A 56,441-nucleotide genomic window follows, 5' to 3' on the forward strand; every position below is an offset into this window, starting at 1 on the left:
GCGAGCTCGCAGAGGAGACCGGCATCACCGACATCGACCTCGGGCCCGTGCTCTGGACGCGGTACTGCTCGTTCCCCTTCGACGGGCGCCGCTGGGACCAGGACGAGTGGTACTACCTCGCCCGCACCCGGAGGGCCGAGGCCGCGCCCCGGCCGCAGGCCCTCACCGAGCTGGAGAACCGCAGCCTCGCGGGCCTCAGATGGTGGACCTCCGCCGAACTGTCGGCGGCCCGTGAGACGGTGTACCCGACCAGACTCGCCGAGCTGCTGCGCACGCTGCTCGACGAGGGACCTCCGCGTGCACCGGTGGTTCTCGCCCCGGAAATCGTTTAGGGGCGCGTCCGCCTGGCGCACAATAGGGGGACGCACGGCTGAAGGGGAACATGCCATGAGCGCCGAGGACCTCGAGAAGTACGAGACCGAGATGGAGCTGAAGCTCTACCGGGAGTACCGCGATGTCGTCGGGCTGTTCAAATACGTGATCGAGACCGAGCGGCGCTTCTACCTCACCAACGACTACGAGATGCAGGTGCACTCGGTCCAGGGCGAGGTCTTCTTCGAGGTCAGCATGGCCGATGCCTGGGTCTGGGACATGTACAGACCGGCCAGGTTCGTCAAGCAGGTCCGTGTTCTCACCTTCAAGGACGTCAACATCGAGGAGCTCAACAAGAGCGACCTCGAACTCCCCGGCAGCTGACCCGGCCCTGCCGAGCTCACCCGTACGAGTGAGCAGGTTCTCCACAGGTCCTCGGTCGTCCACAGCGCCGCTCGCGATCCCACCACCTCCGTCACAGTCGGTGACGGAGGTGGTACCGCATGAACAGGACCCAAGCGCTCGGACGGTACGGAGAAGAGCTGGCGACCCGCCTGCTCACCGCGACCGGCATGCGCATCCTCGCCCGCAACTGGCGCTGCGGCCGGACCGGCGAGATCGACATCGTCGCCCGCCACGGCGACACCCTCGTCATCTGCGAGGTCAAGACCCGGCGTGACGGTGCGTACGAGCACCCGATGGCCGCCGTCACACCCCGCAAGGCGGACCGGCTCCGACGGCTCGCCGCCTGCTGGCTCGACCGCAGCGGCATCCCGGCCCCCTCCGGCGGGGTCCGCATCGACCTCGTCGGGATCGTCCTGCCCCGCCGCGGCGCCCCGCTCCTCACCCACGCCCAGGGGGTGGCCTGAGATGGGATTCGCCCGCACCTGCTCCGTCGCCCTCGTCGGTGTCGAAGGCGTCGTCGTCGAGGTCCAGGCCGACCTCGAACCCGGCGTCGCCGCCTTCGCCCTGGTGGGACTCCCCGACAAGAGCCTCACCGAGAGCCGTGACCGGGTCCGTGCGGCCGTCGTCAACTCCGGCGCCGAATGGCCCCAGAAGAAACTCACCGTCGGACTCAGCCCCGCGTCCGTGCCGAAGGGCGGATCGGGCTTCGACCTCGCCGTGGCGGCGGCCGTCCTGGGCGCCGCCGAGCGCATCGACCCGCGGGCCATCGCCGACCTCGTCCTCATCGGCGAACTCGGCCTCGACGGACGGGTCCGGCCCGTCCGCGGCATCCTCCCCGCCGTCCTCGCCGCCGCCGACGCCGGGTACCACCAGGTCGTCGTCCCCGAACAGACCGCCGGCGAGGCCTCCCTCGTCCCAGGGGTGTCCGTCCTGGGCGTCCGCAGCCTCCGCCAGCTCATCGCCGTCCTCACCGACGAACCCGTCCCCGAGGAGGAGCCCACCGAGGCCGGCCGGCCCGACGCCATGCTCGCCGGACTCCTCGTCCCCGGCGCCGGCCTCGGCACCGGACTCGCCGCCGACCCCACCGACCCCTCCGAAGGCCCCGACCTCGCCGACGTCGCCGGCCAGCACCGGGCCCGCCGCGCCCTCGAAGTGGCGGCCGCGGGCAGTCATCACCTCCTGCTGTCCGGACCGCCCGGCGCGGGGAAGACCATGCTGGCCGAGCGCCTCCCCGGCATCCTTCCGCCCCTCACCCGGCAGGAATCGCTCGAAGTCACCGCTGTCCACTCCGTCGCCGGCATCCTCCCGCCCGGCGAACCCCTCGTCCGGCGCGCCCCCTACTGCGCGCCCCACCACTCCGCCACCATGCAGTCCCTCGTCGGCGGCGGAAACGGACTCCCCAGGCCCGGCGCCGTCTCGCTCGCCCACCGGGGCATCCTCTTCCTGGACGAAGCCCCGGAGTTCTCGGGGAAGGCGCTCGACGCGCTCCGCCAACCCCTCGAATCCGGGCACGTCGTCATCGCCCGCGCCGCCGGAGTCGTCCGGCTCCCCGCCCGCTTCCTCCTCGCCCTCGCCGCCAACCCCTGCCCCTGCGGACGCCATACGCTGCACGGCGCCGGCTGCGAATGCCCCGCCGCGCTCGTCCGCCGCTACCAGGCACGTCTCTCCGGACCCCTCCTCGACCGCGTCGACCTCCGCGTCGAGGTCGAACCGGTGACCCGCTCCGACCTCCTCGGGCAGGGCGGTCGCGGCGAGACCACCGAGGCCGTCGCCGAACGCGTCCGCGAAGCCCGCGACCGCGCCGCCGCCCGCCTCGCCGACACCCCCTGGAACGTCAACAGCGAGATCCCCGGGCACGAGCTCCGCACCCGCTACCTCGCCGCCCCCGGAGCCCTCGCCACCGCCGAACGCGACATCGAACGCGGACTCCTCACCGCCCGCGGCCTCGACCGGGTCCTCCGCGTCGCCTGGACCGTCGCCGACCTCGCCGGACACGACCGCCCCGACAGCGAGGACATCGCCCTCGCCCTCGAACTGCGCACCGGCATCGCCCGCGGCGTGCCCGTCGGAGCGGGGGACCGGCCATGACCACCCCAGGCCCCGGCCCCGGACCTGACCCGGGCCACCGCGGTTTCGACACCGGCCACCCCGGCACCGGCCCCGCCCCCGGCCGCCTCGGCTTCGACACCGGCCTTGAGCCCGGCCTCCGCCAGGACTCCAGGCCCGGACCCGGCCCCGACAGCGACTCCCGCCCCGGCGTCTCCGGTGCGGACTCCGGGGACGAGCGGCTGGCGCGGGCCGCGCTCAGCCGCGCCGTCGAACCCGGCGACGAGCACGCCGGCCGCTGGCTCCGCCGCTACGGAGCCGTCGGGTTCCTCGACCGGCTCCTCGACACCGCGCCCGCCCGCCGCGCTCCCCGGGGCGAGGGCGACGGCGACCCCTTCCCCGGCACCGGGCCGAAGCGTGTCGCCTCCTGGAGACTCCGCGCCGCCGCCGCCGCCGACCCCGGCCGCGACCTCGCCACCATCCGCGACCTCGGCGGACGCTTCCTCGTCCCCGGCGACACCGAATGGCCCCGGCAGCTCGACGACCTCGCGGACGCCCGCCCCCTCGGCCTCTGGGTCCGGGGCCCTGCCGACCTGCGCGCCTGGGCCCTCCGCTCGGTCGCTCTCGTCGGCGCCCGCGCCTGCACGCCGTACGGCGCCCACACCGCCGCCGACCTCGCCACCGGCCTCGCCCGCCAGGGCTGGGTCGTCGTCTCCGGAGCCGCCTACGGCATCGACGGGGCCGCCCACCGCGGCGCCCTCGCCGCGGGCGGGGCCACCGTCGCCGTCCTCGCCTGCGGCGTCGACACCCCCTACCCCCGCGGCCACGCCCAGCTCATCGATCGCATCACCGAACAAGGGCTCGTCGTAGGTGAGTTGCCACCCCAGAGCCATCCGACCCCGAGCCGCTTCATCCTCCGCAACCGGGTCATCGCCGCTCTCACCCGGGGCACCGTCGTCATCGAGGCCCAGCACCGCAGCGGTTCACTCGTCACCGCACGCGCCGCCGCCCGCCTCGGCCGCCACACCATGGGCGTTCCCGGCCCCGTGACCAGCGCACTCTCCGCCGGCGTCCATGAACTCCTGCGCGGCGACGCCGTCCTCGTCACCGACGCCGACGAGATCGTCGAACTCGTCGGCGAGATGGGCCAGCTCGCCCCGGCGCGCCGAGGACCCGTCCTCCCGCGCGACCTCCTCGCCCCGGCCGCGGCGCACATCCTCGAAGCGGTCCCGGCCCGCGGACCCACCCCCACCACCGTCATCGCCCGTCGCGCCGGAACCACCCCCGACGACACCCTCGCCAAGCTGTACGAACTCCATTCCCTGGGCTTCGTCGAACGGCACGGAGAGGGCTGGCAGTTGACGAACACGACGACTCCCGCCCCGAACGTGCGGCGAGGCGGTACTTGACCTGGAGCATTCGGGTGAAAGGGTGAAGGTGATGAACAATCGAGTTCTCTCGGTCGCACCCGAGGGGCCGACACGCGCCACGGCCCGGGTTCGAAGATGTGGCCGACGGCGTCCACCCGGAGCGGCGCGATCCGCCGATGTTCGCGCACCGCGACCGCGCACTCACGCTACGCTCACCAGAATTCCGTCCAGGACACCCGCACCGACACACCCGACAGCAGAACGGCTCAAGGCAACGCATGCCCCAGCACACCTCCGGGTCTGACCGCGCTGCGGTGCCCCCAGCAGCCCGGGGCACCGTGCGACCACCCGCACCGACCTCCCTCGACGAACTGTGGCGGTCGTACAAGGACACGGGAGACGAGCGGCTGCGGGAACAGCTGATCCTGCACTACTCGCCCCTCGTCAAATACGTCGCGGGACGTGTCAGCGTCGGGCTGCCGTCCAACGTCGAACAGGCCGACTTCGTCTCCTCCGGCGTCTTCGGCCTCATCGACGCCATCGAGAAGTTCGACGTCGAGCGCGCGATCAAGTTCGAGACGTACGCCATCACCCGCATCCGCGGCGCCATGATCGACGAACTCCGCGCCCTCGACTGGATCCCGCGCTCCGTCCGCCAGAAGGCCCGCAACGTCGAGCGCGCGTACGCCACCCTCGAAGCCCAGCTCAGGCGCACCCCCTCCGAGACCGAGGTCGCCGCGGAGATGGACGTCACGCTGGAGGAACTGCACGCGGTTTTCAGCCAGTTGTCCCTGGCGAACGTGGTCGCCCTCGAAGAGCTGCTGCACGTCGGCGGCGAGGGCGGCGACCGGCTCTCCCTGATGGACACGCTCGAGGACACCGCCGCCGACAACCCCGTCGAGGTCGCCGAGGACCGTGAGCTGCGCCGGCTGCTCGCCCGCGCCATCAACACGCTCCCCGAGCGGGAGAAGACCGTCGTCACGCTCTACTACTACGAGGGCCTCACCCTCGCCGAGATCGGCCACGTCCTCGGCGTCACCGAGAGCCGCGTCAGCCAGATCCACACCAAGTCCGTCCTCCAGCTCCGGGCCAAGCTGGCCGACGTCGGACGCTGACCCGGCGCGAGCCGGTCGTACAGTGGAGCCGTGCCCAGGATTCGAGCGGCCTCGGTGGCCGAGCACCGGACGATGCAGCGCGGCGCCCTGCTGGACGCCGCGCGTGCCCTGCTGTCCGAGGGCGGTACGGAGGCGTTGACCTTCCCCGCACTCGCCGAGCGCACGGGCCTGGCCCGTTCCTCGGTGTACGAGTACTTCCGATCGCGCGCGGCGGTCGTCGAAGAGCTGTGCGCCGTCGACTTCCCCGTGTGGGCGGCCGAGGTCGAGGTCGCCATGGACGGCGCGGACACCCCGCAGGGCAAGGTCGAGGCCTACGTCCGCAAGCAGCTGGAGCTCGTCGGCGACCGCCGGCACCGCGCGGTCGTCGCCATCTCGGCGAGCGAGCTCGACGACGGCGCCCGCGAGAAGATCCGCGCGGCCCACGGCGGACTCGTCGCCATGATCGTCGAGGCGCTCGCGGCCCTGGGGCAGTCCCAGCCCCGCCTGGGCGCCATGCTCCTCCAGGGCGTCGTCGACGCGGCGGTCCGCCGCATCGAGCTCGGCGCGGCGGAGAACCCCGAGGAGATCGCCGACGCGGCGGTCACGATGGCCCTCCACGGAGTCAACGGCACCGGGTCCTGACCCCGGGCCCGACCCCGGGCCCGACCGTCCGCGGTCGCTCCCGCCGCCCGGTCACCCCCCGACCGGCAGCAGGCGGGACGGGGTGCGCGGGGTCAGCAGCAGCGGGTTCAGGTACCGGTCGCCTCTGAGCAGGCCCCAGTGCAGACAGGCCTCCGGGCAGTGCGTGCCGGGGGCGACCCGGGCGACCGGAGTGCCCGCCGCGACCCGCGTGCCGGTCCTCACCAGCGGAGTCACCGGGCTGAAGGTGGTCCGCAGCGGGGGAGTGCCCGAGTGCGGCAGGGTCAGGGTCAGGACCCCGCGCCCGCCGACCGGGCCCGCGAAGGTGACCGTGCCCGCGACCGGGGCCACCACCGCGGTGCCCGGCGGGGCGGCCAGGTCGACGCCGCGATGGCCGGCCGCGTACGGCCCCGGCGGCGGCTGCCAGCCGCGGAGGACCTCCGGGATCGGCGGCCCCACCGGCCACAGGAGGCCGAGAGTCAGGATCAGTGTCATGAGGTGCATGGGAGAACGCTCCCCCGCACGTCGGGCGCGCAGGGGTGGCGGACGGTTTCTGTGGACGACCAGCCGGTTGTGGACAGCGCCGTCACCCGCTGCTCCCGGGGTCCCGTACACTTCCTATGGCGACCCGGGTCACCGGGTCGACTTCGCACGCCCCGCCACTACCGTCACCGGCCGTGGCAGCGCCTTTCGGTCCCTTGCGGGCATGGCGCGTCGGGGCGTCAGGAACATAACCGAGAAACCCAAGGAGATACGGCCATGGCCGTCGTCACGATGCGGGAGCTGCTGGAGAGCGGCGTCCACTTCGGTCACCAGACCCGTCGCTGGAACCCGAAGATGAAGCGCTTCATCTTCACCGAGCGCAACGGCATCTACATCATCGACCTGCTCCAGTCGCTGTCGTACATCGACCGCGCCTACGAGTTCGTCAAGGAGACCGTCGCGCACGGCGGCTCCATCATGTTCGTCGGTACGAAGAAGCAGGCCCAGGAGGCCATCGCCGAGCAGGCGACGCGTGTCGGCATGCCGTACGTCAACCAGCGTTGGCTCGGTGGCATGCTCACCAACTTCTCCACCGTCTACAAGCGTCTGCAGCGCCTCAAGGAGCTCGAGCAGATCGACTTCGAGGATGTGGCCGCGTCCGGCCTCACCAAGAAGGAGCTCCTGGTCCTCTCCCGCGAGAAGGCCAAGCTGGAGAAGACCCTCGGCGGTATCCGCGAGATGTCCAAGGTGCCCAGCGCCGTCTGGATCGTCGACACCAAGAAGGAGCACATCGCCGTCGGTGAGGCGCGCAAGCTCCACATCCCGGTCGTCGCGATCCTCGACACCAACTGCGACCCCGACGAGGTCGACTACAAGATCCCGGGCAACGACGACGCGATCCGCTCCGTCACCCTGCTCACCCGCGTGATCGCCGACGCCGTCGCCGAGGGCCTCATCGCCCGCTCCGGCGCCGCGACCGGCGACTCGAAGCCGGGCGAGAAGGCCGCCGGCGAGCCCCTCGCCGAGTGGGAGCGCGACCTGCTCGAGGGCGAGAAGAAGGCCGACGACGCGGCCCCCGAGGCTGCCGAGGTCCAGGCCTCCGCCGAGACCGAGAAGGTCGCCGACGCCGAGGCCGCCGACGCCCCGGCCGAGGCCGCCGCCGAGGCTCCGGCCGCGGACGCCGAGCAGGCCTGACCTTCAGGACCTTCGGGTGGACGGCGGGGGCCCACGAAGCCCCCGCCGTTCACCCGTGGACCCGCCCGATCTTTCAGACTTCGAGAGAGAAACAGACTCATGGCGAACTACACCGCCGCTGACGTCAAGAAGCTCCGCGAGCTCACCGGCGCCGGCATGATGGACTGCAAGAAGGCCCTCGACGAGGCCGACGGCAACGTCGACAAGGCCGTCGAGGCCCTGCGCATCAAGGGCCAGAAGGGCGTCGCCAAGCGCGAGGGCCGCTCCGCCGAGAACGGCGCCGTGGTCTCCCTCATCGCCGACGACAACACCTCCGGCGTCCTCGTCGAGCTGAAGTGCGAGACGGACTTCGTCGCCAAGGGTGACAAGTTCCAGGCCGTCGCCAACCAGCTGGCCGCGCACGTCGCCGCGACCGCCCCGGCCGACATCGAGGCGCTGCTCGCCTCCGAGATCGAGGCCGGCAAGACCGTGCAGGCGTTCGTCGACGAGGCCAACGCCAACCTCGGCGAGAAGATCGTCCTGGACCGCTTCGCGCAGTACGCCGACGGCTTCGTCTTCGCGTACATGCACCGCACGATGCCGGACCTCCCGCCGCAGATCGGTGTCCTCGTCGAGTTCGACAAGGCCGACGCCGCCGTCGCCAAGGGTGTCGCCCAGCACATCGCCGCCTTCGCGCCGAAGTACCTCACCCGTGAGGACGTCCCGGCCGAGGTCGTCGAGACCGAGCGTCGCGTCGCCGAGGAGACCACCCGCGCCGAGGGCAAGCCCGAGGCCGCGCTCCCCAAGATCGTCGAGGGTCGCGTGAACGGCTTCTTCAAGGACGCGACGCTGCTCGGTCAGCCGTACGCCCTTGACAACAAGAAGTCCGTCCAGCAGATCCTGGACGAGGCCGGTGTCACCCTGAAGCGCTTCACCCGCATCAAGGTCGGCATCTGAGTCCGTACGCGAACGCGACGGACACCGGACCCCGGTAGGGTCTGAGGCAGTCGTCCGCGCACGCGCAGGACGACCGCAGATCTGACGAGGAGGCCATTGCCGTACGGGAAACCGCGAGGACCCAAGGCAATGGCCTCCTTCGTATGTGCACGAGGAGATCTCCATGAACCAGGGCGCCGTACAGGGCGACGACAACAACGGCAAGAAGGCCGGCCGCTACATGCTGAAGCTGTCCGGAGAAGCCTTCTCCGGCGGTACCGGCCTGGGCGTCGACCCCGACGTCGTGCACGCCATCGCGCGTGAGATCGCGGCCGTCGTTCGCGACGGCGCGGAGATCGCGATCGTGATCGGCGGAGGCAACTTCTTCCGCGGCGCCGAGCTCCAGCAGCGCGGCATGGACCGGGCCCGATCCGACTACATGGGCATGCTCGGCACCGTGATGAACTGCCTCGCCCTCCAGGACTTCCTGGAGAAGGAGGGCATCGACTCCCGCGTCCAGACCGCCATCACCATGGGCCAGGTCGCCGAGCCGTACATCCCGCTGCGCGCCGTGCGCCACCTGGAGAAGGGCCGTGTGGTCATCTTCGGTGCGGGCATGGGCATGCCGTACTTCTCCACGGACACCACCGCCGCCCAGCGCGCCCTGGAGATCGACGCCGAGGCGCTCCTCATGGGCAAGAACGGCGTGGACGGCGTGTACGACTCCGACCCGAAGGCGAACCCCGACGCGGTCAAGTTCGACGCACTGGAGTACGGCGAGGTGATCTCCCGCGACCTCAAGGTCGCCGACGCCACCGCCATCACCCTGTGCCGGGACAACAACCTCCCGATCCTCGTCTTCGAACTGCTCACCGAGGGCAATATCGCTCGCGCGGTGAAGGGTGAGAAGATCGGCACGCTCGTGAGCGACCAGGGCACCCGGGCCTGACCCGAACCGGGGAACCGCCCCGCAAGGGGATGGACAGAGCCCTGCCGGTCGTACACCGTGCAGGACACAACGCGACGACACGCAGGAGCATGTGGTGATCGAAGAGACCCTCCTCGAGGCCGAGGAGAAGATGGAGAAGGCCGTCGTGGTCGCCAAGGAGGACTTCGCCGCGATCCGCACCGGCCGTGCGCACCCGGCGATGTTCAACAAGATCGTGGCGGACTACTACGGTGCCATCACCCCCATCAACCAGCTGGCGTCCTTCTCCGTCCCGGAGCCGCGGATGGCCGTGGTGACCCCGTTCGACAAGAGCGCGCTGCGCAACATCGAGCAGGCGATCCGGGACTCGGACCTCGGCGTCAACCCGAGCAACGACGGCAACATCATCCGGGTGGTGTTCCCCGAGCTGACGGAGGAGCGCCGCCGGGAGTACATCAAGGTCGCCAAGGGCAAGGCCGAGGACTCGAAGATCTCGATCCGCTCGGTCCGCCGCAAGGCCAAGGAGACCATCGACAAGCTCGTCAAGGACGGCGAGGTCGGCGAGGACGAGGGCCGCCGCGCCGAGAAGGAGCTCGACGACACCACCGCGAAGTACGTCTCGCAGGTGGACGAGCTGCTCAAGCACAAGGAAGCCGAGCTGCTCGAGGTCTGATGAACGACTCTTCCTGGGGGGCCCCGGCCGGTTCCGGCCGTGGGGGACCCGACCAGGGGCCCGTCCCGGCGGGTCCCGCATACGATCGGCAGCAGGCGGCGCAGACTCGGCCCATGCCCATCGTGCCCGACGTTCCCGGCGGCGGATTCCAGGACGATCACGGTCGGGGGGCCGCTCACCAGAGCGGTCCCCTGTTCCGCGACGAGACGCCGCACGAGCACCCGCAGGAGCCCATGCCCAGCCCCACCCCGCCTCCGCCGCCCGCGCCACGGCAGAAGAAGAGCGCGGGGCGCAATCTGGGCGCGGCCATAGGGGTCGGGGTCGGCCTCGGGGCCGTCATCATCGCCTCGCTGTACGTCTGGGCTCCGGCGTTCATCGGGGTGATAGCGGTCGCCGTGGTGGTCGGGCTCTGGGAGCTGACCTCCCGTCTCCAGGAGCGCAAGGGCATCAAGGCTCCGCTGGTGCCGCTCGCGGTCGGCGGTGCGGCGATGGTCGTCGCCGGCTACGTACGGGGGCCCGAGGGCGCCTGGGTGGCGATGGCGCTCACGGCGCTCGCGGTACTCGTCTGGCGGATGACGGAGCCTCCCGAGGGCTATCTGAAGGACGTCACGGCGGGTGTGTTCGCGGCGTTCTACGTGCCGTTCCTCGCGACGTTCGTGGCGCTGATGCTCACCGCCGACGACGGCCCGGAGCGGGTGCTGACGTTCCTGGTGCTGACCGTGGTCAGCGACACGGGCGCGTACGCGATCGGCTGGCGCTTCGGCAAGCACAAGCTGGCGCCGAGGATCAGTCCCGGAAAGACCCGCGAGGGCCTGCTCGGGGCGGTGGCCTTCGCGATGGCGGCGGGCGCGCTGTGCATGCAGTTCATGATCGACGACGGCGTCTGGTGGCAGGGTCTGCTGCTGGGTCTCGCGGTGGCGGCGAGCGCGACGCTCGGCGACCTCGGCGAGTCGATGATCAAGCGGGACCTGGGCATCAAGGACATGGGCACCCTGCTTCCCGGACACGGCGGGATCATGGACCGGCTGGACTCGCTGCTGCCGACGGCTCCGGTCGTGTGGCTGCTGTTCGTGATCTTCGTCGGTTCGACCTGATCCGTACGCGTGTGCCGCAAGGGCCCGTCACCCTCCTGGGTGGCGGGCCCTCGTGCGTGGGGGCGCGTAGGACCGCAGGTGTGGACGCCGTCGCCGAGCCGAAACCATCCCGCACGGTGACAATACGGTCATGGCATCCACGGCAGGCGCCGGCGGCGCACCCGCGGGGACGCGGCTCGTCCTGCTGACGCTCGCGGCGGGCCAGTTCCTGATGGCCCTCGACAGCTCCGTCATGAACGTGGCGATCGCGACCGTCGCCGACGACGTGGGCACGACCGTGACCGGCATCCAGGGCGCCATCACCGCGTACACGCTGATCATGGCGATGTTCATGATCCCCGGAGGCAAGGTCGGGGTGCTGATCGGACGCCGGCGCGCGTTCATGATCGGCTGCGTGATCTACGGCTGCGGATCGCTGACCACGGCGCTCGCGCCGAACCTGCCCGTGCTGCTGTTCGGCTGGTCGTTCCTCGAAGGCATCGGGGCGGCGCTCATCCTGCCGTCGATCGTGGCGCTCGTGGCCGGCAACTTCCCCACCGAGGGCCGGGCGGCGGCGTACGGCATCGTGGCGGCCGCGGGTGCCGTGGCCATCGGGCTCGGACCGCTCATCGGCGGCATCGCCACGACCTACTTCTCCTGGCGCTGGGTCTTCGCCGGCGAGGTCCTGGTCGTGCTCGTCATCCTGGTGTTCGCCCGCCGCATCGCCGACGCCGGCGAGGAGGCGCACCCGCGCATCGACCTCGTCGGCGCCGCCCTGTCCGCCGCCGGGCTCGGGATCTTCGTCTACGGCGTCCTGCGCTCGGACGAATGGGGCTGGGTCCAGCCCAAGGCCGACGCGCCCGCGTGGCTCGGGGTGTCGCTGACCGTGTGGCTGATGCTGGCGGGTCTGCTCCTGGTGTACGTGTTCCTCCGCTGGGAGGCCCGGCTCGTGGAGCGGGGCCGGGAGCCGCTCGTCGACCCCGCCATGCTGCGGAACAAGCAGCTCACCGGCGGTCTGACGATGTTCTTCTTCCAGTACCTCGTACAGATGGGCGTCTTCTTCGTCGTCCCGCTCTACCTGTCCGTGGCGCTCGGTCTGTCCGCGCTGCAGACGGGCGCCCGGATCCTGCCGCTCTCGCTGACACTGCTCGCCGCCGCGGTCCTCATCCCGCGCCTCCTCCCCGACGTCTCGCCGCGCCGGGTGGTACGGATCGGGGTGGTGGCGCTGCTCGCCGGCGCGGTCGCGCTGATGGCCGCACTGGACGCGGAGGCGGGGGCCGAGATCGTCACCGTCCCGCTGCTGCTGATCGGGTTCGGGATGGGGGCCCTGGCCTCGCAGCTCGGATCGGTCACGGTCTCCGCGGTCCCCGACCGGCAGAGCGCGGAGGTCGGAGGCATCCAGAACGCCGTCACCAACCTCGGCTCCTCGATGGGCACGGCGCTCGCGGGCTCCCTGATGATCGCCGCGCTCACCACGTCGTTCCTGGGCGCGGTGGAGCGGAACCCGGCCGTCCCGGCCGAGGTGAAGAGCCAGGCCGTCGTCGAGCTGCAGAGCGGCGTCCCGTTCCTCTCGGACGCCCAGCTGACGGCCGCCCTCGACGAGGCGGGCACCAGTGAGCAGGTGTCCCAGGCCGCCCTGGAGGCCAACGAGACCGCCCGCCTGGACGGCCTGAAGGCAGCCCTCGCGATCCTGGCCGGCGCGTCCGTCGTGGCCCTCTTCTTCACCCACCGCATCCCCCGCACCCAGCCCCGCTCACCCACCCCCTGAGGCGGCGAACCGGGCCACGGGCGCGCGTCTGCGACACTGGTACCACCATGCCCAAGCCCGGAGAACTCACTTTCGTCGCCCCCCGCGGAGCCAAGAAGCCGCCGCGGCACCTGGCCGACCTCACGCCCGCCGAGCGGAAGGAGGCCGTCGCCGCGATCGGCGAGAAGCCGTTCCGCGCCAAGCAGCTGTCCACCCACTATTTCGCGCGGTACGCGCACGATCCCGCCGAGTGGACGGACATCCCGGCCGCCTCGCGGGAGAAGCTGGCCGGGGAGCTGCTGCCCGATCTGATGTCCGTGGTGCGGCACATCTCGTGCGACGACGACACCACCCGTAAGACCCTGTGGCGGCTGCACGACGGCACGCTCGTCGAGTCGGTGCTCATGCGCTACCCGGACCGGGTGACCATGTGCATCTCCTCGCAGGCCGGCTGCGGGATGAACTGCCCGTTCTGCGCGACGGGGCAGGCCGGGCTCGACCGGAACCTGTCGACCGCCGAGATCGTGCACCAGATCGTGGACGGGATGCGGTCGCTGCGCGACGGGGAGGTGCCCGGGGGGCCGGCGCGGCTCTCCAACATCGTGTTCATGGGCATGGGCGAGCCGCTCGCCAACTACAAGCGGGTCGTCGGTGCCGTCCGGCGCCTCACCGACCCCGAGCCGGACGGCCTCGGGCTCTCGCAGCGCGGGATCACCGTCTCCACCGTCGGGCTCGTGCCCGCGATGCTGCGGTTCGCCGACGAGGGCTTCAAGTGCCGGCTCGCGGTCTCGCTGCACGCCCCGGACGACGAGCTGCGGGACACCCTGGTGCCGGTCAACACGCGCTGGAAGGTGCGTGAGGTCCTGGACGCCGCCTGGGAGTACGCGGAGAAGTCCGGCCGCCGGATCTCCATCGAGTACGCGCTCATCCGGGACATCAACGACCAGGCCTGGCGTGGTGACCTGCTGGGCCGGCTGCTCAAGGGGCGTCGGGTGCACGTCAACCTGATCCCGCTGAACCCGACGCCGGGTTCGAAGTGGACGGCGTCGCGTCCGGAGGACGAGAAGGCCTTCGTCGAGGCGATCGCCCGCCACGGCGTGCCGGTGACCGTCCGGGACACCCGGGGCCAGGAGATCGACGGTGCCTGTGGACAGCTGGCGGCCGCCGAGCGCTGACCTTGTACTCTGAGGTCGAACACATCTCCATATTCCGACAGGGGAGCGCCACAGCGCTGAGAGTGCGGTCACCGTAGGACCGCAGACCCTCTGAACCTTGCCCAGGTCATTCTGGGTAGGAAGTTCGGTCGTTAACTCAAGCTGTTGCGCCCTGCCCGCGTCCGGTCCGCCGGTCGTGGGCAGGGCCGCGTCTCTTCCTGGTCACACCCAGGAGGAATCTCAGTGAGCACCAATCCGGTGAGCATCAAGAAGGCCGCCGCCGCCGCGCTCGTCGCGGCGCTGGGCGTCACCACCCTCGCCGCCTGCGGCACGGAGGACGTCCGCGAGGCCGCGGGCAAGTCCGGCGCGCCCGCGCCGAAGACCGTGACCCTCGTGAGCCACGACTCGTTCAACGCCTCCAAGGAGGTGCTGGCCGAGTTCACCCGGCAGACCGGCTTCACCGTCAAGGTGTTGAAGAGCGGCGACGCGGGCGAGGCCGTCAACAAGGAGATCCTGACCAAGGGCTCCCCGCAGGGCGACGTCTTCTTCGGCGTCGACAACACCCTGCTGTCCCGCGCCCTCGACAACGGCATCTTCGTGCCGTACGCGGCGAAGGGCCTCGACCGCGTCCCGGCCGCGTACCAGCTCGACAAGGAGCAGCGGGTCACGCCGATCGACTCCGGTGACATCTGCGTCAACTACGACAAGAAGTACTTCGCCGACAAGAAGCTGGCGCCGCCGGTGACCTTCGACGACCTGGCGAAGCCGGCGTACCGGAACCTGCTCGTCGTCGAGAACCCCGAGCGGTCCTCCCCGGGCCTGGGCTTCCTCCTCGGTACGGCCGCGAAGTACGGCGACGACGGCTGGCAGGACTACTGGAAGAAGCTCAAGGCCAACGGCGTGAAGACCGTCGACAGCTGGGAGCTCGCCTACAACCAGGAGTTCTCCGGCTCGGCCGGCGGCAAGCAGGCCAAGGGCGACCGTCCGCTCGTCGTGTCGTACGCCTCCAGCCCGCCGGTCGAGGTGCTCTACGGCGAGCCGCAGCCGAAGACGGCCCCCACCGGGGTCTCCACCGGGACCTGCTTCCGGCAGACCGAGTTCGCGGGCCTGCTGAACGGCGCGAAGAACCCCGAGGGCGGCAAGGCGCTGATCGACTTCCTGATCTCGAAGAAGTTCCAGGAGGACATGCCGCTCCAGATGTTCGTCAACCCGGTGGCCAAGGACGCGGCCCTGCCCGAGCTGTTCACGAAGCACGGCGTGGTGGTCGACAAGCCGGAGACCATGGCGCCCGAGAAGATCGCCGAGAAGCGTGACCCGTGGATCCAGCAGTGGTCGTCGCTCGTTCTGAAGTAGTCCCCGACCGCCGGGGAAGCGCGGCGCGGCTCGGCCTGATGGCCGTGCCCGTCGCCTTCTTCGCGCTCTTCTTCGCCTGGCCCGTCGTCTCGATCGTCGAGCGCGGGCTCCGGGTCGACGGGGCGTGGCAGTTCGGGCGGTTCGGCGAGACGCTGAGCCGGCCGGAGATCCTCGACGTCCTGTGGTTCACGCTCTGGCAGGCGCTCGCCTCCACCGGTCTCACCCTGCTGATCGCGCTGCCCGGCGCGTACGTGTTCGCGCGGTTCGAGTTCCGCGGGAAGGTGCTGCTGCGCGCGGTCGTCACCGTGCCGTTCGTGATGCCGACCGTCATGGTCGGTACGGCCTTCCTGGCGCTCGTCGGGCGCGGCGGTCTCCTGGACGAGCTGTGGGGCGTACGGCTCGACACCACGTTCTGGGCGATCCTGATCGCCCATGTGTTCTTCAACTACGCCGTGGTCGTCCGGACCGTCGGCGGCCTGTGGGCGCAGCTGGACCCGCGGCAGGAGGAGGCCGCCCGGGTCCTCGGCGCGTCCCGCTGGCGGGCGTGGCGGACGGTGACCCTGCCGGCGCTCGCCCCCTCGGTCGCCGCGGCGGCGCTGATGGTCTTCCTGTTCACGGCGAGCTCCTTCGCCGTCGTCCAGATCCTCGGCGGATCCACGTACTCCACCCTGGAGACGGAGATCTACCGGCAGACGGTCGTCCGCTTCGACCTGACGACGGCGGCCGTCCTCACCCTGGTGCAGTTCGTCGCCGTGGGCGTCGTCCTCGCCGTGCACGCCCGGACGGTCCGCCGCCGGGAGACCGCGCTGCGGATGGTGGCGCCCGAGGAGACGGCCCGCCGGCCCCGGGGCCTCGGCCAGTGGGCGCTGTTCGGGGCCGTCCTGCTCTCCGTCGTCCTGCTGATCGTGCTGCCGCTCGGTGTGCTCGTCGAGCGGTCCTTCGCCACCTCCCACGGCTACGGGTTCGACTACTACCGGGCGCTGCAGACCCCCGACCCCTCCGGCACCTTCCTCGTGCCGCTGCTCGACACGATCGGGAACTCGCTGCGGTACGCGGTCGTCGCCACCCTGATCGCCCTCGTCATCGGCGGGCTCGCCGCGGCGGCGCTGACCAGGCGCGCCGGTCGGCTCGTCCGGGGCTTCGACGCGCTGCTCATGCTGCCGCTCGGGGTGTCGGCGGTGACCGTCGGCTTCGGCTTCCTCATCACGCTCGACGAGCCGCCGTTCGACCTGCGGGCCAGCTGGATCCTGGTGCCGCTGGCGCAGGCGCTGGTCGGTGTGCCCTTCGTCGTACGGATGATGCTGCCGGTCCTCCGGGCGGTGGACGAGCGGCTGCGGGAGGCGGCGGCGGTGCTCGGCGCCTCGCCGTGGCGGGCCTGGCGGGAGGTGGACCTGCCGCTGGTGCGGCGGGCGCTGCTGATCGCCGCCGGGTTCGCGTTCGCCGTCTCGCTGGGCGAGTTCGGCGCGACGGTCTTCATCGCCCGGCCCGACAGCCCGACCCTCCCGGTGGCGGTGGCCCGGCTCCTCGGCCGGCCCGGCGAACTCAACTACGGCCAGGCGATGGCCCTCTCGACGATCCTCATGGTGGTGTGCGCGGTGTCCCTGCTGCTCCTCGAACGGCTCCGGACCGAACGCACCTCGGGGGAGTTCTGATGCTGGTACTCGACGGGGCGACCGTGCGGTTCGGGGAGCGGGCCGCGCTCGACGCCGTGGACCTGGAGGTCGCCGACCACGAGATCGTGTCCGTGCTCGGGCCGAGCGGCAGCGGCAAGTCCACGCTGCTGCGGGCCGTGGCCGGGCTGCAGGCCCTCGACGGCGGGCGGGTGCTGCTCGGCGGCGCCGACCAGCGCGGGGTGCCGGTGCACCGGCGGGGCGTCGGGCTGATGTTCCAGGACCACCAGCTGTTCCCGCAGCGGGACGTCGGCGGCAACGTCGCCTTCGGGCTGCGGATGCGGGGTGCGGGGAAGGCCGAGCAGGCCGAGCGGGTGGCGGAGCTGCTCGACCTCGTCGGCCTGCCGGGCGCCGGGCGACGGTCCGTCGCCGCGCTCTCCGGCGGTGAGCAGCAGCGGGTGGCGCTGGCCCGCGCGCTGGCGCCGCGGCCCCGGCTGCTGATGCTCGACGAGCCGCTCGGCCAGCTCGACCGGGGGCTGCGGGAGCGGCTCGTCGTGGAGCTGCGGCAGCTCTTCGGGCGGCTCGGTACGACGGTGCTCGCGGTGACGCACGACCAGGGCGAGGCGTTCGCGCTGGCCGACCGGGTGGTGGTCATGCGGGACGGGCGCATCGCCCAGTCGGGTGCACCCGTCGAGGTGTGGTCGCGGCCGGCCTCGGAGTTCGTGGCCCGCTTCCTGGGGTTCGACAACGTGGTGGCGGCGCGGGTGACCGGGCCGGTCGCGGAGACCCCCTGGGGGAAGGTCCCGGTGCCGGACGGTTCGCCGCAGGGCGAGCGGCGGCTCCTGGTCCGGCCCGGCGGGGTGCGGCTCGTGCCCGCCGAGAAGGGGCCGGCCTGGACGGTCGAGTCCCGGACGTTCCGGGGCGGCCATGTGGCCGTACGGCTCCGCCCGGAGGACGGCCCGCCGCTGGACGCGGAGCTTCCGCTCCGGGAGGCGCCGGGCGAGGGCGCCGCGGTGGGTGTGGAGTTCCGGGCGGAGGACGTGGTGGTGCTGGGGGACGACATTCCGTAGCGGGTGCGATGAGTTTCCCGGTCCGGTGGAGTCTCCTTGGTGTCCGTCATGTCTGTGTCGACCACCCGGGAGGAACCCCATGGGCCAGCTGCTCAGAGTCCAGAACTTCATGGTCTCGTCCGACGGATTCGGTACGGGGGAGGGCCAGAGTCTGGAGCGTCCGTTCGGCCACGCGGATCCCGGGGCCCTGTTCGCCTGGGCGGGGGCCACGGCGAGCTGGCCCAATCGCACCGACCCCGGCGGCAGCCGCGGCCTCGACGACTACTTCACCCGGGACTTCTCCCACAACATCGGCGCCGAGATCATGGGCCGCAACAAGTTCGGGCCCCAGCGGGGTCCCTGGCAGGACCACGAGTGGCAGGGCTGGTGGGGTGACGAGCCGCCGTTCCACACGCCGGTGTTCGTCATGACGCACCACCCGCGTCCCTCGTTCACGCTGTCCGACACGACGTTCCACTTCGTCGACGGCGACCCGGCGAGTGTGCTGGCGCGGGCGAAGGAGGCGGCGGACGGCAAGGACGTCCGGCTCGGCGGCGGGGCCACCGTGGTCCGCGCGTTCCTCGACGCCGGTCTCGTCGACACCCTGCACGTCGCGGTGGCGCCGGTGGAGCTCGGTTCCGGGGTACGGCTCTGGGAGTCGCCCGACGAACTCCTCGACCGCTACCACCGCGACGTCGTACCCAGCCCGGGCGGCGCGGTGACCCACCACCTCTTCTGGCGGAAGTAGGGCGCCCTCGCCGCCCGCCTCGCCCTCCTCCCCGCCCTCGGGGGACGCCGAAGGGGGTGCCGTGCGGACACGGCACCCCCGGGTCGGGCTCAGCCGGTCAGCGGCAGCGCCGCCAGCTCCGCCACGGCCCACGTCAGGGGGAGGAAGACTGCCAGCAGCACGCCGGCGCGCATCAGGGCCGCCGAGCGGAGGACCGCGGGCGGGGCGCCGATGCGGAGGAGGGCCTCGGTGGTGTGGGCGCGGCTCTGCTTGGACTCCAGGGCCGCGGTGAGCAGCGTGGCCGTCGTGCAGGCCAGGATGAGGGCCGCGCCCAGGCCGGAGAGCGGGCCGAAGGCGCCGGGGCCGGTGCCCGCGTCGTCCAGGGCCGCCGCCGCGAGCGTTCCGGAGAGCACCGCGCTGACCACGCCCAGGGGGCGGCCGATACGGCGGGACTCGTCCATCAGGACGCGGCCCGCGAGCAGCCGGGCGGCGCCCGGCCGGACGGACTGGAGGAGGCGGCCGCAGCCGTGGACGAGGCCGGGGCCCACCATCGCGAGACCGGCGGCGGTGAGGACCCAGCCGGCCAGGACGCCGGCCGGGTTGCCGTCGAAGCGGCCCGGCAGCGGGAGCCCGGCGCCGCCGCCGCGGCCCGCGTACGTCTCCACGGCCAGGCCGACCGCGACCAGGGCGACTCCCCACGGCAGCCCGGACGGCACCGGCTTCTCCGCGCCCTCCGGTGCGGCGGGCGCGGTGCGCGGGCGCAGGGCGAGGCCCGCGGCCGTGGCCGCGACGACCGGGACGACGGCGAGCAGGGTGAGGGCGGCGGCGAGCGGGATCGGCTGGTCGGCGGCGAGGAGGTCGGCGGCCGCCCCGTCGAAGGGCAGGCCCGTGATGTCGCCGCGCAGGTGCAGGTAGAACAGCAGCGCGACCATGGAGCCGAGGGTGCAGGCGACGGCCGTGGACGCGGCGGCGATCGCCGTGAGGCGGGCCGGGCCGAGGCCGATCGCGGAGAGTCCCGGCCGCGGGCGGGTGCTGGGGTCCGTCCGGGCCACCGCGACCGCGAACTGGACGGTCGCGGCGAGCGGTAGGACGCACCAGAGCAGCCGCAGCACGGAGGCCGAGGACCGCTCGGGGTGCCCGACCGCGTATCCGAGGGTGCAGAGCAGGAGGAAGCCGACCCCCGCCGCCGCGACGGCGACGAGGAGCCGGCGCGTCTGGACGAGGGGGTGGGCCCCGCGGGCTAGACGGAGAGCGAGCACGCCGCGACGCCCTCCGCCCCTGACGCGGGGGGTACGGTGCCGACCCGGCGTCCGTCGAGGAGTGCGACCGAGCGGTCGGCGAGCGCCGCGACCTCCGGGTCGTGGGTGGCGAGGAGCACGGTGATGCCGTGCGAGCGGGCGGCGGCGGTCAGGGTGCGCAGGACCTGGGCGCCGTCGGCGCGGTGCAGGATCGCGGTGGGCTCGTCGGCGAACAGCACCGACGGGGTGGTGACCAGCGCGCGGGCGATCGCGATGCGCTGGCGCTCCGCGTGGGTGAGGGCGTGCGGGCGCTTGCGGGCGCACGCGCCGATGTCGAGGCGCTCGAGCCACTCCACGGCTGCGGTCCGCGCGGCCCGGTGGGAGGTGCCGCGGAGCAGCAGGGGCAGGGCGGTGTTCTCCCAGCCGGTGAGCTCGGGGACGAGGCCGGGCTCGGGGTCGATCCAGCCGAAGCGGTCGCGGCGGAGCCGTTCGCGGTCGGCGGGGCTGAGGGTGTGCACGGGGCTGCTGTTGAACCAGACCTCGCCCTGCTGGGCGAGCAGCTGGCCGGACAGGCACCGCATGAGGGTGGTCTTGCCGCTGCCGCGCGGGCCGACGACGGCGAGGATCTCGCCCTCGCGGACGCCGAGGGAGACGCCGCTGAGGGCGTCCGAACCGCCCAGGGCGCAGGTCAGGGAACGCGCCCAGAGCACGTCGTTGTCCGGTGGGGCCATCGCGTACACCTCGATGTCGGATCCGATCTGTGTCCCCCGTCCGGGGGAACGAAGGGACGGGCCTGTCGGTCACTGGGCACCGTAAGTATTCGGATCCGTTTGTACGGACAGCACGCGGCCCGGGCCGCCGCCATCCACTCGGATGGCGGCATGCCCGGGCCGGGGTCACGCCGTGAGGGCGGCGTGATGTCGTGTGCCTCGCGCGGCGGGGACCTTAGAGCTTGGTCCAGGCCTCGGTGAGCACCGAGCGCAGGATGCCTTCGATCTCGTCGAAGGTGCCCTGGTCGGCGATCAGCGGCGGGGCGAGCTGGATGACCGGGTCGCCACGGTCGTCGGCACGGCAGTACAGGCCGTTCTCGAAGAGCGCCTTGGAGAGGAAGCCGTACAGGACGCGCTCGGTCTCCTCGTCCGTGAAGGACTCCTTGGTGACCTTGTCCTTGACGAGCTCGATGCCGTAGAAGAAGCCGTTGCCGCGGACGTCGCCGACGATCGGGAGGTCGTGCAGCTTCTTCAGGGTGTCGAAGAAGTTGCCCTCCTGGTCGAGGACGTGCTGGTTCAGGCCTTCCTTGTCGAAGATGTCGAGGTTGGCGATGGCGACCGCCGACGACACCGGGTGGCCACCGAAGGTGTAGCCGTGGAGGAAGGTGTTGTCGCCCTTGTAGAAGGGCTCCGCGATGCGGTCCGAGACGATGCAGGCGCCGATCGGGGAGTAGCCCGAGGTCATGCCCTTGGCGCAGGTGATCATGTCCGGCACGTAGCCGAACTTGTCACAGGCGAACATCGTGCCGAGGCGGCCGAAGGCGCAGATCGTCTCGTCGGAGACGAGCAGCACGTCGTACTGGTCGCAGATCTCGCGGACGCGCTGGAAGTAGCCGGGCGGCGGCGGGAAGCAGCCACCGGCGTTCTGCACCGGCTCCAGGAAGACGGCCGCGACGGTCTCGGGGCCCTCGAAGAGGATCTGCTGCTCGATCTGGTCGGCGGCCCAGCGGCCGAAGGCCTCGGGGTCGTCGCCGTGGATCGGGGCGCGGTAGATGTTGGTGTTCGGCACCTTGTGCGCGCCGGGGACCAGCGGCTCGAAGGGGGCCTTCAGGGCCGGCAGGCCGGTGATGGACAGGGCGCCCTGCGGGGTGCCGTGGTAGGCGACCGCACGCGAGATGACCTTGTACTTGGTGTGCTTGCCCTGCAGCTTGAAGTACTGCTTGGCGAGCTTCCACGCGGTCTCGACGGCCTCGCCGCCACCGGTGGTGAAGAAGACCTTGTTCAGGTCGCCCGGCGCGTAGTCCGCGAGACGCTCGGCGAGCTCGACGGCCTTGGGGTGCGCGTACGACCACACGGGGAAGAACGCGAGCTCCTGGGCCTGCTTGTACGCGACCTCGGCCAGTTCCTTGCGGCCGTGTCCGGCGTTGACCACGAAGAGGCCCGCGAGACCGTCGAGGTAGCGCTTGCCCTTGTCGTCGAAGATGTAGGTGCCCTCACCACGCACGATGGTGGGAACGGGCGAGTTCTCGTACGACGACATGCGGGTGAAGTGCATCCACAGGTGGTCGTACGCGGTCTTTGACATGTCGCTTCGGGACTGGGTCACGATTATCGAGTTCCCCACATATAGGTCTGCTTCTTGAGCTTGAGGTAGACGAAGCTCTCGGTGGAGCGCACGCCGGGGAGGGTGCGGATGCGCTTGTTGATCACATCCAGCAGGTGGTCGTCGTCCTCGCAGACGATCTCCACCATCAGGTCGAAGGAGCCCGCGGTCATCACCACGTACTCGCATTCGGCCATGGCCGTCAGGGCTTCCGCAACCGGATCAAGGTCACCCTCGACGTTGATGCCGACCATCGCCTGCCGCCGGAATCCCACGGTGAGCGGGTCGGTGACGGCGACGATCTGCATGACGCCCTGGTCGAGCAGCTTCTGGACGCGCTGGCGCACGGCGGCCTCGGAGAGGCCCACGGCCTTGCCTATCGCCGCGTAGGGACGGCGACCGTCCTCCTGGAGCTGTTCGATGATCGCCAGGGAGACGGCGTCGATCGTCGGGGACGAACCGGTTCCGGTTCTGGGTTCTGTGCTTCGACTGGCCACGGGTTCACTGTGCACCGAGAATGTCGGTCTTGCAACCCCAGAGCGATGTAATTCGTTGTCGATCGGCTCGAAACTCACGGAATCCGAAGTTGGAGAGGGTTGGGCCTGTTGAAAGCGTCTGCCGAGCGACTAGGCTGAGGTGTCTCGCCCATCGGGACACCGCACAAGGACGTGCGACGACAGAACGTGACAGGAGGGGTGGCAAGTGACCACCGAGCTGCGCCGGCTGCGTAACTACATCAACGGGGAGTTCCGCGACGCGGCCGACGGCCGCACCATCGAGGTGGTCAACCCGGCCACCGGCGAGGTGTACGCCACCTCCCCGCTCTCGGGCCAGGCTGACGTCGACGCCGCGATGGAGGCCGCCGCGGCCGCCTTCCCCGCCTGGCGTGACAGCACCCCGTCCGAGCGCCAGAAGGCACTCCTCAAGATCGCCGACGCCTTCGAGGAGCGCGCCGAGGACCTGATCGCCGCCGAGGTCCAGAACACCGGAAAGCCCATCGCCCTCACGGCGAGCGAAGAGATCCCGCCGATGGTGGACCAGATCCGCTTCTTCGCCGGTGCCGCCCGGATGCTCGAGGGCCGCTCGGCCGGCGAGTACATGGAGGGCATGACCTCCATCGTCCGTCGCGAGCCGGTCGGCGTCTGCGCCCAGGTCGCGCCGTGGAACTACCCGATGATGATGGCCGTGTGGAAGTTCGCCCCGGCGCTCGCCGCGGGCAACACCGTCGTCCTCAAGCCCTCGGACACGACCCCCGCGTCGACCGTCCTGATGGCGGAGATCATCGGTCAGATCCTCCCCAAGGGCGTCTTCAACGTCGTCTGCGGCGACCGCGAGACGGGCAAGGCGATGGTCGAGCACCCGACCCCCGCCATGGCCTCCATCACCGGCTCCGTACGCGCCGGCATGCAGGTCGCCGAGTCGGCGGCCAAGGACGTCAAGCGCGTCCACCTCGAGCTGGGCGGCAAGGCCCCGGTCGTGGTCTTCGAGGACACCGACATCGACAAGGCCGTCGAGGACATCTCCGTCGCCGGCTTCTTCAACGCGGGCCAGGACTGTACGGCCGCGACCCGTGTCCTCGTGCACGAGTCCATCCACGACGAGTTCGTCGCCGCGCTCGCCAAGGCCGCCTCCGAGACCAAGACCGGTCAGCCGGACGACGAGGACGTGCTGTACGGCCCGCTCAACAACGCCAACCAGCTGAAGCAGGTCACCGGCTTCATCGACCGCCTCCCGGCGCACGCCAAGGTCCAGGCCGGCGGCCACCGGGTCGGCGACAAGGGCTACTTCTACGCCCCGACCGTCGTCTCCGGCCTCAAGCAGGACGACGAGATCGTGCAGAACGAGGTCTTCGGCCCCGTCATCACCGTCCAGTCGTTCACCGACGAGGCCCAGGCCCTGGAGTTCGCCAACGGCGTCGAGTACGCCCTCGCCTCCTCCGTCTGGACCAAGGACCACCAGCGCGCCATGCGCATGTCCAAGTCCCTCGACTTCGGCTGCGTGTGGATCAACACCCACATCCCGCTGGTCGCCGAGATGCCCCACGGCGGCTTCAAGAAGTCCGGCTACGGCAAGGACCTCTCCGGCTACGGCTTCGAGGACTACACGCGCATCAAGCACGTCATGACCTCCCTGGGCTGAACCACCGCCTGAACGCCACGCGGCCCCGGCACCCCGGTCGACAGGGTGTCGGGGCCGCGTCGCGTCGCTCGACGGAGCGTCCATTGCCCCGGCGCGCCGCCTGCCGCGATGCTGCACGGGTGAGAGCGACAGCCAGGAACAACATCTCCCGCCGGTCCCTGCTGCGCGGCATCGGCGGTGCCGGGGCCGCGAGTCTGCTCGCCGCCGGATGCGGGGTCCCCGCCGCCTACGTCGACGAGGGCGACCGGGCCGGCCGCGACCTCTCCGCCCGGGACCGGACGCTCGACTTCGCCAACTGGCCGCTGTACATCGACACCGATGACGAGGACGCCAGGAAGCGCCCGACGCTCGACGCCTTCAGGAAGCGCACCGGGATCTCCGTCCGGTACACCGAGGAGATCAACGACAACGACGAGTTCTTCGGCAAGATCAGCCCGTCCCTGATGAACCACCAGGAGACCGGCCGCGACCTGATCGTCGTCAGCGACTGGATGGCCGCCCGCTTCGTCCGCCTCGGCTGGGCCCAGGAGATGAACCGCGCCACCCAGCCGAACGTCACCGAGCACCTCGACCCGCAGCTCCGCTCGCCCGCCTTCGACCCGGGCCGGCTGCACAGCGTCCCCTGGCAGTCCGGGATCACCGGCATCGCGTACAACCGCAGGAAGCTCGGCCGGGAGCTCCGCTCCACCAAGGAGCTGTGGGCCGACGACCTGCGCGGCAAGGTCACCCTGCTGTCCGGGCTCGACGAGTCCTTCGCCCTGCTCATGATGGGCAGGGGGGTCGACGTCACCCGCTGGACCGGCGACGACTTCCACGCCCTGTGCGAGCAGATCGAGGGCCTCGTGAAGAAGCGGCACATCCGCCGCTTCACCGGCAACGACTACATCAAGGACCTGTCGACCGGCGACGTGCTGGCCTGTCAGGCGTACTCGGGCGACGTCATCCAACTCCAGGCCGACAACCCGGAGATCGAGTTCGTCGTCCCCGAGGAGGGCGCCGAACTGTGGGCCGAGTCCCTCATGATCCCCAACCTCGCGCACCACAAGGCCAACGCCGAGAAGCTCGTCGACTACTACTACGAGCCGGAGGTCGCCGCCGAACTCGCCGCCTGGGTCAACTACGTGTGCCCGGTGCCGGCCGCGCAGAAGGTCCTCGCGGACTCCGGCGACGAGGAGCTCGTGGCGCTCGCGGAGGACCCGCTGATCTTCCCGGACGCGGACATGCGGGGACGCCTCGCGATCGCCCGGGACATCACCGCGCGGGAGCGGCAGGACTTCACGAAGCGGTGGAACGCGATCGTCGGTCTGTGAGCCGCGCGGGGGCCGCCGCGGGAGTCGCACCCGCGGCGGCCCCCGTTTCTGAACGCGTTCAAGAGGGGCGTACGCTGCCCTCATGAGCGACTCGAACGGGCCGAGAGCCCTTCTCACGCGCATCCGCGTCTGGCTGATCGTCTTCGTCGTCTGCCTGGTCCTGAGCGGGATCACCGCGTTCCCGCTCGTCACCGAACTCCGGCTGCTTGACTCCGCGCTCGACGGCTGGGCGGCTCCCGTGGCCGACCTCCTCCCCGGACTCGCCGAGTGGATCGACCGGGTGCGGGGCGGCCTCGAGACCGCCGACGAGCAGGCCCCGTACCTGCTCTACGGCACCGACTGGCTCGCCTTCGCGCACCTCGTCATCGCGGTCGCCTTCTACGGCGTCCACCGCGATCCCGTCCGCAACATCTGGGTCGTCGAGTTCGGCATGATCGCCTGTGTCGGCATCATCCCGCTCGCCCTGATCTGCGGACCGATCCGGGGCATCCCCTTCTGGTGGTCGGTCATCGACATGTCCTTCGGCGTCATCGGGATCCTGCCGCTGCTCCACGTACGCCGGCTGATCAAGCGGCTCGAAGCCGCCGCGGCACCGGAGCCCGTGCCGGCCGGCGTCGGCCAGTCCGGCAGGCCGTACGCCGCTAGTCCGGCAGGCCGTACGCCGCGACCATGAGGTTCAGGGCGGTCGGGTTCATGTCCTGGCCCTTCGCGTCGGTGGAGTTGACGCTGTAGACGAGGGTGCGCGCGCCGTCGCGGGTGGAGGCGATGGCCGCGTTGTACCCCCAGCGGCCGCCGGTCTTGCCCCAGACCTCGCGGCCGCCGAGCCTCTTCATCGACAGGCCCGCGGAGTACGCCGCCGGATCCCCGGACTTCAGGTCCGCGACCTTCGGCAGCGTGAACATCTCCTCCAGGAGCGGCCCGCGCACCACCCGGCCCGCGAACAGCGCCCGGGTGAACCGCTCCAGATCGGCCGTGGTCGAGACGAGGTCACCGGCCGCCCAGCCGTCCGTCACCCCCCACACCGAGACGTCCCGCAGCCCGGTCGTCCCGTCGTCGAGCCGCATGGTCTGGTAGCCGTGGTTGTACGGGCCGGCCAGCTCGGCCGCCTCGCCCGGGAGACAGGTGTCCCGGAGGCCCAGTGGCCGCAGGATCCGCCGCTCCACCTGGTGCTCGTACCTGTCGCCCGTGACCCGCTCCACGATCAGACCGGCGATCGTGTACCCGATGTTGAGGTAGTGCTGCTTCGTGCCGGGCCGGAACTCGCGCGGCTTCGCCGTGGCCGAGCGGACCATGTCCTCCGGGCTGTGGACGTCGAAGCGATGGGCGTACCACTCCTCCACCGTGTCGCCGACGGCCAGTTCGGGGGCCGGGATGCCGTGCGTGTGGTTCAGGAGCTGGCGCACGGTCACCGTCGCGTACCGGCCGGGGATCAGCTCCGGCAGGTACGAGCGGGCCGTGCGGTCCAGGTCGATCCGGCGCTCGGACGCCAGCTGCAGGACCGTCGCGGCCGTGAAGACCTTCGTCACCGATCCGGCGCGGAAGCGGGCCGCCGGGTCCGCCGGGGCGCCGCTCACCAGGTCGTGGACCCCGGCACTTCCCCGCCAGGCACCCTCGGAGCCGCCGACCCGGACGAGCGCGGCCGTGGCGTCGGTCCGCGGGAGCCCGGCGATCACCGTGCTCAGGTCCGGGCTCGCCGGGTGGGCCGTCGCCCCGGTCACCGCAGGAGCCGCGACGGCGGACGGTGTCGCGTCGGCGGACGGCGTCGCGCCGGCCCTGGGCGCTTCGACGGCCCTGGGTGCCGCGAAGGCCGGGGTGAGCGCCGGGCCCGCCGCGACCCCCAGGACCAGGGCGGCGGCGAGCAGCGTGCGGGTGGACGTCCTCATGGTCAACTCCGGTGGTGTGAGCCGTTGTTCTCGATGGCTCCATCCTGCTGACCTGCGGCGATCGGCGGATCGCCCGCACCGGCGGTCTTCCGCCGGTCAGTTCCTCGCCGACCCGGGGGAGGGGGCCGGCCCCGCGCCTCCCCCGGGCGGGGGAGAGCCCGCCGCCACCAGACCCGTCTCGTACGCGCAGATCACCGCCTGGATGCGGTCCCGCAGACCGAGCTTGGCGAGCACGTTCCCCACATGGGTCTTCACCGTGTGGTCGCTGACCACCAGTTCCGCCGCGATCTCCGCGTTGGAGAGACCGCGCGCGAGGAGCAGCAGGGTCTCCCGCTCCCGTCCCGTCAGCACGTCGAGCCGGGGGTCGGGGGCGGTCCTGCGCGGACCACCCGCCGTGTACTCCTCCACCAGGCGGCGGGCCACGGAGGGCGCGAGCAGCGAGTCGCCCGCCGCCACCACCCGTACCGCGTGCACCAGATCGTCCCTGCGCACGTCCTTGAGGAGGAAGCCGCTCGCGCCCGCGTGCAGCGCCTCGTACACATACGCGTCGGTGTCGAAGGTCGTCAGGATCACCGTCCGGCAGCCGGTGCCCGCGCTGATCGCCCGGCAGGCCTCGATGCCGTCGGTGCCGGGCATCCTGATGTCGAGCAGCGCCACGTCCGGGGCGTGCCGGCGCACCGCCTCGACCGCCTCGGCCCCGTCCCCCGCCTCGGCCACGACCTCGATGTCCGGCTGCGCGTCGAGGATCATCGCGAAGCCGCTGCGGACCAGTTCCTGGTCGTCCGCGACCACCACCCGGATCGTCGTCATCTCCCCACCTCCGCCGTGGAGGGTACGGGGAGCAGGGCCCGCACCTCGAACCCCCGGCCGCCCGGTCCCGGGCCGGCCGTCACCGTCCCGCCGTGGGCGGCGGCCCGCTCCCGGATGCCGGTCAGGCCGTGGCCGCCGGAACCGCGCCCGGCTGGCCCCGGCGCGGGGCCGCGCCCGTCGTCCGTGACCGTGACCCGCAGGACCCCGTCGACGTGGGCGAGCCGGACGTCGGCCCGGCGGGCGTCCGCGTGCCTGACGACGTTCGTCAGGGCCTCCTGCACGATCCGGTAGGCGCTCGCGCCGGTCGCCGCGGGCAGCGCCCGCACCCCGCCCTCCGTCGCGTACTCCACGAGGAGGCCGCCGGACCTCACCCGCTCCACCAGCGCGGGGATCCCGGAGAGGTCCGGCTGGGGTTCGCGGGGCGGCGCCCCCTCGGGGCCCTCCCGCAGCAGCCCCAGCATCTGCCGCAACTGGGTCATCGCCTCGCGGCCCGTCTCCGAGATCGCCTCGAACGCGGCCTCCGCGCGCTCCGGCGCCGCCCGCACCGCCACCGGGCCCGCCTCGGCCTGCACGACCATCAGGCTCACCGCGTGCGACAGGATGTCGTGCATCTCCCGTGCGATCCGGGCCCGTTCGCGTGCGGCGGCCCGCTCCGCCTCGATCAGGTGCGCCCGCTGCCGGGCGTCCTGGAGCCGGCCGAAGACATAGGCGGCGCCGAACACGAAGAGCGAGAAGGTCAGTTCACGGGCCGACTGGGTGTTGAGCCACACCGAGACCGGCACCGCGACCGTCATCAGTCCCGCCGTCGTGAGCCGCTTCCACGCCGGCGAGTGCAGCGCGATCGTGTAGACGATGACGAGCCCGGTGTACGGCAGCGGCTGGCCCGGCCCTTCGAGCACCAGCTTGTAGAGCGCGCTCGCCGCCAGGATCGCCAGGAGTACGGCCACCGGCGCCCGTCGCCGCCAGACGAGCGGCACCACGGTGAGCGTGGTCAGGCCGTACGCGGCCCAGGTCGCCGGTTCGAGTTCGGGTCCGCGCGGCACCACGAACGGCATGGTCATCGCCGCCTGGACCAGCAGCGCGATCCCCAGGTCCACCGCCCACGGGTTCGCCGCGCCCCAGGCGCGCACCCGCTCCCACCGCCCGCGGAGCGCCTCCCGCCCGCGCGGCATCCCCCTCAGGACCATTACGGCTTGCGGCCCACCGCGCCGAACTGCGCCACCACGGGCGCCTCTTCGTCCGTCGCGCGCCAGCGCGAGCAGGAGAGGATGCCCGGCTCCAGGAGGTCGAGGCCGTCGAAGAAGGACGCGATCTCGGCGCGGCTGCGGGCGGTGATCGGCGGGGTCGCGTTCTCGTTCCAGAAGGCCATGGCCGCCTTGTTGCCCTCGCCGCCGAGCTCCGGCTCCAGGGTGGGGTGGGTGAGGACCAGGTGGCTGCCGGAGGGGACGGCGTCCATCAGGGCCCGGACGATCGTCCGGGCCTCGCCGGTGTCCAGGACGAAGTTGAGGATGCCGAGCATCATCACGGCCACCGGCCGGGAGAGGTCGAGCGTCGCACCGGCCGCCGCCAGGATCTTCTCCGGGTCGTGGGCGTCGGCGTCCACGTACTCGGTGACGCCCTCCGGCGCGCTGGTCAGGAGCGCGCGGGCGTGGGTGAGGACGATCGGGTCGTTGTCGACGTAGACGATCCGGGCGTCGGGCGCGGCCCGCTGGGCGACCTCGTGGGTGTTGTCGGCGGTCGGCAGACCCGTACCGATGTCGAGGAACTGGCGCATCCCGGCGTCGGCGGCGAGGAAGGTGACGGCGCGGCCGAGGAACGCCCGGTCCGCGCGGGCCACTTCGCCGATGCTCGGGTAGAAGCCGGTGACCTGGTCGCCGACCGCCCGGTCGACCGGGTAGTTGTCCTTGCCGCCCAGCCAGTAGTTCCACACCCGGGCGTTGTGGGCGATGTCGGTCCGGATCCGGTCGTTCATCCCTGGGCCTTTCGCAGGACGGCGGCGAGAGCGTCGACCCGGTTGGTGGTGATCGAGTCGACCCCGTTCCCGATCAGCTTACGCATGGTGCGGGAGGTGTCCGCCGTCCAGGCCGAGACGAGGAGACCGTCCCGGTGGACCCGGTCGGTCAGGGCCCGACTCACCAGGCCGAAGCGGTAGTTGAGCCAGCGGGGCCGGACCACGTCGAGCAGGATCGGACGGGGCGGCGCGAGCGAGGTCCAGGTGAGGGCGATCTCCGCGGCCGGGTCGGCGGCGCGCACCTGGAGCATGGCGACGGCCCCCGCGCAGTAGTAGACGCGCTCCCCGGCGCCGCACTCGCGGACCGTACGGACGATGGCGCGGACCGAGTTCTCGTCGCCGCCCGGCAGATCCAGCATCAGCCGCTTCTCCCCGGCGGTGAGCAGCGCCTCGCGCAGGGTCGGGACCGCGCCGTACGTCAGCTCCCCGACCTGCTCGTACGTGAGCGCGGAGAGCGGGCGGTCATGGCCCCAGAGGCGCTTCAGGGTGTCGTCGTGGAGGAGCACGGGCACCCCGTCCTTCGTCAGCCGCACGTCGACCTCGACCGCGTCCGCCCCCCGCTCGATCGCCGAGGCGATCGAGCCGAGGGTGTTCTCGCGGACGCGGTACGGGTCGCCGCGATGGCCCACGACGGTGACGGAGGCCGTGGCCTCGGCTGCGTGCGCGACGGCGGTCGGGTCCATGGCGGTGTCGGAGTCCATGGGCCCATTCTCGCCGTCGCGGGCGCCCGGGCCAGTCGTCAGCGCGCGAGCCAGGTGCCGGTGTACGTGTCGATCTCGGCGGCGATCCTGGCCTTCCCGGCCGGGTCGAGGAACGAGGCCTCCACCGCGTTCTTCGCGAGGGCGGCGACACCGCGCTCGTCGAGGCCGAGGAGCCGGGCGGCGACCGCGTACTCGTTGTTGAGGTCGGTGCCGAACATCGGCGGGTCGTCGCTGTTGACGGTGACGAGGACGCCGGCGTCCACCATCTGCCGGATCGGGTGCTCGTCCAGGGTGGCGACGGCCCGTGTGGCGATGTTCGAGGTCGGGCAGACCTCCAGCGCGATGCGGTGCTCCGCCAGGTGGGCGAGGAGCGCCGGGTCCTGGACCGAGCTGGTGCCGTGGCCGATGCGCTCGGCGCCCAGGTCGTTGATCGCGTCCCAGACCGTCTGCGGGCCGGTCGTCTCGCCCGCGTGCGGGACGGAGTGCAGGCCGGCCGCCCGCGCCCGGTCGAAGTACGGCTTGAACTGCGGGCGCGGCACGCCGATCTCCGGGCCGCCGAGGCCGAAGGAGACCAGGCCCTCGGGGCGCAGCCCGTCGGTGGTGGCGAGACGGGCGGTCTCCTCCGCGGAGGCCAGGCCGGCCTCGCCCGGGATGTCGAAGCACCAGCGCAGGATGGTGCCGAACTCGGCTTCGGCGGCCTTGCGGGCGTCCTCGATGGCGGCCATGAAGGCGCGCTCGTCGATGCCCCGGCGGGTGGAGGAGTAGGGGGTGATGGTCAGCTCGGCGTACCGGATGTTCTGCCGTGCCATGTCACGGGCGACCTCGAAGGTCAGCAGCCGGACGTCCTCGGGGGTGCGGACCAGGTCGACGACCGAGAGGTAGACGTCGATGAAGTGTGCGAAGTCGGTGAACGTGAAGTAGTCGGTCAGCGCCTCCGGGTCCGTGGGGACCTTGGAGTCGGGGTGCCGGGCGGCGAGCTCGGCGACGATCCGGGGCGAGGCGGAGCCGACGTGGTGGACGTGCAGCTCTGCCTTGGGCAGGCCCGCGATGAAGGGATGGAGATCGGTCATCCCGTCATCGTAGGCCGGACGGTTACCCCTCAGGGGTGAGGCCGTAGCATGGCGGGACCATGATGGGGGAGGCCCATGTCTGACAACCAAGACCAGTCGCAGGGCGGGTACGACCCGACGGACCCGTGGGCTCCGCCGAACCGCGACGGGGTGGAACTGAGCAAGCCGACGACTCCGTCGCCGGTGCACGACCAGCAGACCGTCACGTCCTTTCCGCTGGCGCAGCCCGGCCCCACCGACGTGCCGCCGCCACCGGTCGCACCCGGCGGTCCTGCGGCGACGCCCGGCGCGTACGGCTACCCGGCGGCGGACACGTCCGGCGGATACGGGTACCCGTCGGCGGTGACCCCGCCGCCCGCCCCGGCGGGCTCCGGGTACGGCTATCCCGGCTACCCGTCGCCCGGCGGCTACCCCGGCCAGACCGGCTGGCAGCAGTCCCCGTCGAACGGCATGGGGACGGCCTCGATGGTGCTCGGCATCATCTCGGTGGCGGGCTTCTGCCTGTGGGGCCTGGGCGCGATCCTCGGCATCCTGGCGCTGATCTTCGGCATCATCGGCCTGAAGAAGGCCGGCCGGGGCGAGGCGACCAACCGGGGCATGGCCGTCGCGGGCATCGTCCTCGGCGCGATCGGCACCCTGGTCAGCGCCGTCTTCCTCGGCTTCATCATCTGGGCGGCCACACAGGACTCGTCGTCCTTCGACGACTCCGGCTACGAGGACCCGTTCGCGTCGAGCCTGGTGGTCGAGAGCGGCAGCCGTTGATCCACGGTCACCCCGGGTGACACCGGTCGAGGGCCCCGCACCCGGTGAGGTGCGGGGCCCTCGTCGTCCCGCCGGCGCGAGGCGCGTGCCTCGGCGCGACGCACACACGCCCCGACGCAGCGGGCCCGGCGCGGCCGCACGCGCGCGCCTCGGCGCGACTCACGCGCCCTGGCGCAGCCGCTCCCGTGCCTCCATGAGGGCGAAGCCCAGGAGGTTGTCGCCGCGCCAGCTCGCCGGGTCGTGGGCGCGCGGGTCGTCGGCGGCCAGACCGATGCCCCAGACCCGGTCCACCGGGCTCGCCTCCACCAGGACCCGGGTGCCGGTGCCGAGGAGGTAGCCGCGCAGGGCCTCGTCCGAGGAGAACTTGCGGACGCTGCCCTCGACGACGATCCCGTACCGCTCCCGCGCCCACACCGTCTCGTCGAAGCCGCGGACGAGCCGGCCCGCCTTCTTGGCCTCGGCCGGGGTACGCGCGGACAGCGCGGCCCGCTCCGCCTCGGCGTCCTCGAAGAGCCGGGCCTTGGCCGCCATCATCCAGTGCTCGGCCGTCGCGTACGAGACGCCGTCGACCACGAAGGGTGCCGGCCACCACTGGCTGAGACAGCTCGCCGAGAGTCGCCCGTCCGGGTGCGGACGGTGACCCCAGAAGTGCAGCCACTTGACCCGGTCACCCCGGTTGACCTGCTGTATCAGAGACTCGCGCTCGCTCATGCACGCGAGTGTGGCATCCGCCACGGACACTTAGTACGGAGATAATCCGGCCGCCTCGACACATGGTCGACCGATTCCGTCGCGTAACCAAAAGGCAACAACGGAATCACTTGTTGGGCCATCATCCCTCTGTCAGGATCGGCACTCAATTCGAGCTGGAACAACGGAGAGCGTCATGGGCAACCGCTTCCAGGTGACGGACCGCTTCGCGGACGGCGCACAGTACATCGGCGGGCGGCTCCGCGCCGGAACCTCCGGTCAGGAACACAGCGTGATCGATCCGGCGACCGGGGAGAGCGTGTACACCTACACCCTCGCCTCCACCGCCGACGTGGACGAGGCCGTCGCCGCGGCCAAGGCCGCCTTCCCCGGCTGGGCCGGCGCCACCCCGGGCGAGCGCTCCGACGCGCTCCACCGCTTCGCCGGCGTCCTCGCCGAGTGGGCGGAGGACTTCGCCCGCGTCGAGTCCCTCCAGTGCGGCAAGCCGCTCAAGCTCACCACCGAGTTCGACGTGCCCGGCACCGTCGACAACGCCGCCTTCTTCGCGGGGGCGGCCCGCCACCTCCAGGGCCAGTCCGCCGCCGAGTACAGCGGCGACCACACCTCGTACATCCGCCGCGAACCCATCGGCGTCGTCGGCTCCATCGCCCCCTGGAACTACCCGCTCCAGATGGCCGCCTGGAAGATCCTCCCGGCCATCGCCGCCGGCAACACGATCGTCCTCAAGCCCGCCGAGCTCACACCGCTCACCTCCCTGATGTTCGCCCAGGCGGCGAAGGAGGCCGGCATCCCCGACGGTGTGGTGAACATCGTCAACGGCGCCGGGCGGACCGTCGGCGAACACCTCGTCGGCCACCCCGACGTCGTCATGACCTCCTTCACCGGCTCCACGCCCGTCGGCAAGCGGGTCGCCGAGATCGCCACCGCCACCGTGAAGCGCCTCCACCTCGAACTCGGCGGCAAGGCCCCCTTCGTGGTCTTCGACGACGCCGACCTGGAGGCCGCCGCCCACGGCGCCGTCGCCGCCTCCCTCATCAACAGCGGCCAGGACTGCACCGCCGCCACGCGCGCTTACGTCCAGCGACCGCTCTTCGACGCGTTCGTCGCGCGCGTCGCCGAACTGATGGAGACCGTCCGGCTCGGCGACCCCTTCGACCCGGCCACCGACCTCGGCCCGCTCGTCAGCCACCGCCACCGCGACGCCGTCGCCGGCTTCGTCGAGCGGGCCCGCGGCTACGCCACCGTCGTGACCGGCGGAGAAGCCCCTGGCGGAGACCTCAAGGACGGTGCGTACTATCGTCCGACCCTGATCACCGGCGCCTCGCAGGACAGCGAGGTCGTGCAGTCGGAGATCTTCGGCCCGGTCCTGGTGGCCCTGCCCTTCGACAGCGACGACGAGGGCATCCGGCTCGCCAACGACACCCCGTACGGCCTGGCCGCCTCGGCCTGGAGCCGGGACGTCTACCGGGCCAACCGCGCCACCCGGGAGATCAAGGCCGGCTGCGTCTGGGTCAACGACCACATCCCAATCATCAGCGAGATGCCCCACGGCGGCACCAAGGCATCGGGCTACGGGAAGGACATGTCGGCCTACTCCTTCGAGGAGTACACGCAGGTCAAGCATGTGATGTTCGACAACACCGCGGTCGCCGCGAAGGACTGGCACCGCACGATCTTCGGGGACCGATAGCCATCTGCCGCCGGACCAGCGGCACACTCACCCTCCCGAAAGGGCACAGCGCATGGAGCAGTACGAGCCCGACAGCCTCTCCGCCGCGCAGACGGCGGCGATACGTCGCAGCCTGACGAGCGGCCGGGGCGCCCTCACCCGCCGTTCGATGCTGCGCGCGGGCGGCGTCGGCGCGCTCACCGTCGGAGGCCTCGCGTCCCTCAGCGCCTGCGGCATCCCGCCGGCCAAGCGGGAGGGCCAGGGGCCCGCCTCCACCGACGTGTCGGCCAAGGAGAAGACCCTCGCCTTCTCCAACTGGACCGAGTACATGGACGTCAGCGAGGACGAGAAGTCCCGCCCGACGCTGGAGGCGTTCGCGAAGCGCACCGGGATCAAGGTCAAGTACACCGAGGACATCAACGACAACGTCGAGTTCTTCGGCAAGATCAAGCCGCAGCTCGCGGCCGGCCAGGACACCGGCCGCGACCTGATCTGCGTCACCGACTGGCTCGCCGCCCGGATGATCCGGCTCGGCTGGGTCCAGAAGCTCGACGCGTCGAACCTCCCCCACGCGTACGCGAACCTCTCCGCCCAGTTCCGCAGCCCCGACTGGGACCCCGGCCGCGCCTACTCGTACCCGTGGACCGGCATCTCCACGGTCATCGCGTACAACGCCAAGGCGACCGGCGGGAAGAAGGTCGACTCGGTCACCCAGCTCCTCGACGACCCGTCGCTCAAGGGCCGGGTCGGCTTCCTCACCGAGATGCGCGACTCCGTCGGCATGACGCTGCTCGACCTCGGCAAGGACCCCGGCGACTTCACCGACGCCGACTACGACGCGGCGATCGGGCGCCTCCAGAAGGGCGTCGACAAGAAGCAGATCCGCCGCTTCACCGGCAACGACTACACCTCCGACCTGGACAAGGGCGACATCGCGGCCTGTCTCGCCTGGGCCGGCGACATCATCCAGCTCCAGGCGGACAACCCGGACATCAAGTTCTCCATCCCGTCCGCCGGCTACATCACCTCCAGCGACAACCTGCTCGTCCCCGCCCAGGCCCGGCACAAGACCAACGCCGAGAAGCTCATCGACTACTACTACGAGCTTCCCGTCGCCGCCCAGCTCGCCGCGTACATCAACTACGTGTGCCCCGTCGACGGGGTGAAGGACGAGCTCGCGAAGATCGACCCCGAACTCGCGAACAACACGCTGATCCTCCCGGACAAGGCCATGGCCAAGAAGTCGCACGCCTTCCGCTCGCTCACCAGCGCGGAGGAGACGGCGTACGAGGAGAAGTTCGCCAAGCTCATCGGCGCCTGAGGCCCCCGTCGTCCACCTCTCTCACTCCCCGGGACCACAACCCATGACTGACAGCACTCCTCACACCGGAAAGACCACGGGCGGCGGCGACGTCCGTCTCACCGGGATCAGCAAGTCGTACGGCTCCTTCACCGCGGTCCACCCGCTCGACCTGACCGTCCCCCAGGGCTCCTTCTTCGCCCTCCTCGGCGCCTCCGGCTGCGGCAAGACCACCACCCTGCGGATGATCGCCGGCCTGGAGGACCCCAGCACCGGCACCGTCTTCCTCGGCGACAAGGACGTCACCGACCTCCCGCCGTACAAGCGGCCGGTCAACACCGTCTTCCAGTCCTACGCGCTCTTCCCGCACATGGACATCACCGAGAACATCGCCTTCGGCCTGCGCCGCCGCGGCATCAAGTCGGTGAAGAAGCAGGTCGACGACATGCTGGAGCTCGTCCAGCTGGGCGACAAGGCCCGGCACAAGCCGCACCAGCTCTCCGGCGGACAGCAGCAGCGCGTCGCCGTGGCCCGCGCGCTCATCAACCACCCGCAGGTGCTGCTCCTCGACGAGCCGCTCGGCGCCCTCGACCTCAAGCTGCGCCGCCAGATGCAGCTGGAGCTCAAGCGCATCCAGACCGAGGTCGGCATCACCTTCGTGCACGTCACCCACGACCAGGAGGAGGCCATGACGATGGCCGACCAGGTCGCGGTGATGAACGGCGGCCGCGTCGAGCAGCTCGGCGCCCCCGCCGACCTGTACGAGAACCCGCAGACCACCTTCGTCGCCAACTTCCTCGGCACCTCCAACCTCATCGAGGCCGAGGTCGTCGAGACCGGTGCCGACGTGCTGGTCACGGCCGGCGGCGGCAGGCTCCGCGTCCCCGGCGACCGCTGTACCTCCGCCGTCCGCCAGGGCGGCCGGGTGCTCGTGGGCGTCCGCCCCGAGAAGATCTCGCTGACGCACAAGGACGACGCCGACTCGATACCCGACGGCCGCAACCGCGTCACCGGCCGGATCGCCGACTCCTCCTTCATCGGCGTCTCCACCCAGTACGTGGTGAACAGCCCGGCGGGCGCGGAGCTCCAGGTGTACGAGCAGAACGTCGACCGGCGCGCGGGACTCCTCCCCGGCGCCGAGGTCGTCCTGCACTGGAACCCGGCCCACACCTTCGGGCTCGACGCCGACCAGGACATCGACGCCGGTGTGGAGACGGTGGAGGCCACCGGATGACCGCGACCCTCGTGAAGGACGCGCCGCCCACCGAGGAACCGGTGCTGCGCAAGCCCGCCACCCGCAAGCGGCTCGTCCCCTACTGGCTGCTGCTGCCCGGCATCATCTGGCTGCTCGTCTTCTTCGCGCTGCCGATGGTCTACCAGGCCTCGACCTCGGTGCAGACCGGCTCGCTCGAAGCCGGCTTCCAGGTCACCTGGCACTTCCAGACCTACTGGGACGCCTTCCAGGAGTACTGGCCGCAGTTCGTCCGCTCCCTGCTCTACGCCGGGACCGCGACCATCCTCTGCCTGCTGCTCGGCTACCCGCTCGCGTACCTCATCGCCTTCAAGGCCGGCCGCTGGCGCAACCTGCTCCTCGTCCTCGTCATCGCCCCCTTCTTCACCAGCTTCCTCATCCGGACGCTGGCCTGGAAGACGATCCTCGCCGACGACAGCCTCGTCGTCGACGCGCTGAACGCGCTCCACGTCCTCGACGTGACCAGCTGGATCGGCTGGACCGAGGGCGACCGCGTCCTCGCCACCCCGATGGCGGTCGTCTGCGGTCTCACGTACAACTTCCTGCCCTTCATGATCCTGCCCCTCTACACCTCCCTGGAGCGGATCGACGGCCGGCTGCACGAGGCCGCGCAGGACCTGTACGCCTCCCCGGCCACCACCTTCCGCAAGGTGACCTTCCCGCTGTCGATGCCCGGCGTCGTCTCCGGCACCCTGCTCACGTTCATCCCGGCGAGCGGCGACTACGTCAACGCCGAACTGCTCGGCTCGACCGACACCAAGATGGTCGGCAACGTCATCCAGTCGCAGTTCCTGCGGGTCCTCGACTACCCGACGGCGGCCGCGCTCTCCTTCATCCTCATGGCGATCGTGCTGGTCATGGTCACCGTGTACATCCGCCGAGCGGGAACGGAGGACCTCGTCTGATGCGCTGGATCCGCAAGAACCTCGTCGTCGTCGCGGGCCTGCTCACGCTCGCGTACATGATCCTGCCCAACCTCGTCGTGATGGCGTTCTCCTTCAACAAGCCGAAGGGGCGCTTCAACTACTCCTGGCAGGAGTTCTCGCTCGACGCCTGGAAGGACCCCTGCGGCGTCGCCGACATGTGCGAGTCGCTCTCGCTCTCGCTCCAGCTCGCCGCCTGGGCGACGGTCGGCGCGGTCGTCCTCGGCACGATGATCGCCTTCGCGCTCGTCCGCTACCGCTTCCGGGCCCGCGGCGCGATCAACTCGCTGATCTTCCTGCCGATGGCGATGCCCGAGGTCGTCATGGCCGCCTCGCTGCTCACGCTCTTCCTCAACATGGGCATCGAGCTCGGCTTCTGGACGGTCCTGATCGCCCACATCATGTTCTGCCTGTCGTTCGTCGTGACGGCGGTCAAGGCCCGGGTCATGTCCATGGACCCGCGTCTGGAGGAGGCCGCGCGCGACCTCTACGCCGGGCCCGTGCAGACCTTCCTGCGCGTCACCCTGCCGATCGCGGCCCCCGGCATCGCCGCCGGCGCCCTGCTCGCCTTCGCGCTCTCGTTCGACGACTTCATCATCACCAACTTCAACGCGGGCTCCACCGTCACCTTCCCCATGTTCGTCTGGGGCTCGGCACAGCGAGGAACCCCCGTTCAGATCAACGTCATCGGCACCGCGATGTTCGTCCTCGCGGTACTGGTGGTCGTGGCCGGTCAGATCATTACGAACCGGCGCAGGAAAACAGCAACAGCCTGAGCGATACGCAGCTCAGGCACCGAAGGAGTTGGAAACCATGGCCCCAGTCGCCATGCGTCTCGCTGCACAATCTCTCTCCGACGCCCAGCCCGTCCCCTTCTGGCTGGAAGACCCCGGCAAGCCCGGCGCCCTGCCCGCCCTCACCGGCACCGAGAAGTGCGATCTCCTCGTCGTCGGCGGCGGCTACAGCGGACTGTGGACCGCGCTCCTCGCCAAGGAGCGCGACCCCGCCCGGGATGTCGTACTGATCGAAGGCCGCGAGGTGGGCTGGGCCGCCTCGGGCCGCAACGGAGGGTTCTGCGCCGCCTCCCTCACCCACGGCTTCGGCAACGGGCTCGCCCGCTGGCCGGGCGAGCTGCCGAAGCTGGAGGAGCTCGGCGAGCGCAACCTCGACGGCATCGAGGAGGCGGTCGCCCGCTACTCCCTGGACTGCGACTTCGAGCGCACCGGCGAGATCGACGTCGCCACCGAGCCGTACCAGCTCGACGAGCTCCACGAGATGTACGAGGAGATCGAGCGGCTCGGCCTCGCGGACGGCCTGGAACTCCTCGACCGGGACGCCGTCCGGGCCGAGGTCGACTCGCCGACCTTCCTCGGCGGCCTCTGGGACCGCCGCGGCGTCGCCATGCTGAACCCCGCCAAGCTGGCCTGGGGCCTCAAGCGGGCCTGCCTGGACCTGGGCGTACGCGTCTACGAGAACACCCCGGGGCTCGACCTGGTCTCCGCCGGGGCCGGCATGGGCGTCCGCACCCCCTACGGCCGCGTCCTCGCCCGCCGGGTCGCCCTCGGCACCAACGTCTTCCCTTCGCTGGTCAAGCGCGTGCGCGCGTACACCGTCCCGGTCTACGACTACGCCCTGATGACCGAGCCGCTCAGCGCCGAGCAGCTCGCCTCCGTCGGCTGGAAGAACCGGCAGGGACTCGGCGACTCCGCCAACCAGTTCCACTACTTCCGGATCACCGCCGACCACCGCATCCTCTGGGGCGGTTACGACGCGATCTACCCCTTCGGCGGCAAGGTCAGCGCCGAGATGGACCACCGTCCGGAGACCTACCTCAAGCTCGCCGAGCACTTCTTCCGGTGCTTCCCGCAGCTGGAGGGGCTCCGCTTCAGCCATGCCTGGGGCGGCGCGATCGACACCTGCTCCCGCTTCTCGGCCTTCTTCGGCACGGCGTACCAGGGCAAGGTGGCGTACGCGGCCGGGTTCACCGGCCTCGGGGTCGGCGCGACCCGCTTCGGCGGTGACGTGATGCTGGACCTGCTCGCGGGCGAGCGGACCGAGCGCACCGAGCTCGAGATGGTCCGCCGCAAGCCGCTGCCGTTCCCTCCCGAACCGATCGCCTGGGCGGGCATCGGCATCACCAAGTGGGCGATGGCGCGCGCCGACGAGAACGGCGGCCGACGGAACCTGTGGCTGAAGACGATGGACCGGATGGGGCTCGGCTTCGACAGCTGAGGCCGCACGGCCTGCCGCTCCGACCCCCGTGTGACCCACATCACAACCGATGGGTAGCTGAAACCGCGTAAGAGCAGTCGCCCGAATCGCTCTCTCCGTACGGACACCGTGTCCACACGGAAGGAGACCGTTGCGATGACTGGTACGGGGGCCTCGGGCGCCAAGGGCGCGGTGGAGTGGCTGGTCTCGGTCGCTCCCGATCCCGACGCCTGCCGGTGGGAGTGGGAGCGCAACCCGCACGGGGTCGCCCTGCTGCCCGCCGGCCGGCGCTGGGACGTCCTGATCCTGCCGGCGGAGCTCGGGTATCCCACCCTCGACGTCCTGACCCGCCTGGTGGGCCGGCCTGGTCCGGTCCTCGCCGACTTCGGCGACGCCCGGATGGGCTTCTTCGTCCCGCCGGGCACCGTGACCCGCTGGCTCGGCACCGGGGTGCGCGGCGCGGGCGCCGGGACCTGGATCGTGGTCCCGTACCCGGGCCGGGCGACCGGCGGCGTGCGCTGGCTGGTGGCGCCGGACGGCGCGGGCACCCTCACCGACGCCTCGCTCCTGGAGCTGGCGATGCACGAGGCGGCGGGGCAGATCGGACGGGCGGGAGGGGCGCCGTAGCCGGCGCGGCCGACGGGGGAGTGCGGTCCGTACGGCGGGCGGACCGGAGTGGAGGGCGGTCCGTACGAGGGGGGATCGGCGTGAAGTGCGGTCCGTGCGGCGAGCGGTCCGTACGGTGGGCGGACCGGTGTGTCCGCCGTGCGGACGTCAGGGGTAGAGGTCTTGACCACTCGATTGGTCTGGACCATGCTGTGGCGCGCTCCCACCTCGATTCCCCCATCCCCGGAGGCAGTTGTGGACCGCGCCAGACCTCTCACCCTGCTCCTCGCAGGCGTCCTCGCCGCCGGAGGACTCGCCGCACTCGGCCCCGCCGCCCAGGCGGCCGACGCCGAACTCGCCCGCAACGGCGGCTTCGAGGCCGGCCTCGACGGCTGGACCTGCACCGCCGGCAGCGGCGCCGTCGTCTCCACCCCCACCCACGGCGGTACGAAGGCGCTCCAGGCGACCCCGGCGGGCAGCGACAACGCCCGCTGCTCCCAGACCGTCGCCGTGAAGCCCAACTCCTCGTACACGCTCAGCGGCTGGGTGCGCGGCAGCTACGTCTACCTCGGTGCCACCGGCACCGGCACCACCGACGTCTCCACCTGGACGGGTTCCGCCCCCGACTGGCAGCGGCTCGCGACCACGTTCACGACGGGCGCCTCGACGACCTCGGTCACGATCTACACCCACGGCTGGTACGGCACCCCCGCCTACCAGGCCGACGACCTCTCCCTCTTCGGCCCCGGCGGCGACCCCGTGCAGCTCCCGGCTGCCCCCTCCGGTCTCGCGGCGGGCTCCCCGACCTCCACCACCGTGCCGCTGACCTGGTCCGCGGTCTCCGGCGCCACCTCGTACAACGTCTACCGCGGGACCACCAAGGTCCAGACGGTCAGCGGCACCTCGGCCACCGTCACCGGACTCACCGCCTCCACCGCGTACACCTTCCAGGTCAGCGCGGTGAACAGCGCGGGCGAGTCCGCGAAGTCGGCCACCGTGAGCGCCACGACGACCAGCGGCGGCAACCCGGGCAACCCCGGCCTGCCCGCGCACGCCCTCGTCGGCTACCTCCACGCCAGCTTCGCCAACGGCTCCGGGTACACCCGGATGGCCGACGTCCCCGCCTCCTGGGACGTCATCAACCTCGCCTTCGGCGAGCCGACCTCGGTGACCTCGGGCGACATCCGCTTCAGCCTGTGCCCCGCGACCGAGTGCCCGAACGTCGAGTCGGTCGCCGACTTCAAGGCCGCCATCAAGGCCAAGCAGGCCGCCGGCAAGAAGGTCCTGATCTCGATCGGCGGCCAGAACGGCCAGGTGCAGCTCTCCACCACCGCCGCCCGCGACACGTTCGTCTCCTCCGTCTCGAAGATCATCGACGAGTACGGCCTCGACGGCCTCGACATCGACTTCGAGGGCCACTCGCTGTCCCTCCAGACCGGCGACACCGACTTCCGGAACCCGACCAGCCCGGTCATCGTCAACCTGATCCAGGCGGTCAAGACCCTCAAGGCCAAGTACGGCCAGAACTTCGTCCTGACCATGGCCCCGGAGACCTTCTTCGTCCAGCTCGGCTACCAGTACTACGGCTCCGGCCCCTGGGGCGGCCAGGACCCGCGCGCCGGCGCCTACCTGCCGGTCATCCACGCCCTGCGCGACGACCTCACCCTGCTGCACGTCCAGGACTACAACTCGGGCTCCATCATGGGCCTCGACAACCAGTACCACTCGATGGGCGGCGCCGACTTCCACATCGCGATGACCGACATGCTGCTCACCGGCTTCCCGGTCGCCGGCAACACCGACCGCGTCTTCCCGGCCCTCCGCCCCGAGCAGGTCGCGATCGGCCTCCCGGCCTCCACCCAGGCGGGCAACGGCCACACGGCCCCCGCCGAGGTGAACAAGGCGCTGGACTGCCTGACGAAGAAGACCAACTGCGGCAGCTACCAGACCCACGGCACCTGGCCGGCCCTGCGCGGCCTGATGACCTGGTCGATCAACTGGGACCGCTTCAACCAGTGGCAGTTCTCGAACAACTTCGACGCGTACAACTGGAGCTGACCGCGAGGATCAGCAGCGACAGGCAGAGGCTGGCCAGCACGTCCAGCGGCCAGTGGTAGCCCCGCAGCACCAGACCGGTCCCCGTCACCGCCGTCAGCACGGCGGCGACGGGGACCAGCCGGTTCGAGACCAGGAAGGCCGCACCGAAGTAGGCGACCATCGCCGTGGCGGTGTGGCCCGAGGGGTAGTAGCCGTGCGCCCAGGGTTCCAGCGGACCGGGGCGGGCCGTCCACTCCTTGAGGGGGATCACGAGCAGGGGTACGGCGGCCATGGCGAGGCCCGCGTACAGGGCGGCGATCCGTCGGCCGCGCCACACCGCGTACGCCATCGCGCAGGCGAGGACGGGGAGGGCGACGGTCATGTTGCCGAGGTCGGCGCCGAGTTCGGAGAGGGGCCGGGGGACCGAGTCCACCACGGCCCGGGACACCCGCTCGTCGAGCCTGGCCAAGGGGCCGTGGACGAGCACCTGCCAGGTCACGACGACGAGGGCGACGAGCGCCGAGAAGAGAGCCGGCCGCCCTGGAACAGGGGGGGTGGTTCCAGAGCGGCCGAGAGGATCGGATCGCCGCACGCCCCGGGGGGTGTGGGGCGGGCGGCCGTCCGATCCATGAGGAGTTCCGGAGCACGAGGCTCCAGGGGTGTGCGCGACGGCACGGTGTGGGCGGTGCTGGGGAGGCTCCGCCCGGGGTGTTTCTCTCATCTGCAGAAACCGTACGTCAGAGAAGGGGGGACCGACAGCAGGAAACGCGTCCCGCCATCGGCCCCCCACACAGTCTTCACACGGAGTGTCAGATCCGGGCCGGATCCCAGGTCGGATCCGAACTCGGGTCCGATGCCGCACCCGGCACGGGCCCGCTCCCGGACCTGCCGTCAGATCTGGGCGAACGCGTTCTCGATGACGTCGAGGCCCTCGTTCAGCAGGTCCTCGCCGATGACCAGCGGCGGCAGGAAGCGCAGCACGTTGCCGTAGGTGCCGCAGGTCAGGACCAGAACGCCCTCGGCGTGGCAGGCCTTCGCCAGCGCGGCGGCGGCCTCCGCGTAGGGCTCCTTGGTGTCGCGGTCCTTGACCAGCTCGATGGCGATCATGGCGCCGCGGCCGCGGATGTCGCCGATGGCCGGGAACTTCTCCTGCATGGCGGTGAGGCGGGCCTTCATGACCTCCTCGATGCGCTGCGCCTTGGCGTTGAGGTCGAGCTCCTTCATCGTCTCGATGGAGCCCAGCGCGCCGGCGCAGGCCACCGGGTTGCCGCCGTAGGTGCCGCCGAGACCGCCGCCGTGGACGGAGTCCATGATCTCGGCGCGGCCGGTGACGGCGGCGAGCGGCAGACCGCCCGCGATGCCCTTGGCGGTGGTGATGAGGTCCGGGACGATGCCCTCGTCCTCGCACGCGAACCACTGGCCGGTACGGCAGAAGCCGGACTGGATCTCGTCGGCGACGAAGACGATGCCGTTGTCGTTGGCGAACTTCACGAGCGCCGGGAGGAAGCCCTTGGCCGGCTCGATGAAGCCGCCCTCGCCGAGGACCGGCTCGATGATGATCGCGGCGACGTTGTCGGCGCCGATCTGCTTCGTGATGTTGTCGATCGCCTGGGCGGCGGCCTCGGGGCCGCAGTTCTCCGGGCCGGTGGGCCAGCGGTAGCCGTAGGCCACCGGCACGCGGTAGACCTCGGGGGCGAACGGACCGAAGCCCTGCTTGTACGGCATGTTCTTCGAGGTCAGCGCCATCGTGAGGTTCGTACGGCCGTGGTAGCCGTGGTCGAAGACGACGACGGCCTGGCGCTTGGTGTACGAACGGGCGATCTTGACCGCGTTCTCGACGGCCTCGGCGCCGGAGTTGAACAGCGCGGACTTCTTGGCGTGGTCGCCCGGGGTCAGCTCGGCGAGCGCCTCGCAGACCTCCACGTAGCCCTCGTACGGGGTCACCATGAAACAGGTGTGGGTGAAGTCCTGGAGCTGCGCGGAGGCGCGGCGCACGACGGCCTCGGCGGAGGCGCCGACGGAGGTCACGGCGATGCCGGAACCGAAGTCGATCAGGCGGTTGCCGTCGACGTCCTCGATGATGCCGCCACCGGCCCGCTTGGTGAAGACGGGGAGCGTGGAGCCCACGCCACCGGCGACCGTGTCGAGACGGCGGGCCTGAAGCTCCTGCGACTTCGGACCGGGGATGGCGGTGACGATGCGCCGCTCCTGCGGGACAGCGTTCATGCGGGGCTCCTGGGGGTGTTCTGGACGCACTTGCGGGTTTCCTCCGCAGGCTAGGCGCGAGGCGGGGGCGGAGGCATGCGCCGATCGGGAGTGGTGGGGGGTGTGTCGTTGTCCGGGATGGACAGGGCGGGGGTGGGAGGAGGCGGTGGCGCTCGTCGTGGTCTGGGCTCGACTGCTCGGGCATGCGTGGGCTGTACGGGTGGTCGAATCCCCTCCCGTGCGCCTCCCGCGCACTAGATTGACGGTGGTACAGAGGCGGCGACCTGGCTGTTCAGGGGGCAGGGGTTCATGGAGACCGACGGCACGTACGAGTCAGGCGACACCAAGGGGGGCGCGGTGCCGCGACCGGCGGGGCCTCCCCGGGGGGCGGCCGCCCCCGAGGTGCCACCAGCTCGAAGGGTCGGGCCGGGGCTGCCCAGCGTCCCGCCGTTGCCGCCCAGGGCTCCCGCCCCGGCCACCGTGCGCGCTTCCTCGCCCGTCGCCGAGTGGCTCGATGCTCCGCGTCCGGAGGCCCCTCTCGGCATCTGGCGGTTCCGGTACCTTCCGCCGCCTGCCGAGGTCACGCGCATCAGGCCCATCACCTTGCTCGGGATGATGGTCCCCCTGCTGGTCGGACTGTTCATCTGGTTGGCGTATCGCAATGACAACCTGCCGTACGCGGCCACCGTGATGCGTACCTTCACGCCGAACGACTGGTGGACCGGCTTCGGAGCGACGGCGAGGGACTGGCAGGGCGTCGCGGTCCACACGATCTTCGACGGTCTCGTCTTCTTCGGCCTCGTATGGGTGGTCGGTGCCCTGGGCTCCTGGGGCAGGATCATCGGCTACTACCTCGAGCGACGCCGTCCTCCGGTCCGCGCCGCGCTCACGGGACTGGCGGCGCTCGTCGGACTGGCGGCCGTCCTGCCCGAGGCCCTTCACCTGGGTTGGTCGGCCGTACCGGTCGTGAACCCGATCCTCTACCTCATCGCCCTGGTGACCGGTGGGTGGCAGATCGCCGGGTCGCCGATCGTCATCTACGCGGTGTACGTCCTGGCCGCGGCGCTGGTCATCTGGCCGTGCGCGAAGATCGGCGGCTGGGAGGGCCTCTACCGGCAATGGCGCTCCGGGAGCGCCCCGAGCAGCCCGGACCCCGCCGCTCCGAGCAGCCAGGGAATCCCCCGCTCGCAATGGCCCGAGCTGCGGGCCGCGGGCGCGCACCGGGCGGCGGACGTACTCACCGGCGAAGTCGCCGCCGGGCGCATGAATGACGCCGACTGCGCCCGGCTGCACCGCGTCTGGCAGGCGGGCGAGCGGGACGCCGGACGCCGTGCCGCCTTCGTCGACGCCCTCGTCCGCCAGGGTGCCGCCGCCGACACGCACCCGTCCGGCGACCGAGATCTGCCCGCCCGTTCGGCCTCCCACGACCTCCTCGAGGGCCAGGTCAGAGTCGGCCGGTGGGTGGCTGCCGAGCGTGGTTCACGCAGCTACCACGACGCGGGTCTGGCGCTCGACCCCGAGCTCCTCGGCACCTCCCTTCTGGCCGTGGGCCCCTCCGGATCGGGCAAGACGCGGTCCCTCGTCGCCCCCGTGGTCGAGTCACTGTGCCTCCAGGCGCTCACCGGCGCCTGCGCCGTCGTCGCCGTCGGCTCGGCCGGATCGCAGCTCGGTCCCGACGCGGCGTACGACGTCGTGATCCGACTCGGCGACCCCGCCTCCCGGTACGACCTCGACCTGTACGCCGGAGCCACGGACCCGGACGAGGCCGCCGCGTGCCTCGCCGAAGGACTGGTCGGCGACATGGAGGGCATGGAGACGCGACGAGCCGCCACGGTCCTGGCGCAGCTCCTCGGCCCCTACCGGGTCGCGTACGGACGGTTTCCCACCGTGCCGGTCCTGCGGGAACTGCTCGAAGCCCGCCCCGAGAGCCTGCGGGACCTGCTCGACCTCCTGCCGGCCGACGGCGCGCAGGCGATGCGTCGCGAGCTGGAGTCCCGGCTTCGGCAGGTCGGGACCACGAACGACCTGGGCCCCGTCCTCGCCGACCGACTCGCCGCTCTCGACCGGCCGCTCTTCGCCGAGTTCTTCGGCGGGGCGGAGGGGTCGAGGTCCTTCTCCCTGCGGTCCGCCGCGCAGCACCCGATGCGGGTGCGGATCAGCCTGCCCGAGGGCGGCCACGAGGAGGCCGCGCGTCTGCTCAATCGGTTGTTGCTCGCCCAGTTCCAGCACATCACGCGCGGCGGTGCGGGGCGGGGGATCTCCGCGTTCCTGGTGCTCGACGACGCGGCGGGTGCCGTGACCCCGGGCGCCCTGCGGGCTCTTCAGCGGCTGCGGACGCAGAACTCGGGTGTCGTGCTGGCCCTCCGCACCCTCGCGGAGGTGCCTGAGGCCCTGCACGGACCGCTCCTCGCGACCGTCGGCTGCCGGATGGCCTTCTCGGGCCTTCCCACCTGGGACGGTCGGGCCTTCGCCGAAGCGTGGGGCACCGAACGGGTGGAGATGACCGAGGTGGCCCATCACACCGTCTTCGCCGATCAGCCGATGACCAGGGCCATCCACGCCCTGCGCAAGCTGGTGACGGGCAAGGCGGTGACCACAGAGGCGGTCACCGTGCGCGAGGTGGAGCGGCAGCGCTGGTCCGCCTCGGACCTCGCTCACGCCGTCCCCCCGGGCCACGCCGTCCTCTCGCTGAGCCACGTGCGGGGTGAGCAGGTACCGCCCATGCTCGTCGACCTCCGCGGCTGAGCGGCCACCCCGCCGCCCTGGCACAATCGGGGGCGCCGCTCGGCTGAGCGGCGCCCCCTCGCCCAAAGGTCCGACGGTCCCCAATGCCGCCCACCCTCGCCTCCCTCGTCCAGCACTCCTCCCTGAAGCTCGTCGTCCGGGCGGGGGAGGACCGTCTGGACACCCCCGTCCGCTGGGCGCACGTCAGCGAGCTCGCCGACCCCGTCCCGTACATGGAGGGCGGCGAGCTCCTCCTCACCACCGCGCTCACCCTCGACGCGGAGGACCTGGAGGCGATGCGCCGCTACGTGCGGCGGCTGCTCGGCGCGGGGGTCGTCGGGCTCGGCTTCGCCGTCGGCGTCAACTACGACGAGATCCCGTCCGCCCTGCTCGACGCGGCCAGGGACGAGCACCTGCCCCTCCTCGAAGTGCCGCGCAGGACCCCCTTCCTCGCCATCAGCAAGGCCGTGTCCGCGGCCATCTCCGCCGACCAGTACCGCGCCGTCACCGCAGGCTTCGAGGCCCAGCGCGAGCTGACCCGTGCCGCGCTCGCCGAGGGCCCCGAGGCCGTCGTCGCCCGGCTCGCGGCCCATGTCGACGGCTGGGCCGCGCTCTACGACACCTCCGGCACCGTCGTCGCCGTCTCGCCCGACTGGGCGGCCCGCCGGGCCGCCCGCCTCACCTCCGACGTCGAGCGGCTGCGCGACCGGCCCGCGCCCGCCAGTGCCGTCGTCGGCGGCACGGACGACCGTGTCGAGCTCCAGTCGCTCGGCACCGGACGCCGCGTCCGCGGCGCCCTCGCCGTCGGCACCGGCGCGCCCCTGGGGACGGCCGAGCGGTACGCGGTGCACTCGGCGATCGCCCTGCTCACCCTCACGACGGAACGCTCCCGTTCGCTGCAGGCCGCCGAGCAGCGGCTCGGCGCCGCGGTCCTGAAGATGATGCTCGCGGGCCAGCCGGACCACGCGCGCGCGGTGGCCGGCGACGTGTACGGCGGGCTGCTCGACGCCCCCTTCCGGCTCCTCGTCGCCGAATCCGCCGGGGGCGACCCCGCCGGCGAACCGGCGCTCCAGGTCCTCGCCGAGGCCCTGGAGTCGGCGGCCGCACGCGCGGGCGAGGCGGTGCTCACCGTCCCCGAGAGCGAGCAGCGGCTCGTCGTCCTCGCCGGCGACGCGGGCGCGGTCGTCGCCGCCTGCGAGGGGTACGCCGAACGGGACGCCGAGGACGCCGGCCTCACCATCGGACTCTCGGCCCCCGCCGGCCCCATCACCGCCGCCACCGCGTACAAGCAGGCGGAACAGGCCCTCTCGGTGGCGAGGCGGCGCGGCAAGGCGCTCGTCGAGCACGAGGACCTCGCGGCGGGCTCGGTCCTGCCGCTCCTCGCCGACGACGCGGTCCGCGCCTTCGCCGACGGGATGCTCCGCGCCCTGCGGGACCACGACGCGACGGGCCGCGGCGATCTCGTCGCCTCCCTGCGCGCCTGGCTCTCCCGGCACGGCCAGTGGGACGCGGCCGCGGCCGACCTGGGGGTCCACCGGCACACCCTGCGCTACCGGATGCGGCGGGTGGAGGAGATCCTCGGCCGCTCGCTCGACGACCCGGACGTACGGATGGAGCTGTGGCTGGCGCTCAAGGCGACGGGGGAGGGCGCGGCGGAGTAGCGGCAGCGGAGGGCGGGGCCGGCCGTCCGGGCCCTCTGGTCGTCCGGGCCCGCTGGTCGTCCGGGCCTGCCGGTCGCCCGGGCCCTCTGGTCGTCCGAGTTCGCCAACCGCCTGGGCCCGCTGGTCGTCCTGGTCGGCTAGCCGTCCGAGCCGCCGCTGTCCGAACCCCCGCCCCAGCTCCCGCTGTTCCCGCCGCCGTTCGATCCGCGGCCCCGCCGCCGGTTGCTGTCGCGCAGGATGTGGCCGATCGTCAGCGTCACGGCGGCCACCCCGCGCACCCAGCGGGGCCCGCCCCGTGCCGCCCACACCACGCAGACGCACCCGCCGATCGTGAGCACTAGGACGCCGGCCAACGCGAACATGATCATGTGACTCCCCCTGTCTTCGGTCTCCCCGCACCGCTGCCGCGGCGGGGTCCGGACATCCTGCCACTCCGTGGAAAACGGCCTTCACGCGCGCGCGTGAAGGCCGTACCGGCCTCCGTGTGCCCGATTGCGGGCAATTCTCTTGGTCAACGGACCTTTCACTCCTTACTCTCCTGCTCATGACAAGCCCCGCCGTCGATCCGGCTCCCGACACGACCCGCGCCATCGCCCCCGCCGCGACCGCCACCACCGCCCCCACCCGCCGGATCACCGGGGCCGTATGGGCCGCGCTCGGCATCGTGTACATCGTCTGGGGCTCCACGTACCTCGGCATCCGGATCGCCGTCGAGACGATGCCGCCGTTCCTCTCCGCCGGCGTCCGCTTCACCACCGCCGGCCTGCTCCTCGCCGGGATCATCGCCTGGCGCCAGGGGCCCGCCGCCCTCAAGGTGGACCGGCGGCAGCTCGGGTCGGCCGTCCTCGTCGGTCTGCTCCTGATCCTCGGCGGCAACGCCCTCGTCGTCCTCGCCGAGACCTCCATACCCTCCGGCCTGGCCGCCCTTCTGATCTCCGTCGTCCCGGCCTGGGTCGTGATCCTCAAGGCCGCCACCGGGCAGCGGCCGAGCCTCGGCGGGCTGGCCGGAGTCCTCCTGGGGCTGGTGGGACTCGCCGTGCTCACCCTGCCGGGCATCAGCGGCGAGGTGAAGGTCGGCGGGGTCGTCCTCGTCGTGGTCGCGACCCTGCTCTGGTCCGTCGGCTCGTTCTCCTCCGCCCGCCTCCCGATGCCCGCGAACCCCTTCACGGCCAGTGCGTACGAGATGGTCGCGGGCGGCCTGGCCGGCATGGCCCTCGGGCTTTTCCGGGGCGAGCAGCACGGCCTCGACCTGGCCGGGATCTCCACCCGGTCGTGGGTCGCGCTCGCCTATCTGATCGTCTTCGGCTCGCTGATCGCCTTCACCGCGTACGCGTGGCTCCTGCAGGCCGCACCGCTCTCGCTCGTCGCCACCTACGCGTACGTGAACCCCGTCGTCGCGGTCGCCCTCGGCGCCCTCGTCCTCGACGAGGCGCTGTCCTGGCCCATCGTCCTCGGTGGCGCGATCGTCGTCGGCGGAGTCTGCCTCATCGTCTCGACGGAACGGCGCGGCTGACCGGAGCTCCCCCGGAGTCCTCCGGTGCGGGGGCTCCTCGACGCCCCGTCCTACCCGCGGCCGCCCCTCTTCGGCCAATTCGGACAGAGCTTCCGACCCATCACTCCACACCGGACAAGCCCACGTTTGCCGCCCCGGCCCTAACGTGTCACGAGAGCAATCGCTCGCACCCCCCGATACGGAAAGGGCCGGGACGCAATGACGACCACCCACGCCTTCTGGCTCGCCGGCCGCGAGGCCACCGGCGAGGCCACCTTCGACGTCACGAACTCCTTCGACGGACGTCTGGTCGGCAAGGTCAGCGTGCCCACCGAGGCCCAGGTCGAGGAGGCGGTCGCCGCCGCGCACGCCGTCGTCGACGAGTTCGCCGCGACCCCGGCGCACGTCCGCGCCGCCGCCCTCGACCACGTGTCGAAGCGGCTCGCCGAGCGCACCGAGGAGATCGCCCTGGTGATCTCCGCCGAGAACGGCAAGCCCATCAAGTGGGCCCGCGGCGAGGTCGGCCGTGCCGTCTCCGTCTTCCGTTTCGCCGCCGAGGAGGCCCGCCGCTGGAACGCCGGCGAGGCCCAGCGTCTGGACACCGAGGCCGGTGGCGCGGGCCGCCTCGCGCTCACCCGCCGTATCCCCAAGGGTGTCGTCCTCGGCATCGCGCCGTTCAACTTCCCGCTGAACCTCAGCGCGCACAAGGTCGCCCCGGCCATCGCCGTCGGCGCCCCGATCATCCTCAAGCCGGCGCCGTCGACGCCGATCTCCTCCCTGATCCTGGGCGAGATCCTGGCCGAGACCGACCTGCCGGCCGGCTCCTGGTCGATCCTGACCGTGCCGAACGACCGCATGCCCGCCCTCGTCAAGGACGAGCGCCTCCCGGTCATCTCCTTCACCGGCTCCGACACGGTCGGCTACGCCATCCAGCAGTCGGTGCCCCACAAGCACTGCACCCTGGAGCTCGGCGGCAACGCCGCGGCCGTCGTCCTCCCCGACTGGTCCTCCGAGGAGGACCTGGACTGGGCGGCGAGCCGTATCGCCACCTTCTCCAACTACCAGGGCGGCCAGTCCTGCATCTCCGTCCAGCGCGTGATCGTGGACTCCTCCGTCCACGACCGCCTGCTGCCGAAGATCGTCGCCGCCGTCGAGGCGCAGGTCACGGGTGACCCGTCCGACGCCGCCACCGACGTCGGCCCGCTGGTCGACGAGGCCGCCGCCAAGCGCGTCGAGTCCTGGGTCGACGAGGCCGTCGCCGCCGGCGCCAAGCTCCTCGCGGGCGGCAAGCGCGAGGGCGCGACCTACGCCCCGACCGTGCTCACCGAGCTCCCGTCGGACGTCACGCTGGCCCGCGCCGAGGTCTTCGGCCCGGTCCTGACCATCGCCAAGGTCGACGGCGAGGCCGAGGCCTTCGCCGCGGTCAACGACTCCGACTTCGGCCTCCAGGCGGGCGTCTTCACCCACGACCTCCAGGCCGCCTTCCGCGCCCACCGCGCCCTCGAGGTCGGCGGCGTGATCGTCGGCGACGTCCCCTCGTACCGCGCCGACCAGATGCCGTACGGCGGCGCCAAGCGCTCCGGCGTCGGCCGCGAGGGCGTCAAGTACGCGATGGACGACTACACCTACGAGCGCGTCCTCGTCCTGACGGGCCTCGCCCTCTAGCCGGACGGCGCACGGCGCGAGGCGTACGGCGCGGGCCGTACCCCGTACGGCGCACGTCCACGAGACCAGGCGGTCCGAACCCACTGTGCGGGGGTTCGGGCCGCCTTTCGCCGTACGGCCCACCTGCGGCCCACCTCCGGCCCGCCTCCTGCTCGCCGTACGGCCGGACCTCGGCCGGTCTCCCGCCTGTCCGTACCGGCGGAAATCGGGTACGACGGACATGAGACCGAGGAGGTGTCCATGTCCGCCCCCACCCAGCGGCCCAAGGTCACCGCGCACGAGGCCCGGCAGACCGCCGAGGCCGCACGTGAGCGGGACTGGCACAAGCCCAGCTTCGCCAAGGAGCTCTTCCTCGGCCGGTTCCGGCTCGACCTCGTCCATCCCCATCCGCTGCCCGCCGAGGAGGACGCCCGGCGCGGCGAGGCCTTCCTGGCCACCCTGCGCACGTTCTGCGAGACCCGGATCGACGGCGCCCGCATCGAGCGCGAGGCCCGCATCCCCGACGAGACGCTCGCCGGGCTCAAGGAACTCGGCGCGCTCGGCATGAAGATCGACCGGAAGTACGGCGGTCTCGGCCTCACCCAGCTGTACTACAACCGGGCCCTCGCACTCGTCGGCTCCGCCAGCCCCGCCGTCGGCGCCCTGCTCTCCGCGCATCAGTCGATCGGCGTACCGCAGCCGCTGAAACTGTTCGGCACCCAGGAGCAGAAGGACGCCTTCCTGCCCCGGCTGGCCCGTACGGACATCTCCGCGTTCCTGCTGACCGAGCCGGACGTCGGCTCCGACCCGGCGCGGCTGGCCACCACGGCCGTGCCCGACGGGGACGCGTACGTCCTCGACGGCGTGAAGCTCTGGACCACCAACGGCGTCATCGCCGACCTGCTCGTCGTCATGGCCCGCGTGCCCGCCTCCGACGGGCACCCCGGCGGCATCACCGCCTTCGTCGTCGAGGCCGGCTCGCCCGGCATCACCGTCGAGCACCGCAACGCCTTCATGGGCCTGCGCGGCCTCGAGAACGGCGTCACCCGCTTCCACGGCGTCCGCGTCCCCGCCGAGAACCGCATCGGCCCCGAGGGCGCCGGCCTCAAGATCGCCCTCACCACCCTCAACACCGGCCGGCTCTCGCTCCCCGCCGCCTGCGCGGGCGCCGGGAAGTGGTGCCTGAAGATCGCCCGCGAATGGGCGGGCGTCCGCGAGCAGTGGGGCGGGCCGGTCGGCCGGCACGAGGCCGTCGGCACCAAGATCTCCTTCATCGCGGCCACCACCTTCGCCCTGGAGGCGGTCGTCGACCTCGCCTCCCAGATGGCCGACGAGGACCGCAACGACATCCGCATCGAGGCCGCCCTCGCGAAGCTGTACGGCTCCGAGATGGCCTGGCTCATCGCCGACGAACTCGTGCAGATCCGGGGCGGCCGCGGCTACGAGACCGCCGACTCGCTCGCCGCCCGCGGCGAACGCGCCGTCCCCGCCGAGCAGGTCCTGCGCGACCTCCGGATCAACCGGATCTTCGAGGGCTCGACCGAGATCATGCACCTGCTGATCGCCCGCGAGGCCGTCGACGCCCACCTCTCCGTCGCGGGGGACCTCATCGACCCCGGGAAGTCGCTCGCCGACAAGGCGAAGGCGGGTGCGCGGGCGGGCGGCTTCTACGCCCGCTGGCTGCCGGGACTCGTGACGGGTCCGGGGCAACTGCCCTCTTCGTACGGGGAGTTCGGCGAGCTGGCGGTGCATCTGCGCTATGTGGAGCGGACCTCGCGCAAACTGGCGCGCTCCACGTTCTACGCGATGTCCCGCTGGCAGGGCCGGATGGAGCTCAAGCAGGCCTTCCTCGGCCGGATCGTGGACATCGGCGCGGAACTCTTCGCGATGAGCGCGGCCTGCGTCCGGGCCGAACTGCTGCGCACCACCGGCGACCACGGCCGGGAGGCGCAGCAGCTCGCGGACGCGTTCTGCCGGCAGGCCCGGCTGCGGACCGAGGAGCTGTTCGGCCGGCTCTGGTCCCACACGGACGAGGTCGACGGCCGGGTCGCCGAGGGAGTCCTCGCGGGCCGGTACACGTGGCTGGAGGAGGGCATCGTCGATCCGGGCGACGACGGCCCCTGGATCGCGGACGCGACCCCGGGCCCGACGACCGAGGAGAACGTCCACCGCCGCGTCCCCTGACGCCCCGGCGCCGACGCGGCGTTCCGCCATGCGGAACGCCGGTCGTCCGGGCGGCGAAGCCCGGCAGGATGGACCCGTGACCGTCATCCACATCCCCGGCTCCAAGTCCGTCACCGCCCGCGCGCTCTTCCTCGCCGCCGCGGCCGAAGGCACCACCACCCTCCTGCGGCCCCTCGTCTCCGACGACACCGAGGGCTTCGCCGAGGGGCTGGCCGCCCTCGGGTACGCCGTCCGCCGCGAGGACGACGCCTGGCACATCGAGGGCCGCCCCGCCGGCCCCGGCGCGGACTCCGCCGACGTCTACTGCCGTGACGGCGCCACCACCGCCCGCTTCCTGCCCACCCTCGCGGCCGCCGGCCACGGCACCTACCGCTTCGACGCCTCCGCCCAGATGCGCCGGCGCCCCCTGGGCCCGCTCAGCACCGCCCTGCGCGAGCTCGGCGTCGACCTGCGGCACGGGGGGCAGGAGGGGCACCATCCCCTCGACGTCCACGCCCGCGGAGTGAAGGGCGGCGCGCTCACCCTGGACGCCGGCCAGTCCTCCCAGTACCTGACGGCGCTCCTGATGCTGGGCCCGCTCACCGCCGAGGGCCTCGACATCACCGTCACCGATCTGGTCTCGGAGCCGTACGTCGAGATCACCCTCGCGATGATGCGCGACTTCGGCGCGGAGATCGGCGAGGAGCGGGGCCGGGACGGCGCCCGCACCTACCGGGTCGCCCCCACCGGCTACCGCGCCCGTACCTACGGCATCGAGCCCGACGCCTCCACCGCCAGCTACTTCTTCGCCGCCGCCGCCCTCGAACCCGGCCG

The 56,441-nt window shown here is 71.7% G+C and carries 51 protein-coding genes (2 of these 51 running past the window's edge); 36 read left to right on the plus strand and 15 right to left on the minus strand.

The window, feature by feature from the left end:
• The 7 genes from AMK27_RS26345 to AMK27_RS26375 form a co-directional block, all read left to right on the plus strand.
• Positions 1 to 332, plus strand: the 3' portion of a protein-coding gene (locus AMK27_RS26345) for an NUDIX hydrolase (RefSeq protein ID WP_241847606.1). It extends 280 nt beyond the left edge of the window; only the last 332 of its 612 coding nucleotides appear in the window; its start codon lies off the left edge, out of view; its stop codon occupies positions 330 to 332.
• Positions 333 to 387: 55 nt separating this feature from the next.
• Positions 388 to 696 carry a DUF2469 domain-containing protein gene (locus AMK27_RS26350; RefSeq protein WP_005311352.1) on the plus strand — a complete coding sequence of 103 codons (309 nt, stop codon included), beginning with the start codon at positions 388 to 390 and terminating at the stop codon, positions 694 to 696.
• Positions 697 to 815: 119 nt separating this feature from the next.
• Positions 816 to 1,181, plus strand: a complete 366-nt coding sequence (locus AMK27_RS26355) for a YraN family protein (protein WP_073912925.1) — start codon at positions 816 to 818, stop codon at positions 1,179 to 1,181.
• Between the two features lies 1 nt (position 1,182).
• Positions 1,183 to 2,805: a YifB family Mg chelatase-like AAA ATPase gene (locus AMK27_RS26360; protein WP_073912928.1), complete on the plus strand. Its 1,623-nt coding sequence runs from the start codon at positions 1,183 to 1,185 to the stop codon at positions 2,803 to 2,805.
• Positions 2,802 to 4,172, plus strand: a complete 1,371-nt coding sequence (gene dprA / locus AMK27_RS26365) for a DNA-processing protein DprA (RefSeq protein ID WP_241847607.1) — start codon at positions 2,802 to 2,804, stop codon at positions 4,170 to 4,172. The genes AMK27_RS26360 and dprA overlap by 4 nt, the downstream gene beginning before the upstream one ends.
• Before the next feature lie 239 nt (positions 4,173 to 4,411).
• Positions 4,412 to 5,248: an RNA polymerase sigma factor WhiG gene (gene whiG, locus AMK27_RS26370; RefSeq protein ID WP_030325654.1), complete on the plus strand. Its 837-nt coding sequence runs from the start codon at positions 4,412 to 4,414 to the stop codon at positions 5,246 to 5,248.
• Between the two features lie 72 nt (positions 5,249 to 5,320).
• The gene (locus AMK27_RS26375; RefSeq protein ID WP_073913260.1) at positions 5,321 to 5,869 is read left to right on the plus strand and encodes a TetR/AcrR family transcriptional regulator; all 549 of its coding nucleotides are present in this window, start codon (positions 5,321 to 5,323) and stop codon (positions 5,867 to 5,869) included.
• Between the two features lie 51 nt (positions 5,870 to 5,920).
• On the opposite strand, the gene AMK27_RS26380 is transcribed toward AMK27_RS26375, so the two are convergent.
• Entirely contained in the window at positions 5,921 to 6,361 is a 441-nt protein-coding gene (locus AMK27_RS26380) for a murein hydrolase activator EnvC family protein (RefSeq protein WP_338014333.1), read from the minus strand.
• 264 nt (positions 6,362 to 6,625) lie between these two features.
• On the opposite strand from AMK27_RS26380, the gene rpsB reads away from it, so the two are divergent.
• From rpsB to AMK27_RS26435, 11 genes are all read left to right on the plus strand, one after another.
• Positions 6,626 to 7,543, plus strand: a complete 918-nt coding sequence (gene rpsB, locus AMK27_RS26385; protein ID WP_073912934.1) for a 30S ribosomal protein S2 — start codon at positions 6,626 to 6,628, stop codon at positions 7,541 to 7,543.
• A 99-nt stretch (positions 7,544 to 7,642) separates the two neighbouring features.
• Positions 7,643 to 8,479 (plus strand): translation elongation factor Ts, encoded by an 837-nt coding sequence (tsf, locus tag AMK27_RS26390; protein ID WP_073912937.1) that lies wholly within the window; start codon positions 7,643 to 7,645, stop codon positions 8,477 to 8,479.
• A gap of 163 nt (positions 8,480 to 8,642) precedes the next feature.
• Positions 8,643 to 9,407 (plus strand): UMP kinase, encoded by a 765-nt coding sequence (gene pyrH / locus AMK27_RS26395; protein ID WP_015036487.1) that lies wholly within the window; start codon positions 8,643 to 8,645, stop codon positions 9,405 to 9,407.
• Between the two features lie 94 nt (positions 9,408 to 9,501).
• Positions 9,502 to 10,059: a ribosome recycling factor gene (frr, locus tag AMK27_RS26400; RefSeq protein ID WP_030322321.1), complete on the plus strand. Its 558-nt coding sequence runs from the start codon at positions 9,502 to 9,504 to the stop codon at positions 10,057 to 10,059.
• A complete protein-coding gene (locus tag AMK27_RS26405; protein ID WP_073912940.1) occupies positions 10,059 to 11,153 on the plus strand; it encodes a phosphatidate cytidylyltransferase in 1,095 nt (364 codons plus the stop codon). The genes frr and AMK27_RS26405 overlap by 1 nt, the downstream gene beginning before the upstream one ends.
• A 130-nt stretch (positions 11,154 to 11,283) precedes the next feature.
• Positions 11,284 to 12,900 (plus strand): MFS transporter, encoded by a 1,617-nt coding sequence (locus tag AMK27_RS26410; protein WP_073912943.1) that lies wholly within the window; start codon positions 11,284 to 11,286, stop codon positions 12,898 to 12,900.
• A 47-nt stretch (positions 12,901 to 12,947) separates the two neighbouring features.
• The gene (rlmN, locus tag AMK27_RS26415) at positions 12,948 to 14,054 is read left to right on the plus strand and encodes a 23S rRNA (adenine(2503)-C(2))-methyltransferase RlmN (RefSeq protein WP_073912946.1); all 1,107 of its coding nucleotides are present in this window, start codon (positions 12,948 to 12,950) and stop codon (positions 14,052 to 14,054) included.
• A gap of 237 nt (positions 14,055 to 14,291) precedes the next feature.
• Positions 14,292 to 15,386: a thiamine ABC transporter substrate-binding protein gene (locus tag AMK27_RS26420; protein WP_073913263.1), complete on the plus strand. Its 1,095-nt coding sequence runs from the start codon at positions 14,292 to 14,294 to the stop codon at positions 15,384 to 15,386.
• A 38-nt stretch (positions 15,387 to 15,424) separates the two neighbouring features.
• Positions 15,425 to 17,038, plus strand: a complete 1,614-nt coding sequence (locus AMK27_RS26425; protein ID WP_073912949.1) for an ABC transporter permease — start codon at positions 15,425 to 15,427, stop codon at positions 17,036 to 17,038.
• The gene (locus tag AMK27_RS26430) at positions 17,038 to 18,066 is read left to right on the plus strand and encodes an ABC transporter ATP-binding protein (RefSeq protein WP_073912952.1); all 1,029 of its coding nucleotides are present in this window, start codon (positions 17,038 to 17,040) and stop codon (positions 18,064 to 18,066) included. Before AMK27_RS26425 ends, AMK27_RS26430 begins: the two co-directional genes overlap by 1 nt.
• Positions 18,067 to 18,145: 79 nt before the next feature.
• Positions 18,146 to 18,793, plus strand: a complete 648-nt coding sequence (locus AMK27_RS26435; protein WP_073912954.1) for a dihydrofolate reductase family protein — start codon at positions 18,146 to 18,148, stop codon at positions 18,791 to 18,793.
• A gap of 89 nt (positions 18,794 to 18,882) precedes the next feature.
• Here the strand turns inward: AMK27_RS26435 and AMK27_RS26440 are convergent, their stop codons facing one another.
• The 4 genes from AMK27_RS26440 to AMK27_RS26455 form a co-directional block, all read right to left on the minus strand.
• Complete coding sequence (locus tag AMK27_RS26440) at positions 18,883 to 20,031, minus strand: hypothetical protein (RefSeq protein WP_073912957.1); 1,149 nt, start codon at positions 20,029 to 20,031, stop codon at positions 18,883 to 18,885.
• Positions 20,013 to 20,741 carry an ABC transporter ATP-binding protein gene (locus tag AMK27_RS26445; RefSeq protein ID WP_073912962.1) on the minus strand — a complete coding sequence of 243 codons (729 nt, stop codon included), beginning with the start codon at positions 20,739 to 20,741 and terminating at the stop codon, positions 20,013 to 20,015. Before AMK27_RS26445 ends, AMK27_RS26440 begins: the two co-directional genes overlap by 19 nt.
• 214 nt (positions 20,742 to 20,955) lie before the next feature.
• Positions 20,956 to 22,326, minus strand: a complete 1,371-nt coding sequence (locus AMK27_RS26450) for an aspartate aminotransferase family protein (protein ID WP_376316781.1) — start codon at positions 22,324 to 22,326, stop codon at positions 20,956 to 20,958.
• A gap of 2 nt (positions 22,327 to 22,328) precedes the next feature.
• Complete coding sequence (locus AMK27_RS26455) at positions 22,329 to 22,835, minus strand: Lrp/AsnC family transcriptional regulator (RefSeq protein WP_073912969.1); 507 nt, start codon at positions 22,833 to 22,835, stop codon at positions 22,329 to 22,331.
• 190 nt (positions 22,836 to 23,025) lie between these two features.
• Between AMK27_RS26455 and AMK27_RS26460 the strand changes: the two genes are divergently transcribed.
• From AMK27_RS26460 to AMK27_RS26470, 3 genes are all read left to right on the plus strand, one after another.
• On the plus strand, positions 23,026 to 24,462 hold the full coding sequence (locus tag AMK27_RS26460) for a gamma-aminobutyraldehyde dehydrogenase (RefSeq protein WP_073912972.1): 1,437 nt from the start codon (positions 23,026 to 23,028) through the stop codon (positions 24,460 to 24,462).
• Between the two features lie 143 nt (positions 24,463 to 24,605).
• Complete coding sequence (locus AMK27_RS26465) at positions 24,606 to 25,772, plus strand: polyamine ABC transporter substrate-binding protein (RefSeq protein ID WP_073913265.1); 1,167 nt, start codon at positions 24,606 to 24,608, stop codon at positions 25,770 to 25,772.
• Between the two features lie 82 nt (positions 25,773 to 25,854).
• Entirely contained in the window at positions 25,855 to 26,445 is a 591-nt protein-coding gene (locus tag AMK27_RS26470; protein ID WP_073912975.1) for a hypothetical protein, read from the plus strand.
• On the opposite strand, the gene AMK27_RS26475 is transcribed toward AMK27_RS26470, so the two are convergent.
• From AMK27_RS26475 to AMK27_RS26500, 6 genes are all read right to left on the minus strand, one after another.
• A complete protein-coding gene (locus tag AMK27_RS26475) occupies positions 26,414 to 27,655 on the minus strand; it encodes a serine hydrolase domain-containing protein (RefSeq protein ID WP_073912978.1) in 1,242 nt (413 codons plus the stop codon). The two genes, AMK27_RS26470 and AMK27_RS26475, sit on opposite strands and share 32 nt — an antisense overlap.
• Positions 27,656 to 27,751: 96 nt before the next feature.
• The gene (locus AMK27_RS26480; protein ID WP_073912981.1) at positions 27,752 to 28,465 is read right to left on the minus strand and encodes a response regulator; all 714 of its coding nucleotides are present in this window, start codon (positions 28,463 to 28,465) and stop codon (positions 27,752 to 27,754) included.
• The gene (locus AMK27_RS26485) at positions 28,462 to 29,637 is read right to left on the minus strand and encodes a sensor histidine kinase (protein WP_073912984.1); all 1,176 of its coding nucleotides are present in this window, start codon (positions 29,635 to 29,637) and stop codon (positions 28,462 to 28,464) included. The genes AMK27_RS26480 and AMK27_RS26485 overlap by 4 nt, the downstream gene beginning before the upstream one ends.
• A gap of 14 nt (positions 29,638 to 29,651) precedes the next feature.
• Positions 29,652 to 30,437, minus strand: coding sequence for an SAM-dependent methyltransferase (locus AMK27_RS26490; RefSeq protein WP_073912986.1), 786 nt, complete (start codon positions 30,435 to 30,437; stop codon positions 29,652 to 29,654).
• The gene (locus AMK27_RS26495; protein ID WP_073913267.1) at positions 30,434 to 31,159 is read right to left on the minus strand and encodes a glycerophosphodiester phosphodiesterase; all 726 of its coding nucleotides are present in this window, start codon (positions 31,157 to 31,159) and stop codon (positions 30,434 to 30,436) included. Before AMK27_RS26495 ends, AMK27_RS26490 begins: the two co-directional genes overlap by 4 nt.
• A gap of 56 nt (positions 31,160 to 31,215) precedes the next feature.
• Positions 31,216 to 32,247: an adenosine deaminase gene (locus AMK27_RS26500; RefSeq protein WP_073912989.1), complete on the minus strand. Its 1,032-nt coding sequence runs from the start codon at positions 32,245 to 32,247 to the stop codon at positions 31,216 to 31,218.
• Positions 32,248 to 32,322: 75 nt separating this feature from the next.
• Between AMK27_RS26500 and AMK27_RS26505 the strand changes: the two genes are divergently transcribed.
• Positions 32,323 to 33,009, plus strand: coding sequence for a DUF4190 domain-containing protein (locus tag AMK27_RS26505; RefSeq protein ID WP_073912992.1), 687 nt, complete (start codon positions 32,323 to 32,325; stop codon positions 33,007 to 33,009).
• A 159-nt stretch (positions 33,010 to 33,168) separates the two neighbouring features.
• On the opposite strand, the gene AMK27_RS26510 is transcribed toward AMK27_RS26505, so the two are convergent.
• Positions 33,169 to 33,720: an NADAR family protein gene (locus tag AMK27_RS26510; protein ID WP_073912995.1), complete on the minus strand. Its 552-nt coding sequence runs from the start codon at positions 33,718 to 33,720 to the stop codon at positions 33,169 to 33,171.
• 175 nt (positions 33,721 to 33,895) lie between these two features.
• On the opposite strand from AMK27_RS26510, the gene AMK27_RS26515 reads away from it, so the two are divergent.
• From AMK27_RS26515 to AMK27_RS26550, 8 genes are all read left to right on the plus strand, one after another.
• Positions 33,896 to 35,410, plus strand: coding sequence for a gamma-aminobutyraldehyde dehydrogenase (locus tag AMK27_RS26515; protein ID WP_073912998.1), 1,515 nt, complete (start codon positions 33,896 to 33,898; stop codon positions 35,408 to 35,410).
• A gap of 52 nt (positions 35,411 to 35,462) precedes the next feature.
• Positions 35,463 to 36,710: an ABC transporter substrate-binding protein gene (locus AMK27_RS26520; protein ID WP_073913001.1), complete on the plus strand. Its 1,248-nt coding sequence runs from the start codon at positions 35,463 to 35,465 to the stop codon at positions 36,708 to 36,710.
• Between the two features lie 43 nt (positions 36,711 to 36,753).
• Positions 36,754 to 37,923: an ABC transporter ATP-binding protein gene (locus AMK27_RS26525; RefSeq protein WP_073913004.1), complete on the plus strand. Its 1,170-nt coding sequence runs from the start codon at positions 36,754 to 36,756 to the stop codon at positions 37,921 to 37,923.
• On the plus strand, positions 37,920 to 38,846 hold the full coding sequence (locus AMK27_RS26530; protein ID WP_073913006.1) for an ABC transporter permease: 927 nt from the start codon (positions 37,920 to 37,922) through the stop codon (positions 38,844 to 38,846). The genes AMK27_RS26525 and AMK27_RS26530 overlap by 4 nt, the downstream gene beginning before the upstream one ends.
• Complete coding sequence (locus tag AMK27_RS26535) at positions 38,846 to 39,640, plus strand: ABC transporter permease (protein WP_073913008.1); 795 nt, start codon at positions 38,846 to 38,848, stop codon at positions 39,638 to 39,640. The genes AMK27_RS26530 and AMK27_RS26535 overlap by 1 nt, the downstream gene beginning before the upstream one ends.
• A gap of 37 nt (positions 39,641 to 39,677) precedes the next feature.
• On the plus strand, positions 39,678 to 41,096 hold the full coding sequence (locus AMK27_RS26540) for an NAD(P)/FAD-dependent oxidoreductase (RefSeq protein ID WP_073913011.1): 1,419 nt from the start codon (positions 39,678 to 39,680) through the stop codon (positions 41,094 to 41,096).
• Between the two features lie 135 nt (positions 41,097 to 41,231).
• Positions 41,232 to 41,702, plus strand: a complete 471-nt coding sequence (locus AMK27_RS26545; RefSeq protein ID WP_073913014.1) for a hypothetical protein — start codon at positions 41,232 to 41,234, stop codon at positions 41,700 to 41,702.
• A 186-nt stretch (positions 41,703 to 41,888) separates the two neighbouring features.
• Positions 41,889 to 43,739 carry a chitinase gene (locus tag AMK27_RS26550; protein ID WP_445194874.1) on the plus strand — a complete coding sequence of 617 codons (1,851 nt, stop codon included), beginning with the start codon at positions 41,889 to 41,891 and terminating at the stop codon, positions 43,737 to 43,739.
• Here the strand turns inward: AMK27_RS26550 and AMK27_RS26555 are convergent.
• Both AMK27_RS26555 and gabT read right to left on the minus strand, forming a co-directional pair.
• Complete coding sequence (locus tag AMK27_RS26555; RefSeq protein WP_073913020.1) at positions 43,690 to 44,439, minus strand: phosphatase PAP2 family protein; 750 nt, start codon at positions 44,437 to 44,439, stop codon at positions 43,690 to 43,692. The genes AMK27_RS26550 and AMK27_RS26555 overlap by 50 nt on opposite strands.
• A gap of 170 nt (positions 44,440 to 44,609) precedes the next feature.
• Entirely contained in the window at positions 44,610 to 45,944 is a 1,335-nt protein-coding gene (gene gabT, locus AMK27_RS26560) for a 4-aminobutyrate--2-oxoglutarate transaminase (RefSeq protein WP_073913023.1), read from the minus strand.
• 591 nt (positions 45,945 to 46,535) lie between these two features.
• On the opposite strand from gabT, the gene AMK27_RS26565 reads away from it, so the two are divergent.
• Both AMK27_RS26565 and AMK27_RS26570 read left to right on the plus strand, forming a co-directional pair.
• Positions 46,536 to 48,668: an ATP/GTP-binding protein gene (locus AMK27_RS26565; RefSeq protein WP_338014334.1), complete on the plus strand. Its 2,133-nt coding sequence runs from the start codon at positions 46,536 to 46,538 to the stop codon at positions 48,666 to 48,668.
• Between the two features lie 83 nt (positions 48,669 to 48,751).
• Positions 48,752 to 50,308, plus strand: coding sequence for a PucR family transcriptional regulator (locus AMK27_RS26570; protein ID WP_073913028.1), 1,557 nt, complete (start codon positions 48,752 to 48,754; stop codon positions 50,306 to 50,308).
• Between the two features lie 137 nt (positions 50,309 to 50,445).
• Here AMK27_RS26570 and AMK27_RS26575 read toward each other — a convergent pair whose 3' ends face one another.
• Positions 50,446 to 50,670, minus strand: coding sequence for a hypothetical protein (locus AMK27_RS26575; RefSeq protein ID WP_338014336.1), 225 nt, complete (start codon positions 50,668 to 50,670; stop codon positions 50,446 to 50,448).
• A gap of 182 nt (positions 50,671 to 50,852) precedes the next feature.
• Here AMK27_RS26575 and AMK27_RS26580 point away from each other — a divergent pair, with 182 nt between their 5' ends.
• The 4 genes from AMK27_RS26580 to aroA all read left to right on the plus strand — a co-directional run.
• Positions 50,853 to 51,821: an EamA family transporter gene (locus AMK27_RS26580; protein ID WP_073913034.1), complete on the plus strand. Its 969-nt coding sequence runs from the start codon at positions 50,853 to 50,855 to the stop codon at positions 51,819 to 51,821.
• 198 nt (positions 51,822 to 52,019) lie between these two features.
• Positions 52,020 to 53,465, plus strand: a complete 1,446-nt coding sequence (locus AMK27_RS26585; protein ID WP_073913037.1) for an aldehyde dehydrogenase family protein — start codon at positions 52,020 to 52,022, stop codon at positions 53,463 to 53,465.
• A gap of 240 nt (positions 53,466 to 53,705) precedes the next feature.
• A complete protein-coding gene (locus tag AMK27_RS26590; protein ID WP_073913040.1) occupies positions 53,706 to 55,628 on the plus strand; it encodes an acyl-CoA dehydrogenase family protein in 1,923 nt (640 codons plus the stop codon).
• A 76-nt stretch (positions 55,629 to 55,704) separates the two neighbouring features.
• On the plus strand, positions 55,705 to 56,441 hold the 5' portion of the coding sequence (gene aroA, locus AMK27_RS26595) for a 3-phosphoshikimate 1-carboxyvinyltransferase (protein ID WP_073913043.1). 514 nt of this gene lie beyond the right edge of the window; 737 of the gene's 1,251 nt are visible here — the first part of the coding sequence; its start codon is at positions 55,705 to 55,707; its stop codon lies beyond the right edge, outside the window.

Source organism: Streptomyces sp. CB02009 (assembly GCF_001905825.1).
GTDB lineage: Bacteria > Actinomycetota > Actinomycetes > Streptomycetales > Streptomycetaceae > Streptomyces.

What these genes read in the sequence shown, in the direction of transcription:
- AMK27_RS26480 (WP_073912981.1), bottom strand. Translation starts at nt 28,465, where the DNA reads ATGACGACGATCCGGGTGGTGGTCGCGGACGACCAGGAACTGGTCCGC.
- AMK27_RS26510 (WP_073912995.1), bottom strand. Translation starts at nt 33,720, where the DNA reads ATGAGCGAGCGCGAGTCTCTGATACAGCAGGTCAACCGGGGTGACCGG.
- AMK27_RS26445 (WP_073912962.1), bottom strand. Translation starts at nt 20,741, where the DNA reads ATGGCCCCACCGGACAACGACGTGCTCTGGGCGCGTTCCCTGACCTGC.
- AMK27_RS26530 (WP_073913006.1), top strand. Translation starts at nt 37,920, where the DNA reads ATGACCGCGACCCTCGTGAAGGACGCGCCGCCCACCGAGGAACCGGTG.
- AMK27_RS26525 (WP_073913004.1), top strand. Translation starts at nt 36,754, where the DNA reads ATGACTGACAGCACTCCTCACACCGGAAAGACCACGGGCGGCGGCGAC.
- AMK27_RS26535 (WP_073913008.1), top strand. Translation starts at nt 38,846, where the DNA reads ATGCGCTGGATCCGCAAGAACCTCGTCGTCGTCGCGGGCCTGCTCACG.
- rlmN (WP_073912946.1), top strand. Translation starts at nt 12,948, where the DNA reads ATGCCCAAGCCCGGAGAACTCACTTTCGTCGCCCCCCGCGGAGCCAAG.
- AMK27_RS26475 (WP_073912978.1), bottom strand. Translation starts at nt 27,655, where the DNA reads ATGAGGACGTCCACCCGCACGCTGCTCGCCGCCGCCCTGGTCCTGGGG.
- AMK27_RS26555 (WP_073913020.1), bottom strand. Translation starts at nt 44,439, where the DNA reads ATGAGAGAAACACCCCGGGCGGAGCCTCCCCAGCACCGCCCACACCGT.
- AMK27_RS26425 (WP_073912949.1), top strand. Translation starts at nt 15,425, where the DNA reads ATGGCCGTGCCCGTCGCCTTCTTCGCGCTCTTCTTCGCCTGGCCCGTC.
- rpsB (WP_073912934.1), top strand. Translation starts at nt 6,626, where the DNA reads ATGGCCGTCGTCACGATGCGGGAGCTGCTGGAGAGCGGCGTCCACTTC.
- AMK27_RS26585 (WP_073913037.1), top strand. Translation starts at nt 52,020, where the DNA reads ATGACGACCACCCACGCCTTCTGGCTCGCCGGCCGCGAGGCCACCGGC.
- AMK27_RS26405 (WP_073912940.1), top strand. Translation starts at nt 10,059, where the DNA reads ATGAACGACTCTTCCTGGGGGGCCCCGGCCGGTTCCGGCCGTGGGGGA.
- pyrH (WP_015036487.1), top strand. Translation starts at nt 8,643, where the DNA reads ATGAACCAGGGCGCCGTACAGGGCGACGACAACAACGGCAAGAAGGCC.
- AMK27_RS26430 (WP_073912952.1), top strand. Translation starts at nt 17,038, where the DNA reads ATGCTGGTACTCGACGGGGCGACCGTGCGGTTCGGGGAGCGGGCCGCG.
- AMK27_RS26545 (WP_073913014.1), top strand. Translation starts at nt 41,232, where the DNA reads ATGACTGGTACGGGGGCCTCGGGCGCCAAGGGCGCGGTGGAGTGGCTG.
- AMK27_RS26515 (WP_073912998.1), top strand. Translation starts at nt 33,896, where the DNA reads ATGGGCAACCGCTTCCAGGTGACGGACCGCTTCGCGGACGGCGCACAG.
- AMK27_RS26500 (WP_073912989.1), bottom strand. Translation starts at nt 32,247, where the DNA reads ATGACCGATCTCCATCCCTTCATCGCGGGCCTGCCCAAGGCAGAGCTG.
- AMK27_RS26575 (WP_338014336.1), bottom strand. Translation starts at nt 50,670, where the DNA reads ATGTTCGCGTTGGCCGGCGTCCTAGTGCTCACGATCGGCGGGTGCGTC.
- AMK27_RS26520 (WP_073913001.1), top strand. Translation starts at nt 35,463, where the DNA reads ATGGAGCAGTACGAGCCCGACAGCCTCTCCGCCGCGCAGACGGCGGCG.
- AMK27_RS26350 (WP_005311352.1), top strand. Translation starts at nt 388, where the DNA reads ATGAGCGCCGAGGACCTCGAGAAGTACGAGACCGAGATGGAGCTGAAG.
- AMK27_RS26355 (WP_073912925.1), top strand. Translation starts at nt 816, where the DNA reads ATGAACAGGACCCAAGCGCTCGGACGGTACGGAGAAGAGCTGGCGACC.
- AMK27_RS26485 (WP_073912984.1), bottom strand. Translation starts at nt 29,637, where the DNA reads ATGCCGCGCGGGCGGGAGGCGCTCCGCGGGCGGTGGGAGCGGGTGCGC.
- AMK27_RS26590 (WP_073913040.1), top strand. Translation starts at nt 53,706, where the DNA reads ATGTCCGCCCCCACCCAGCGGCCCAAGGTCACCGCGCACGAGGCCCGG.
- gabT (WP_073913023.1), bottom strand. Translation starts at nt 45,944, where the DNA reads ATGAACGCTGTCCCGCAGGAGCGGCGCATCGTCACCGCCATCCCCGGT.
- AMK27_RS26470 (WP_073912975.1), top strand. Translation starts at nt 25,855, where the DNA reads ATGAGCGACTCGAACGGGCCGAGAGCCCTTCTCACGCGCATCCGCGTC.
- AMK27_RS26550 (WP_445194874.1), top strand. Translation starts at nt 41,889, where the DNA reads ATGCTGTGGCGCGCTCCCACCTCGATTCCCCCATCCCCGGAGGCAGTT.
- whiG (WP_030325654.1), top strand. Translation starts at nt 4,412, where the DNA reads ATGCCCCAGCACACCTCCGGGTCTGACCGCGCTGCGGTGCCCCCAGCA.
- AMK27_RS26435 (WP_073912954.1), top strand. Translation starts at nt 18,146, where the DNA reads ATGGGCCAGCTGCTCAGAGTCCAGAACTTCATGGTCTCGTCCGACGGA.
- AMK27_RS26565 (WP_338014334.1), top strand. Translation starts at nt 46,536, where the DNA reads ATGATGGTCCCCCTGCTGGTCGGACTGTTCATCTGGTTGGCGTATCGC.
- AMK27_RS26360 (WP_073912928.1), top strand. Translation starts at nt 1,183, where the DNA reads ATGGGATTCGCCCGCACCTGCTCCGTCGCCCTCGTCGGTGTCGAAGGC.
- AMK27_RS26580 (WP_073913034.1), top strand. Translation starts at nt 50,853, where the DNA reads ATGACAAGCCCCGCCGTCGATCCGGCTCCCGACACGACCCGCGCCATC.
- AMK27_RS26380 (WP_338014333.1), bottom strand. Translation starts at nt 6,361, where the DNA reads ATGACACTGATCCTGACTCTCGGCCTCCTGTGGCCGGTGGGGCCGCCG.
- AMK27_RS26505 (WP_073912992.1), top strand. Translation starts at nt 32,323, where the DNA reads ATGTCTGACAACCAAGACCAGTCGCAGGGCGGGTACGACCCGACGGAC.
- dprA (WP_241847607.1), top strand. Translation starts at nt 2,802, where the DNA reads ATGACCACCCCAGGCCCCGGCCCCGGACCTGACCCGGGCCACCGCGGT.
- AMK27_RS26495 (WP_073913267.1), bottom strand. Translation starts at nt 31,159, where the DNA reads ATGGACCCGACCGCCGTCGCGCACGCAGCCGAGGCCACGGCCTCCGTC.
- AMK27_RS26410 (WP_073912943.1), top strand. Translation starts at nt 11,284, where the DNA reads ATGGCATCCACGGCAGGCGCCGGCGGCGCACCCGCGGGGACGCGGCTC.
- AMK27_RS26490 (WP_073912986.1), bottom strand. Translation starts at nt 30,437, where the DNA reads ATGAACGACCGGATCCGGACCGACATCGCCCACAACGCCCGGGTGTGG.
- AMK27_RS26570 (WP_073913028.1), top strand. Translation starts at nt 48,752, where the DNA reads ATGCCGCCCACCCTCGCCTCCCTCGTCCAGCACTCCTCCCTGAAGCTC.
- tsf (WP_073912937.1), top strand. Translation starts at nt 7,643, where the DNA reads ATGGCGAACTACACCGCCGCTGACGTCAAGAAGCTCCGCGAGCTCACC.
- AMK27_RS26375 (WP_073913260.1), top strand. Translation starts at nt 5,321, where the DNA reads ATGCAGCGCGGCGCCCTGCTGGACGCCGCGCGTGCCCTGCTGTCCGAG.
- AMK27_RS26540 (WP_073913011.1), top strand. Translation starts at nt 39,678, where the DNA reads ATGGCCCCAGTCGCCATGCGTCTCGCTGCACAATCTCTCTCCGACGCC.